Source organism: Rhodococcus sp. IEGM 1354 (genome assembly GCF_030056855.1).
In the GTDB taxonomy this organism is placed as follows: Bacteria; Actinomycetota; Actinomycetes; order Mycobacteriales; family Mycobacteriaceae; genus Rhodococcoides.
This window is the reverse complement of sequence record NZ_JASHKT010000014.1, coordinates 1-57671: the sequence shown is the minus strand read 5'-3', so window position 1 is coordinate 57671 and position 57671 is coordinate 1. Positions and strand designations below refer to the sequence as shown.

The 57671-nt window shown below is 63.2% G+C and carries 45 protein-coding genes and 3 pseudogenes (1 of these 48 running past the window's edge); 26 read left to right on the top strand and 22 right to left on the bottom strand.

The window, feature by feature from the left end; genetic code table 11:
* On the top strand, window positions 1-36 hold the final stretch of the coding sequence (locus QM588_RS22670; protein ID WP_283316754.1) for a flavin reductase family protein. Its footprint begins 450 nt before the window's first position; the window shows 36 of its 486 coding nt (coding positions 451-486); its start codon lies beyond the left edge, outside the window; its stop codon occupies window positions 34-36.
* 193 nt (window positions 37-229) lie between these two features.
* Here the strand turns inward: QM588_RS22670 and QM588_RS22665 are convergent.
* The 4 genes and pseudogenes from QM588_RS22665 to QM588_RS22650 form a co-directional block, all read right to left on the bottom strand.
* A pseudogene (locus tag QM588_RS22665) lies at window positions 230-539 on the bottom strand (transposase); the annotation flags it as partial.
* Window positions 540-677: 138 nt separating this feature from the next.
* Window positions 678-4178, bottom strand: coding sequence for an indolepyruvate ferredoxin oxidoreductase family protein (locus QM588_RS22660; RefSeq protein WP_283316751.1), 3501 nt, complete (start codon window positions 4176-4178; stop codon window positions 678-680).
* 196 nt (window positions 4179-4374) lie between these two features.
* Window positions 4375-5352 carry a formylglycine-generating enzyme family protein gene (locus tag QM588_RS22655; RefSeq protein ID WP_442972965.1) on the bottom strand — a complete coding sequence of 326 codons (978 nt, stop codon included), beginning with the start codon at window positions 5350-5352 and terminating at the stop codon, window positions 4375-4377.
* A 29-nt stretch (window positions 5353-5381) separates the two neighbouring features.
* Window positions 5382-7163, bottom strand: a complete 1782-nt coding sequence (locus QM588_RS22650; protein WP_283316750.1) for an arylsulfatase — start codon at window positions 7161-7163, stop codon at window positions 5382-5384.
* Window positions 7164-7315: 152 nt separating this feature from the next.
* Here QM588_RS22650 and QM588_RS22645 point away from each other — a divergent pair, with 152 nt between their 5' ends.
* Complete coding sequence (locus tag QM588_RS22645) at window positions 7316-7819, top strand: Lrp/AsnC family transcriptional regulator (protein ID WP_283316748.1); 504 nt, start codon at window positions 7316-7318, stop codon at window positions 7817-7819.
* 51 nt (window positions 7820-7870) lie between these two features.
* Here the strand turns inward: QM588_RS22645 and QM588_RS22640 are convergent, their stop codons facing one another.
* From QM588_RS22640 to QM588_RS22620, 5 genes are all read right to left on the bottom strand, one after another.
* Window positions 7871-9016 (bottom strand): acyl-CoA dehydrogenase family protein, encoded by a 1146-nt coding sequence (locus tag QM588_RS22640; RefSeq protein ID WP_283316745.1) that lies wholly within the window; start codon window positions 9014-9016, stop codon window positions 7871-7873.
* The gene (locus QM588_RS22635; RefSeq protein ID WP_283316744.1) at window positions 9009-11174 is read right to left on the bottom strand and encodes a 3-hydroxyacyl-CoA dehydrogenase NAD-binding domain-containing protein; all 2166 of its coding nucleotides are present in this window, start codon (window positions 11172-11174) and stop codon (window positions 9009-9011) included. Before QM588_RS22635 ends, QM588_RS22640 begins: the two co-directional genes overlap by 8 nt.
* Before the next feature lie 4 nt (window positions 11175-11178).
* Entirely contained in the window at window positions 11179-12387 is a 1209-nt protein-coding gene (locus tag QM588_RS22630) for an acetyl-CoA C-acetyltransferase (protein WP_283316742.1), read from the bottom strand.
* Between the two features lie 351 nt (window positions 12388-12738).
* Complete coding sequence (locus QM588_RS22625; RefSeq protein ID WP_283316741.1) at window positions 12739-13389, bottom strand: TetR/AcrR family transcriptional regulator; 651 nt, start codon at window positions 13387-13389, stop codon at window positions 12739-12741.
* Window positions 13390-13464: 75 nt separating this feature from the next.
* Window positions 13465-14757, bottom strand: coding sequence for a PucR family transcriptional regulator (locus QM588_RS22620; protein WP_283316740.1), 1293 nt, complete (start codon window positions 14755-14757; stop codon window positions 13465-13467).
* 204 nt (window positions 14758-14961) lie between these two features.
* Between QM588_RS22620 and QM588_RS22615 the strand changes: the two genes are divergently transcribed.
* From QM588_RS22615 to QM588_RS22585, 8 genes are all read left to right on the top strand, one after another.
* Window positions 14962-16161 (top strand): acyl-CoA dehydrogenase family protein, encoded by a 1200-nt coding sequence (locus QM588_RS22615; RefSeq protein WP_283316737.1) that lies wholly within the window; start codon window positions 14962-14964, stop codon window positions 16159-16161.
* A 75-nt stretch (window positions 16162-16236) separates the two neighbouring features.
* Entirely contained in the window at window positions 16237-17127 is an 891-nt protein-coding gene (locus QM588_RS22610) for an alpha/beta hydrolase (RefSeq protein ID WP_283316735.1), read from the top strand.
* A 50-nt stretch (window positions 17128-17177) separates the two neighbouring features.
* Entirely contained in the window at window positions 17178-18896 is a 1719-nt protein-coding gene (locus QM588_RS22605; RefSeq protein ID WP_283316733.1) for a long-chain-fatty-acid--CoA ligase, read from the top strand.
* An 11-nt stretch (window positions 18897-18907) separates the two neighbouring features.
* The gene (locus tag QM588_RS25840; RefSeq protein ID WP_442972964.1) at window positions 18908-19723 is read left to right on the top strand and encodes a 3,4-dihydroxy-2-butanone-4-phosphate synthase; all 816 of its coding nucleotides are present in this window, start codon (window positions 18908-18910) and stop codon (window positions 19721-19723) included.
* Entirely contained in the window at window positions 19720-20724 is a 1005-nt protein-coding gene (locus tag QM588_RS22600) for a 3-isopropylmalate dehydrogenase (protein WP_283316730.1), read from the top strand. Before QM588_RS25840 ends, QM588_RS22600 begins: the two co-directional genes overlap by 4 nt.
* Window positions 20721-21497, top strand: coding sequence for an SDR family NAD(P)-dependent oxidoreductase (locus QM588_RS22595; RefSeq protein ID WP_283316729.1), 777 nt, complete (start codon window positions 20721-20723; stop codon window positions 21495-21497). The genes QM588_RS22600 and QM588_RS22595 overlap by 4 nt, the downstream gene beginning before the upstream one ends.
* Before the next feature lie 106 nt (window positions 21498-21603).
* Window positions 21604-22338, top strand: a complete 735-nt coding sequence (locus QM588_RS22590; protein ID WP_283316726.1) for a nitroreductase — start codon at window positions 21604-21606, stop codon at window positions 22336-22338.
* Window positions 22335-23102 carry an enoyl-CoA hydratase-related protein gene (locus QM588_RS22585; RefSeq protein WP_283316723.1) on the top strand — a complete coding sequence of 256 codons (768 nt, stop codon included), beginning with the start codon at window positions 22335-22337 and terminating at the stop codon, window positions 23100-23102. The genes QM588_RS22590 and QM588_RS22585 overlap by 4 nt, the downstream gene beginning before the upstream one ends.
* Window positions 23103-23279: 177 nt before the next feature.
* On the opposite strand, the gene QM588_RS22580 is transcribed toward QM588_RS22585, so the two are convergent.
* The 8 genes from QM588_RS22580 to QM588_RS22545 all read right to left on the bottom strand — a co-directional run bounded on the left by QM588_RS22580 (window position 23280) and on the right by QM588_RS22545 (window position 33101).
* Window positions 23280-24722, bottom strand: a complete 1443-nt coding sequence (locus QM588_RS22580; RefSeq protein WP_283316721.1) for an FAD-dependent oxidoreductase — start codon at window positions 24720-24722, stop codon at window positions 23280-23282.
* 513 nt (window positions 24723-25235) lie between these two features.
* Window positions 25236-26168, bottom strand: coding sequence for a 2-hydroxyacid dehydrogenase (locus tag QM588_RS22575; RefSeq protein WP_283316719.1), 933 nt, complete (start codon window positions 26166-26168; stop codon window positions 25236-25238).
* A gap of 62 nt (window positions 26169-26230) precedes the next feature.
* Window positions 26231-27001: a siderophore-interacting protein gene (locus QM588_RS22570; protein ID WP_283316717.1), complete on the bottom strand. Its 771-nt coding sequence runs from the start codon at window positions 26999-27001 to the stop codon at window positions 26231-26233.
* 356 nt (window positions 27002-27357) lie between these two features.
* The gene (locus tag QM588_RS22565) at window positions 27358-27846 is read right to left on the bottom strand and encodes a hypothetical protein (RefSeq protein WP_283316716.1); all 489 of its coding nucleotides are present in this window, start codon (window positions 27844-27846) and stop codon (window positions 27358-27360) included.
* Complete coding sequence (locus tag QM588_RS22560) at window positions 27843-29282, bottom strand: APC family permease (protein ID WP_283316714.1); 1440 nt, start codon at window positions 29280-29282, stop codon at window positions 27843-27845. The genes QM588_RS22565 and QM588_RS22560 overlap by 4 nt, the downstream gene beginning before the upstream one ends.
* On the bottom strand, window positions 29275-31233 hold the full coding sequence (locus QM588_RS22555) for a primary-amine oxidase (RefSeq protein ID WP_283316712.1): 1959 nt from the start codon (window positions 31231-31233) through the stop codon (window positions 29275-29277). The genes QM588_RS22560 and QM588_RS22555 overlap by 8 nt, the downstream gene beginning before the upstream one ends.
* 140 nt (window positions 31234-31373) lie before the next feature.
* On the bottom strand, window positions 31374-31961 hold the full coding sequence (locus tag QM588_RS22550; RefSeq protein WP_283316710.1) for a TetR/AcrR family transcriptional regulator: 588 nt from the start codon (window positions 31959-31961) through the stop codon (window positions 31374-31376).
* 201 nt (window positions 31962-32162) lie between these two features.
* Window positions 32163-33101 (bottom strand): LysR family transcriptional regulator, encoded by a 939-nt coding sequence (locus tag QM588_RS22545; RefSeq protein WP_283316707.1) that lies wholly within the window; start codon window positions 33099-33101, stop codon window positions 32163-32165.
* Window positions 33102-33205: 104 nt separating this feature from the next.
* On the opposite strand from QM588_RS22545, the gene QM588_RS22540 reads away from it, so the two are divergent.
* The 5 genes from QM588_RS22540 to QM588_RS22520 all read left to right on the top strand — a co-directional run bounded on the left by QM588_RS22540 (window position 33206) and on the right by QM588_RS22520 (window position 38735).
* Complete coding sequence (locus QM588_RS22540) at window positions 33206-34396, top strand: cytochrome P450 (RefSeq protein ID WP_283316706.1); 1191 nt, start codon at window positions 33206-33208, stop codon at window positions 34394-34396.
* 31 nt (window positions 34397-34427) lie between these two features.
* Entirely contained in the window at window positions 34428-34766 is a 339-nt protein-coding gene (locus tag QM588_RS22535; protein WP_283316705.1) for a 2Fe-2S iron-sulfur cluster-binding protein, read from the top strand.
* Window positions 34720-36030 (top strand): NAD(P)/FAD-dependent oxidoreductase, encoded by a 1311-nt coding sequence (locus tag QM588_RS22530; RefSeq protein WP_283316703.1) that lies wholly within the window; start codon window positions 34720-34722, stop codon window positions 36028-36030. The genes QM588_RS22535 and QM588_RS22530 overlap by 47 nt, the downstream gene beginning before the upstream one ends.
* A 161-nt stretch (window positions 36031-36191) precedes the next feature.
* Entirely contained in the window at window positions 36192-37604 is a 1413-nt protein-coding gene (locus QM588_RS22525) for an MFS transporter (RefSeq protein WP_283316702.1), read from the top strand.
* Between the two features lie 45 nt (window positions 37605-37649).
* Window positions 37650-38735 (top strand): S-(hydroxymethyl)mycothiol dehydrogenase, encoded by a 1086-nt coding sequence (locus tag QM588_RS22520; protein ID WP_283316700.1) that lies wholly within the window; start codon window positions 37650-37652, stop codon window positions 38733-38735.
* A 67-nt stretch (window positions 38736-38802) separates the two neighbouring features.
* Here QM588_RS22520 and QM588_RS22515 read toward each other — a convergent pair.
* Window positions 38803-40707 (bottom strand): annotated as a pseudogene (locus tag QM588_RS22515) (FAD-binding monooxygenase).
* Between the two features lie 127 nt (window positions 40708-40834).
* On the opposite strand from QM588_RS22515, the gene QM588_RS22510 reads away from it, so the two are divergent.
* The 9 genes and pseudogenes from QM588_RS22510 to QM588_RS22470 all read left to right on the top strand — a co-directional run bounded on the left by QM588_RS22510 (window position 40835) and on the right by QM588_RS22470 (window position 51781).
* Window positions 40835-42331, top strand: coding sequence for a fumarylacetoacetate hydrolase family protein (locus QM588_RS22510; RefSeq protein ID WP_283316698.1), 1497 nt, complete (start codon window positions 40835-40837; stop codon window positions 42329-42331).
* On the top strand, window positions 42280-42999 hold the full coding sequence (locus QM588_RS22505; protein ID WP_442972963.1) for a GntR family transcriptional regulator: 720 nt from the start codon (window positions 42280-42282) through the stop codon (window positions 42997-42999). The genes QM588_RS22510 and QM588_RS22505 overlap by 52 nt, the downstream gene beginning before the upstream one ends.
* Window positions 43000-43035: 36 nt before the next feature.
* Window positions 43036-44568, top strand: coding sequence for a 5-carboxymethyl-2-hydroxymuconate semialdehyde dehydrogenase (gene hpaE / locus QM588_RS22500; RefSeq protein WP_283316693.1), 1533 nt, complete (start codon window positions 43036-43038; stop codon window positions 44566-44568).
* Window positions 44569-44613: 45 nt separating this feature from the next.
* Entirely contained in the window at window positions 44614-45765 is a 1152-nt protein-coding gene (gene hpaD / locus QM588_RS22495; protein WP_283316691.1) for a 3,4-dihydroxyphenylacetate 2,3-dioxygenase, read from the top strand.
* Between the two features lie 34 nt (window positions 45766-45799).
* Window positions 45800-46585: a 2-oxo-hept-4-ene-1,7-dioate hydratase gene (gene hpaH, locus QM588_RS22490; protein ID WP_283316689.1), complete on the top strand. Its 786-nt coding sequence runs from the start codon at window positions 45800-45802 to the stop codon at window positions 46583-46585.
* Window positions 46570-47373: an HpcH/HpaI aldolase family protein gene (locus QM588_RS22485; RefSeq protein WP_283316687.1), complete on the top strand. Its 804-nt coding sequence runs from the start codon at window positions 46570-46572 to the stop codon at window positions 47371-47373. The genes hpaH and QM588_RS22485 overlap by 16 nt, the downstream gene beginning before the upstream one ends.
* 37 nt (window positions 47374-47410) lie before the next feature.
* Window positions 47411-48817, top strand: coding sequence for an aldehyde dehydrogenase family protein (locus QM588_RS22480; RefSeq protein WP_283316684.1), 1407 nt, complete (start codon window positions 47411-47413; stop codon window positions 48815-48817).
* 86 nt (window positions 48818-48903) lie between these two features.
* Window positions 48904-50607: an amidohydrolase gene (locus tag QM588_RS22475; RefSeq protein ID WP_283316681.1), complete on the top strand. Its 1704-nt coding sequence runs from the start codon at window positions 48904-48906 to the stop codon at window positions 50605-50607.
* Between the two features lie 22 nt (window positions 50608-50629).
* Window positions 50630-51781: pseudogene (locus QM588_RS22470) on the top strand (NDMA-dependent alcohol dehydrogenase).
* 112 nt (window positions 51782-51893) lie between these two features.
* Here the strand turns inward: QM588_RS22470 and QM588_RS22465 are convergent.
* Genes QM588_RS22465 through QM588_RS22450 form a run of 4 tightly spaced genes read right to left on the bottom strand, consistent with a single transcriptional unit; the run spans window position 51894 to window position 55391 of the window.
* The gene (locus QM588_RS22465) at window positions 51894-52514 is read right to left on the bottom strand and encodes a TetR/AcrR family transcriptional regulator (RefSeq protein ID WP_283316680.1); all 621 of its coding nucleotides are present in this window, start codon (window positions 52512-52514) and stop codon (window positions 51894-51896) included.
* A 38-nt stretch (window positions 52515-52552) separates the two neighbouring features.
* Window positions 52553-53782: an NAD(P)/FAD-dependent oxidoreductase gene (locus tag QM588_RS22460; RefSeq protein WP_283316679.1), complete on the bottom strand. Its 1230-nt coding sequence runs from the start codon at window positions 53780-53782 to the stop codon at window positions 52553-52555.
* Entirely contained in the window at window positions 53776-54099 is a 324-nt protein-coding gene (locus QM588_RS22455) for a 2Fe-2S iron-sulfur cluster-binding protein (protein ID WP_283316676.1), read from the bottom strand. The genes QM588_RS22460 and QM588_RS22455 overlap by 7 nt, the downstream gene beginning before the upstream one ends.
* Window positions 54096-55391, bottom strand: coding sequence for an alpha/beta fold hydrolase (locus QM588_RS22450; protein ID WP_283316675.1), 1296 nt, complete (start codon window positions 55389-55391; stop codon window positions 54096-54098). The genes QM588_RS22455 and QM588_RS22450 overlap by 4 nt, the downstream gene beginning before the upstream one ends.
* A 130-nt stretch (window positions 55392-55521) precedes the next feature.
* Here QM588_RS22450 and QM588_RS22445 point away from each other — a divergent pair, with 130 nt between their 5' ends.
* Window positions 55522-56571 carry a hypothetical protein gene (locus tag QM588_RS22445; protein WP_283316674.1) on the top strand — a complete coding sequence of 350 codons (1050 nt, stop codon included), beginning with the start codon at window positions 55522-55524 and terminating at the stop codon, window positions 56569-56571.
* Window position 56572: 1 nt separating this feature from the next.
* The coding region (locus QM588_RS22440) for a cytochrome P450 (protein ID WP_283316670.1) at window positions 56573-57671 on the top strand (1099 nt) is incomplete at its 3' end.

The window sequence follows — 57671 nt, the reverse complement described above, 5'->3', positions numbered from 1 at the left end:
CGGTTCGGAACTCACTCGATGTTCGAGGACGTGTAAGCGCTCTGCCGCTCGCGACCGCAACTCCACTGTCATCGAGCGGGGCTCTCGAGCTGACACTCCACCCGCCGGACCGCACTCCGATCCATCTCCCCCGTGGCGTCCTCGCACGACGATTTTCAGTCGGATTTCGGGTGTGTCCGATCAACGGTGCACCCGACCTCGGTGTCGGTTGGTTACCGTTCGGGGTGATCCGTCCTCCGAAGGTGATCGCGAACGCATTCAGCGCCGGCTTCTCATCGCCCACCGCGCCTTACCTTTCCCGGTGGGGTCCAGTGCCCGCGTGGCGAGATACAGACACTCGAGAGCCGCCTGCTCGGTCGGGAAGTGCCCACAGGCGCGCACAGCACGCCTGTGGCAGGCGTTGCCCGACTCGATCGCACACGCCCTCGCAGACCACCCGCCTGATCTCCACGTCGTAGTCCAGGAAGGGCCGCGTTCTCGCTCCGCGCGTTGTTCCACATCGTGATGATCGCCGGATACTGCTGACCCCACGTCGTCGCTCTTTTGCCTGCGCCAGGAGGTGCTCGGCCAACTGCTTCTGGTCCACCTCAACCGCCATGGGATCCAGTGTTTCGGTCATCATCGGTCCTTCCCACCGAGCTCGGCTCGGCGTGTCGAACCAAGGACCGGATCTACCGTTATTCAGGCAGTCCCTCGATTGCAGGACCATCGATGCCCAGCTCTCGGACCGTGCGCACGTAAGTGGCGACGTTGCGGAGTTTCACGTCCTCGTACCCCCGAACGAGCTCGGGCGCTTGAGCGAATTGCACTGCTAGGGCGTAGTTCTCGGTGGTGAGATTGGAAACCAGGCCGGTGATCGTTGCTTCGTAGTGAGACAGCAGGGTGCGTTCGATTCGTCGGACCTTGGCATAACCGAATGGATCGAACGGAGTACCTCGGAGAACCTTGCCGTGAGCCAGGACTTTGAGTGCGAGGTGACTGCGTGGGCCCAAACCGATCTTCTTCTTCCGACCGAGAGCCTTGAGCATGGGCGGGTGGAGCTTGTAGGTCAGCTTCTGACCACCGGGGACCTCGGCGGCGACCGATTCGACGAAAGCCTGATCGGTGAGCATCCGAGCGACCTCGTATTCGTCCTTGTAGGCCATCAACTTGTGCAGGCCTTGCGCAACGGCCTCGGTCAGCTGGGTTCCGGTGCCGAGCGCCTGGTCGGCGTCCCATACTCGCTGGACCGTGGACAGGTAACGGCGCGTGATCGCCGGGCCCTGGTAGGACATCAGCTGTGCTGCGCGACGCTCTACCAGCTCGAGTACGTTCCCCTGTACGGTAAGTCGGCTGAGCAGGTGCGCCGGCACCGCAATGTCGCTGCGGGTCGCCGCGCCACGTGGCGCAACCGCGGCGGCGAAAACGGTCGGTTCGGCGACGTGGGTTCTGCCCCAACGGAATGCGGCAATATTTGTGGCCACCGCGACGCCGTTGATGGTGATCGCCTCTTCGATGGCCGTGGCCGGGATCGGCAGGCCACCGGCTTGATAGGCGGCGCCGACGAGGAGGAAATTGGCGGCGGCGGTGTTGCCGAACAAGGTATCTGCCGCGGCGAGCGCATCGAAGGTGAACATGCGGGAGCTTCGTGCGGTGAGTCTGTTCACGAGGTCGTCGTCGGCCGGGTATTGCACCGACGGGTCGTACACCATGTCGCCTGTGGGGGTCTTGCTGGTGGAGGCGACAGTGATGGTTCGGTCGGTGTTGCCGTAGTCGGCGTTCTTGACGTCGGCGGCCGTCAAGAGGTCGAACGCGAGGATGCAGTCGGCCGAGGATGGGCTGATGCGGTTGGACGATTCGCTCGGTTCGGTCGAGAGTCGCAGGTGTGAGGTGACCGGGCCGGCTTTCTGACTCAAGCCGGTCTGATCGAGGCCCTCCACGTGCAGATTCGAGCGCAGCGCGGCCATACCGAGAACCTGGTTGACGGTGACGATTCCGGTTCCGCCGATTCCAGCCAGGAAGATGTTGTGGGTTCCCGTCAGCGGGGCGTGCTCGGGATCGGATACCAACGGTGGCTTCGGAGCCTCCGGGCGAACCACCTTGGCGTCGTCCGGCACCTCGACGGTCACGAACGAGGGGCAGTCACCTTCGAGGCAGGAGTAGTCGGTGTTGCAGGAGGACTGGTCGATGGTGGTCTTGCGTCCGAACTCGGTGTCGATCGGCTGCACCGACAGGCAGTTGCTCTTGACCCCGCAGTCACCGCAGCCCTCGCAGACTGCTTCGTTGATGATCACGCGGGTGCGGCGGGGAGGGAGGTTGCCGCGCTTGCGTTTACGGCGAGCCTCTGCTGCGCACTGCTGGTCGTAGATCAGAACAGTAACCCCTGCTGTGTCACGGAGGATCAGCTGCGCTTCGTCGAGCCGTTCTCGCGGCCACAGTGTCGAACCGGCGGCGAGGGATGCCTTGCGGTGCCGTTCGGGTTCGTCGGCGCAGATGATGATCTTGCGGACGCCTTCGGAGGCGAGCTTGTGGGTCAGTTCCGGGACGGTCAGGCCCGCTTCCGCGTCCTGCGCGCCGGTCATGGCGACGGCAGAGTTGAACAGGATCTTGTACGTGATGTTGACTCCGGCGGCGATGCACGCCTGTACCGCGAGTTGGCCGGAGTGGAAGTACGTTCCGTCGCCGACGTTCTGAAAGATGTGACCGACATCGGTGAATTGGGTCTGCCCGATCCACTGAGCTCCCTCTCCGCCCATCTGTGTGAGGCCGGTGACCTGCGAATCGGCACGCGAGGACATGGTGACCAGTGTGTGACAACCGATTCCGCCGCCGGCGAGCGATCCTTCCGGGACGGCAGTGGATCGGTTGTGGGGGCAACCCGAGCAGAAGTACGGTGCTCGTTTGGCCGGCAACACGGTCAACTCCAGCACCGGGGGCGGAGGCTTGGGCAGTTCGACGTGCCCGCCGAGAACCCGGCGCAGAGGTCGTGACAAGCGTGCCGCGGTGAGTTCGCCGTCCGAGGGCACCAGCGGCGTTCGATCGTGGTGCACCTTTCCGACGACGCGAGGTGCATCGAGAGTCCCGTACAGGATCTCCTTGAGCTGAGTTTCGACGAAGGACGTCTTGTCCTCGACCACAAGCACCGTCTCGAGGCCTGCGGCGAACTGTTTGATCTTGCTCTCGCCCAACGGGAACGGCATACCGATGCGCATGACGCGGATGCCGGTCTCTTCCAGACGTGCCGCATCGAGACCCAGTTCATCGAGCGCCTGCCGGACGCTGTCGTACGCCGTTCCGACAGCGACGATTCCCATCGTCGCCGTCGGCGGGTCGACGTCGATGGAGTCGACAGGATTGGCCTCGGTGAACCGTCGAACCATCTCCCACCGAGGGCCGTACATGTCGGCCTCGGCGAGCACACTTTCTGGGGGAGATAGCAGCATTCGCTGGCGGTAGGTCCACGGTCGACCGTTCCACTCGATCTCGGGGCGTTCGATGGTGAAATCGGAGAAGTCCCGGTCCAACGTCCAGATACCATCCGCCACATCGGCGACCAGCTTCATCGACGACCAGCACCCGGACAGTCGAGACAGCTCGACGCCGAGCAAACCGAAGGCGATCACCTCTTCGGCATTACGGGGAAAGAAGATCGGCATACCCAGCGCCGCAAGGGATTTCTCGCTCGCTGCCGGAACGCTGGACGACTTCGCGGCGGGATCGTCGCCCACGAGAACCAGCACCCCGCCGGTGGGATTGGCCCCGTACATCGTGCCGTGACGAAGTGAATCGCTGGCGCGGTCCAGGCCGGGGCCCTTGCCGTACCAGACGCCCACGACTCCGTCATGAGTGCGGGTGCCCGACGGCAGATCCATCTGACTGCCCCAGACCGAGGTGGCTGCCAGTTCCTCGTTCATCCCCGGAACCAGATGAACGTCGTGATCGCTCTTCAACTCGGGGATTCCGGCCAGAAGCCGATCCAGTCCGGCGAGCGGACTGCCCTGATACCCCGAGACGAAGGTGGCGACGCGTCGGCCGGCCCGCTGATCGCGTTCGTGCTGCTCGACCAATTGGCGCGCGATTGCCTGGACTCCTGTCATCAGCACAGGCCCGGACTTCGACCGGTAGCGATCAGCAAGGTCAACTGAGGCGGCCGGCTTTCGCACGTCGTTCATTTCGATAGTCACAAGAATCCAATCCATGCATCAGCAGGCACGCCCACGATGGTTAGTGATGTGTTCATCTTCCATATCTGCGTTAATCTGATCAATACAAACGACTGCAACTATGCAATACAGTCAATCCAAACCCGCTACGTCGTGCGGAACTGACCGCAATGCGCAATGCACGACTGCTCGCATCGAATGACGCTGAGTCGCCGCGGTTCTCGTGACAAGGTCAACGTGCGTAGGTCCCCGGAACGTCGCAGGCAACACGAAAGCCGCCATTACCCATTGTCGAGTCCGGTGTGTTGGACGACCGCGCAGCGACTCGGTAGCGGTTGCAGTAGGAGTGGTGGCACAGATACGAGCCGCCGCGCATGACGCGCCGCGTACCGACGTCCGGCCCTTGTGGATCGTCGAAGCGGGAGTGTTCGTAATAGTCGGAGGCGAAGAAGTCGTTGCACCATTCCCAGACGTTGCCGGCCATCTGCAGTAGGCCGTATCCGTTCGGGCGGTAGCTTTTTGCTGGAGCGGTTGTCGAGTGGCCGTCCTCGACCGTGTTTCGCGTGGGGAACTCGCCCTGCCAGATGTTGCAGCGCCACTGGCCGCGCGGAGTGAGTTCATTACCCCAGGCATAACGCTGGGATTCGAGACCGCCACGCGCGGCGTACTCCCACTCCGCCTCGGTGGGGAGGCGGGCACCCGCCCAGTCGCAGTACGCGCGGGCATCGTTCCAGGAGACATGGACAACAGGATGGTTCTGGAGAGCCGAGATGCTCGTAGTCGGCCCGTTCGGATGCTTCCAGTCTGCACCCTCGACTGCCAGCCACCATGGTGCGTCTGCAACTCGATGAAGCACATCTTTGGGATTGCCATCGAACGCGAGGTGAAAGACGGCCGAGACTCCGTACTGCTCTGCGGTGCTGATGTACCCGGTGTTCTTGACGAACGTCGCAAACTGTCGATTTGTGACCGTTGTCGCGCTCAGCCTGAACCCGGAGATCGATACATCGTGAACCGGAGTCTCTCCGTCATCCGCGTAACCCTCATCGAACGCGTCGCCCATACGTACTGTTCCTGCAGGAATGTGTTTGTACGAGAGTGCCTTACGGGCGGCCGTGCTCCGCCCCGGAGGGTGCTGCTCGGACCCAGGGTCTGTGTACGGGTCGGTGTCACCCGTACCGGCATTTGCCGGCATGCAACAGTTGTTCATCGCATCCTCCGATCCCGTCGGTTTCGAGCCTAGTTCGCCCAGTCCATCGTGTAGATCACTTGTGCGGCCTTGTCGCCGGCTGCGTTCACCGCCGCAAAATCGCTCGGAATGACATTGTTCTCCAGCGCATATCGGTTCCAGAGCTCAGAAAGGCGTCGCACCTCTTCTGGGTTGCCGGTGGCGAGGTCGGTCGTTTCACCTGGATCGACTGCGAGGTCGTACAGGGCATACTGCCCTGTGCCACCGTTCCCAGGAGATGCGAAGACCAATTTGGAGTTTCCGTCACGAAAGGCACGCTCGCCGAACATCTCCAAGCCGAGGAGGTTGTCACCTATGTCGTCTGCGGAACCGTCGAGGAGGGGTTTCGCACTGTCGCCGGCCAGGACTTCGGCATCGACGAGTGCAGCACCCGCGTAGTCGGCGAAGGTGGGGTAAAGGTCACTGATGTGGGCGAGTGTGTCGACGATGCGCGGGCCGTTCCGATCACCGGCGTTCGGGGTTCTGACAATCAACGGCGAGCGGGTGCCGCCCTCGAAAACGGTGCTCTTGGTGTGAAAGAACGGGCCGGAAGAGACCTGCGCGTTGGCAAGTGACAGTACCGGGAAGGAACCGGGTGCTCCGTAGGAGTCTGTATTGCCGATCAGTGGGTAGTGTTCTTCGAGCCATTCCCGGGCACCTGGTTGTTGCGTGTACAAATCCGGTGACAGGCCCGCGGCACCATTGTCGCTGGCGACGACGACCACAGTGTTGTCGAACTGTCCGGTGTTCTTCAGATGGTCGACGATGCGGCCGAGTTGGGTGTCGACGTGTTCGATCATGGCCGCGTATACCGCTGAGCGGTAGGCGAGATCTCGTTTTTGTTCGCCCGTAAGCGTGTTCCAGTCAGGGGTCTGCGCCGGCCATCGGGTGTCGACGTTCGCATCGATGAGTCCCCGGGAGGCCATCTCGCTGATGCGGTCTGCTCGGAGCTCGGTGAAGTCCTGATCGCCGGAGTTCGCGTTCAGGTACTTTTCGATCAGTTCCGTATCGGGCACGTGTAGCGGATCGTGAGGTGCGGTATATGCGAGATAGCCGAAGAACGGGCGATCGTCATCCTCCCCGCTCTCGATCATGTCGAGCATCTCGTCGGTGTAGGCGTCGGTCGAGTAGAAGTCCGCTGGTAGCTCGGGGACAGGCTCTCCGTTGCGTTCGTAGGAGAGTGTGTCGACTGGCTCCTGTCGACCCGGGACGGTTCGCAGCGCATCCGAGTAGTGGGATCCCCCACCCTGATACAAGGTGAAATTTTGATCGAAGCCCAATACTTGTGGAGTTTGCTGCGGGCCCAAGCCGAGATGCCATTTGCCGGACTGATAAGTGCTGTATCCGGTTCGAGAGAGCAACTCGGCAATTCCGGTGTACGTGCCTTCCAATGATCCTTTGTACCCGGGAGTATCGGGAGTGATGCCCGGCGCGATCAGACCCTCCATCGACCCGAGTCCTACGCGGTGAGGATCTTGTCCTGTCATCAGGGAGGCGCGTGTGGGTGCGCACACCGGATTGGTGTGAAAGTTGGTGAATTGTGCGCCTTCGTCGGCCAAGCCGTCGATGGTAGGCGTGGACACCGGGCCACCGTAGGTGCCGAGGTCGCTATAGCCCAGGTCGTCCAAGAGGACCATCAAGATGTTGGGACGACCACCGTTCGCCTGCGCTTCCGGCCCATTGTCGGTCGACGGGGATGGCGCGCACGCCGTGCCCGTCAACAGCGCCGTGGTGCACAGGGCCATGCCGATCGAGGGTCGGATACCAAGGCCTACTCTGGAACGCGTGAACATGAATTCACCTTTCGTGCTCGGTGTCAATGCCTGCCCTCAGCACAGGCCTGAACTCCGATCTTCTACAAGTGACTTAAACTAATGAATGTAAACGGCCGCAACTGAGCAATTCATTCAAACCACACTTGCTACTTCATTTGGAGCTGATCTCAATGCTCAATATCGACCGCTTGGACATCGACCTACTGGGCGCGCTGTCCCGCAATGCTCGGACCGGGATCGCCGAACTTGCCGCCACACTCGGCGTCGCGCGTAATACCGTGCAGGCCAGGTTGACTCGGATGGTCGACGGGAATTTCTTGGCCGGATTCCGGCCCGAACTCGATCTGGCGGAAGTGGGCATCGACGTCCAGGCGTTCATGGCTCTGGAGTTGCAACAGGGGCGACTGAATTCTGTTGTGGATGCGCTGACATCAGTGCCCGAGGTTCTCGAGATTCATGCCACGACGGGTCGAGAAGACTTGCTCGTTCGAGTCGCGACGGCCACGCACGCCGACCTACAGGACCTCATTCAACGCGTGGTGTCCATCGACGGGGTGTCACACTCGAGCACAACCCTCACACTGACGACTCCGCTGCGGTACCGGATCCAACCGCTGCTCGAACATCTGGGCCAGGAACGCGGATGGGGGCGCTCGACGCCGATCGCACGTTGATCGGAAACTGAGCCATGTCGGCCCTTCGATCAACGTGCGATGGGCGGAGAATCAGCGCCGTGCAACCAATCTGCGACCGACCAGATCGAGCATGACCTCGTTGGCACCGCCGTAGATTCGCTGAATTCGCGCGTCGCGCCAGATTCTAGCGATCGGCGTCTCCTCCATGTAGCCATAGCCACCGAAGTACTGGAGCACTTGATCGACCACTTCCCATTGGAGATCTGTTGCCTTTGCCTTGACGCCGGCCGCCTCCTCTGCGGTGAGCTGTCCATCGTTCAAGGCCAGGACACAGCGATCGATATAGGTCTCGAGGATGTCGGTCTCGATGTGTAGATGTGCCAACATCATTCGAATCGACTGCATGTCCGCGAGCGGTTCGCCGAATGCGATCCGCTGGGTGAGGTGCTCCAGCCCGAGCGTGAGCGCGTGACGCGCCGACGCCACGCCGGACACCGCGATCGACAGTCGCTCGCGGGGGAGATTCCCTACGGCAGCACCGAATCCGCGCCCTGGTTCTCCGATGATGTTCGAGACCGGAACTCGACAGTCATCGAAGAACAGTTCGGCCGTGTCCTGCCCTTTACGGCCGATCTTGTGCATCGGTCGGCCCCGCTCGAATCCGGGTGTGCCGGCCTCGACCGCGACGAACGTGGTACCTCGGCCGTCTCTCTCGCCCGTTCTGGTCAGCACGATCGCGAGATCGCAAGTGGCACCGCTGGTGATGAACGTCTTCGACCCGTTGAGCACGAGCATGTCGCCGTCCCGCCGTGCCGTGGTCTTGATGGCGGCGAGATCCGAACCCGCTTCGGGTTCGGTCATTCCGAGCGAGACCACCAGGTTGCCGGCAGCGAAGGGCGGGTGCCATCGCTGCCGCTGTTCGTCGGTGGTGAGGTCGCGCAAGTAGGGCAGGATGATGTCGTTCTGCATGGAGAAGAGATCGGCGGCGATGTTGGCTGCCACCACCTCCTCGGTCATGATGGCGTTGTATCGGAAATCGTCGATTCCCAGTCCACCGAGCTCGGGGTCGAGCTCGAAGCCGAGGAACCCCGACTCGCCCGCTTCGCGGATGAACTCACGATCCGGGGTGCCTGCCTCCTCCCACTTCTCGATGAAGGGCACGGCTCTGCGATCCAAGAATGTGCGGAACGCTTTCCTGAAAGACTCGTGTTCGGAGTCGTACAGCGTCCTATGCATGCGTCACCTCCCGATCGGTGGACTCCGCCTGGCGCACAAGCGAATCAGGCGGAGTGAATCGTGGTCCATGGCGCTCCGCCAGGTCCTGCGCCCGCGCGACGAACGCGCTGACGCCACCGGGATAGCCGCTGACGAATTGTGCCGCTCCGCCGGTCCAGGTGGGGAATCCGATACCCAACATCGATCCTACGTTTGCATCGGCTGTGCTGCGCAGCAATCCGCTCTCGAGGCACCGGGCGGTGTCGAGTGCCTCGGCGAAGAGAAGCCGATCCTTCAGCTCCTCGAGATCGTCGCTCGGTCGACTGGGTCCGAATTCATCTTCCAGTCCCGACCACAATCCGGTGCGCTGTCCATTCTCGTACTCGTAGTATCCGGCACCTGCCGCGCGACCGGAGCGCCCGAGAGCATCGACCAAGCGTGTCAGCACAGTGTCGCCGGGGTGCTCGTGGAATTCACTCGCGGTTCGCTGAGCCTCGGCCCGGAACTGCCCGTAGATCTTGTGCGGCAACGCCAAGGTCAATTCGTCCGACAATGCCAAGGTGCCGAGCGGATATCCCGCCTGCCGGGAGGCCTGCTCGATCGACGACGGTGAGATGCCTTCCCCCACCATCGCGGCGGCCTCGAGCAGCCTGGTCAAAATGACTCTGCTGGTGAAGAATCCGCGGCCGTCGCCGACCACGATCGGAGTCTTGCGCAACTGCCGGACGATGTCGTAAGCCTTCGCCAACGTGGCGTCGCTGGTCTGCTCGCCGACGACGATCTCGACGAGCTCCATACGTTCTGCGGGAGAGAAGAAGTGCAGCCCGACGAAGTCGGCAGGTCGGTCGACAGTCCCGGCCAATCCACTGATGGGCAGCGTCGAGGTGTTGCTCGCGATCACAGCGTCGGGTGCCACGACGCCGAGTATTTCTCGGATGACCGTGGCCTTGAGGGTGGGATCCTCGAACACTGCTTCGATGACGAGGTCCACCCCGGAAAAATCTGCGGGATCGGCGACGGCGGTGATACGCGACAGGATGTCCGCGGCGCTTTGTTCTGTTCGCGACCCTCGGGAAACCTGTTTGCCCAAGGCCTTTTCCGCGTAGGCGCGTCCCCGCTCGGCAGCCGCGACATCGACGTCCTTCAGCAGGACCTCGATGCCGACCGTGGCCGCAGCGAGCGCGATGCCGGCACCCATCATGCCTGCACCGATGACCCCGAGCCGTTCGGCGTGGTGTGTCGGGAACCCGTTCGGTCGGCTAGCGCCCGATGCGATGGCCTGACGGTCGAAGAACACACCCTGAATGATGTTCTTGGCGATCGGCGACGTAGCGAGTTCGACGAAGTAGCGTGTCTCGACGTCGAACGCCGTGGCCAAGTCGACCTGGGTGCTCTCGACCGCGCTGGCGAGTATCGCGGCGGGAGCGGGCATTGGCGCTCCCTTGTATTGAGCGCGTAGCGCGGCGGTGCGGACTGCGAGGGTCGCCTCCACAGCCGGGTCGTAGGCGGTGCCACCGGGGATTGCCGAGCCGGCGTCCCACGGCTGACGCGCGGTCGGATTCTCCGAGATCCATTGTCGGGCAGCAGCTACAGCCGTACCGACGGGCACGACGTCGTCCACGAGGCCGAGATCGCGGGCCGCGGCGGGACCGTAACTGTGTCCACCGAGCAACACCTTGTCGAGCGCAGTGTCGAGTCCGAGCAGCCGGACTGTCCGAACCACGCCGCCGCCGCCGGGCAGTAGTCCGAGCGTCACTTCCGGTAGCCCGATCTTGATCCGCGGGTTGTCTGCCACGATGCGGTGATGCGCGGCCATCGCGAGCTCGAGGCCACCTCCCAGAGCCGAGCCTTCCAAGGCAGCCACCACGGGCACACCGAGGGTCTCGAGTGCGCGTAGCTGAGCCTTCACGCGGTTCGCGAATGCGGTGAGGTCGGCAGCGTCCTCCGGGCGCGCCGCCAGCAGTTCGTTCAGATCGCCACCGGCAAAGAACGTTTTCTTTGCGGACGCGAGCACAACGCCGGTCAGTCCGTCTGTCTTACGGAGCGCGTCCAAGACCGCATCCATGGAGGACAGGTACGCCGCACGCATCGTGTTGACACTCTGCGCCGGGTCGTCGAACGTGAGCGTGACCAGACCGTCGACCTCGGTGAGGGTGATCGTGTTGTCGTTGTCGTTCATGGCTTCAGATCCGTTCGATGATGGTTGCGATGCCCATGCCGCCGCCGACACAGAGCGTGACCAGTCCACGTCGCTGGTCCCTGCGTTCGAGTTCGTCCAGCACTGTTCCGAGGATCATCGCCCCGGTGGCACCGAGCGGATGTCCGAGCGCGATCGCTCCTCCGTTGACGTTGACCTTCTCGTGCGGAATGTCCATGTCGCGCATGAATCGCAGTGCGACCGAGGCGAATGCTTCGTTGATCTCCCACAGATCGATGTCGTCCGGAGTCAATCCTGCGATGGCGAGGGCCTTTCGGCTGGCCGGCGCCGGGCCGGTCAGCATGATCGTGGGCTCGGATCCGGCGACTGCCGTAGCGACGATCCGAGCACGCGGCGTCAGTCCCATGTCGATGCCCACCTGCTCGTTACCGAGCACGACGAGTGCGGCACCGTCGACGATCCCCGACGAATTACCGGCGGTGTGAACGTGGTCGATCTTCTCGACCCAGTGGTACTTCTCCAAGGCGATGGCGTCGAAGCCTGCCGCGCCGAGCTTGACGAAGGCCGATGGGAGGCGACCGAGGGACTCGACCGTGGATTCCGGACGCGGGTACTCGTCGGTGTCCAACACGGTGACGCCGTTGCGATCGCTCACCGGAACAACACTGCGCTCGAAGCGCCCATCGGCTATGGCCTTGGACGCGCGGACCTGTGACTCGGCGGCGAAGGAATCCACATCGTGGCGGTTCCAACCCTCTAGTGTCGCAATGAGATCGGCTCCAATTCCCTGCGGGACGAAGTCTGTGCCGAGAGCGGTCTCCGGATCGTTCGCCCAGGCACCACCGTCGGAGCCCATCGGTACCCGCGACATGCTCTCGACGCCTCCGGCGAGCACCAGCTTCTCCCAACCGGACGCGACCTTCTGTGCGGCAGTGTTCACCGCCTCGAGGCCCGATGCGCAGAACCGGTTCATCTGCACTCCTGCAATCGACTCGGGCAAGCCCGCAGCCAGAATCGCGGTTCGCGCGATGTCCGCACCCTGATCCTTGACGGGCGAAACGCAGCCGAGGACCAGATCGTCGATGGCGGACGGATCCAGGCCGGGGTTGCGCGCGAGGGCAGCGTTCAACAGACCGACTGTCAACGTGACCGGCTTGACGCCATGCAAAGAGCCCCTGCGTCCTTTGCCTCGCGGGGTCCTCAGTGTGTCGTAGATCAGGACATTGTCGGCCATGGATTCTCTTTCGGTTCGTGAGGCAGCCGCTGATCACGGCGGGGCGGGCCGGGCCGGGTTGCCCGACAGAATCGGCATCGTAGAACGGCGCGGCGAGGTGTGAAAAAACCTGGGGCGCAACGAGTCGCTGCGAAAGTCGCCGCAACACCCAAACTGATAGTGCACCCACTTGACACGGATGTCAATAACCTCGCCCGAGTTGCCGAGCGCAGCACGGTGCGCAGAAGTGACTCGACTCGATGAAGGAAGCTCGGGGCACCCTGGTTCCGACGTGAGTGCCGGGGACGTCGGTCGCGGGTTCGTCGAATCCGGCCGTTGCACAGTGCGCTGAGCGGACGCCGTTGTGATCCGTCAGCCCGTCGGGCGCACGGTCCGTGCAGGTTGTAGCGATTTTTCCCAGATGGCGGCGAGCGCTTCGATCAGACGGTCCTCGTCGAATTCATGGTCGAGCGTGAACCACATGTAGCAGGTGTATTCGATCATGGCACCCAGCGCCTCGGCCGTGTACTCGACATCCAGGTCAGCGTCGGCGAGGCCGGCAGTCTGCATACGCTTGATGCCACGTTGTGTCCGCTCGACGAATGAACGCCGGACGTCGAGTCTCAGGTTGCGCAGATCGGGTGCCGAGAAACCCACCTGTTCCATGACTCCGATGATCTTGGCATTGGGCCTGTACGCATGGACGTAACGGATGATCGCGTCGTGGACGCGGTCGTGGAAGTCGGCGTTCGTATTGGGTAGGGCCATCGATCCGAGCATGTCCTCGACAACCGCCGACGACACCTCGCTGAAGATGGCTTCCTTGGTGTCGAAATAGGTGTAGAACGTTCCGTGCGAGACACTCGCCTCGCGCGCGATATCTCGAATGGACGCGTCGACGAACCCTTGCCGCTCGAAGACCCGTCGCGCAGCGGCGAGTAGAGAAGCCTTGGTCTGAGCTCCGCGCCCGGTGAGAGGCCCCTCATTTCGACGCGTTTGCTGTATTTCCGTAGGTCCCGGCACCGCACCTCCCGCAACAACACTTCACCCGTGTGAAATGCACCGTCCGCACGGTACCGCGCGATGATGTTCCGGCTGTCAGCTGCCCGCAGGCTTCGCGCCTCCGGTGTCGAGCAGCCAGTCGACTATCGCTAGCGCTGCCCGCAATTTGATGACCGGCGTGTCACTCGCGTGAGCGCACAGCGCGAACGCCTGCTGGACGCGATAGGTCACCGCGTTTCGTGAAATATGCTCTAGTGCAGCTGTTTTCGCCAGGCTCCGGTCCAAGTCGAGGTAGCAGCGCAGGGTGGATCGCAACTCCTTCATTCTCGGGTCGTCGGCCCCAAGTGGGCCGAGATAGCGGGTAACGAACTGCGCGGCACCCGCCCGATCCGAGAGCAGGAGCGCGTCCAGGTCGACATCGTGATGAGGAACCGTCGTGGTGTGTCTACCACTGCCCTGACGGATCAGACGCTCCACCGAACGAGCCTCGAGGTGTGTGCGGCGAAACCCGTCGAGTCCCATTCCGGCCTGGCCGACGACGAGGTTGGCGTCGGCGAACTCCGGCAATTCACCTACCGGGTTGCGGTAACCGTCAGCAGCGAAAGTGCCCCAAGCCCACAGGGTGTTCGAGCCCACGGGTATCACCAGCGACGCCCGCGGCTGTCCCCAGCACTGCAGGACTGGATCGATAGCCGCCCGGAGGCGATGAGCCGTGCGCTCTCCGGGTGCCAGATTCCACGCGATGATGGCCACATGTGGACCGTTGAGCGGATAGCGGAGCAGCCGTTCGGCGTCAGGGATGTCAGTGCCTGCCCCGCCGACGATCTTCTTCACCAGTTCCAGCTGAGCGGCCGAGGTGCTTTCCCCCCACGCGCTCTGCTCATCGAGGAACACCGCCGTCAACGAGGCGATGAAGTCGTCGATGACGCCGAAAAGGATGTCCGTCACCCGACGAATCTCGACGAAGCTGTCCGGTGACGACGTAGCAGATATCGCGTCGATGAAGGCAGCGTTCAGGATCGAATGTCCGAAGCGGATCGCCTGGGCGAACTCGCCGAGCTTCAGACCGCGGCGTGCGAGGTCTCGCGTGGCTTCGACGGATTCTGCACTCACGACCGACAGCTCCGAATCGGCGGATCCCGAGACGATGGCCAGCACACGCAGTGTCGTCGACGTCGTTGCGCGAAACAGTGCGTCCACGATCGACACGCTTCCGCCGAGCAGCGGAAGCTTTCGACTCGCTTCAGCGATGGCGGCCTCTCCTACCTCGGCGGCCCACATCACGGCCCCGTGCCCCCACGCGACCCGAATTCGATCGGCGTCCGCACCGACCCATTCGTACTCACGGCCACCGACCTGAGTGCTCGAAAGCTGGCTCGCCCAGTGCATTTCACGCCACCTCCTCTTCGGTCCGTGCGGAGCCGGCGACGTCGACTCTCAGTCGATCTGGCTCCGGAGCCAGACGGGGCTACGCGCTGTGGGCTGGCTGCCAATTGTGAGCAGCGTAACACCGGGGTAATTCTTTAAAGGCGTCCTGTTTGCTCGAGGCCCGAGCACGACACAGGACATCGCCACCTATCTAGGAGCTCGACAATGACACTCACGACCGAGCCAGTCCGGACCGACGCGCAGAAGGCCGAACTGTCTGCCGAATTGGTCCGTAGGGCAGAAGCGCTCGCACAGTTCGTCGCCGACGGGGCTGCCGAGACCGAGCGGCGTGGTTCTGTTTCAGCGGAGGCCATCGAAGCCTTCATCGACGCCGGCTTTTTCAAGATCCTGGTTCCGCAGAGCTACGGCGGCTACGAGCTCGGCGTCGACACGATGGCGCGCGTCGTGCGGGCGATTGCTCCGAGCTGCGCATCCACCGCCTGGGTGCTCGCGTTCTACATCGGCCACAACTGGCTGCACGCGCTGTTCCCCGAGAAGTCGCAGGACGAGGTTTTCGGCGAACGTTCCTTCGCGTTGACTCCCGGGACATTCGCCCCGTCGTTCACCCTGACTCCGACGGACGGCGGCTATTTGGCGAGCGGCCGGAGTTCCTGGAATTCCGGAAGCGCCGCCGCCGAGTGGTTCATGAACGGGGGTTTGGTGAAGACGGAAGGGCAGCCGCCGAGTCTGCTGTTCTTCCTCGCCCCCCGATCCGACGTCGAGGTGATCGAGAACTGGGACGTCGCGGGGTTGCGCGGAACAGCCAGCCACGACCTGGCCCTGGACCAGGTGTTCATCCCCGAACACCGAACCGTCGACGCAGCCTCGGTCATGAACGGGACATCACCCGGTGCGGCGCTGCACGACAACCCGCTCTACGCGATGCCCGTCATGCCCTTCATCGTCGGTGAGATCCTCCCCGTTGCTGTCGGAACGCTGCGGGGTGCAGCGGACGAGTTCACCCGTGTCACCCAGAACCGGTACCTCAGCGACGGATCCGGCGCAACCAGCAAGCAGTCCCTTCGAATTGCGATCGGCAGGGGTGATGCCGCTGCTGCGCTGGCTGATTCGATGCTCGAGACCTATCTCGATATGCTCGGCAACACGCCCACTTCCGAATTGCAGCAGACGATCGTACGCGGCCGGCTGAAAGCCGAGGGGGCGATGATCACCGATTTCTGCGCGACCGGCGTCAATCAGCTCGTCGCTGCCGCCGGTGCCAATGGATTCCGCAACAGCTCCCCCATGCAGCGTTACTTCCGAGACATCAACATGATGCGCGGCCATGCGACGCTCGACAGTGAGCGTGCCACCGAGTCCTACGGTGACGTCATGCTCGGACTGACCCCCAAGGCTCCCGTCTAGCCGAGATGCACTGTCGCCGAACGATTCCTGCAACAACCACCATCAATCCGTGAACACTTCCACAAAGGAGACGCTGTGAGCGAACAGCAGAAGCAAGCAATCTTCGACTTGCTTCGATCAGGACCCAACCCGGCGACGCTGTCGGTGGCCGACCTGCGGTCGATGGTCGACCAGGGCGGCGCCGTGACCAAGCCCCCAGGGGATGTCGTCATGGAATCGGTGACGATCGGCAATGTACCCGCCGAATGGTCGGTCACCCCTGCAGCCGATCCCGCCGGCGTCATTCTTTATTTCCACGGCGGTGGTTTCATCTTCGGCTCGCTCACGTCGCATCGCGGTCTGGTGACGCAATTCGGTGCACAGGCCGGAGTCCGCACGCTGGCGATCGACTACCGGCTCGCGCCGGAAAACCGCTTTCCTTCTCCTCTCGAGGATGCCCTTGCCGCGTATCGGTTCCTGCTCGAACAGGGAGTCGACGCGGAGCGGATAGTCCTGGCGGGCGACTCGGCCGGTGGCGGTCTGGTCATCGCGACTCTGGTGGCCCTGCGTGACGCCGGGACGCCACTTCCGGGTGCCGCGGTATGCATGTCTCCGTGGGTCGATATGTCCTTGGCAGGCGAGTCGATGAGCACCAAGGCGGACCTCGACCCTCTCGTGAGCAGCGCCGTCCTGACATGGGGGATGGACGAGTTCATCGACGCCGGAGATCGCAACGATCCCCGGGCGTCGCCGCTCCTCGCAGATCTGAGCGGACTTCCTCCGGTTTTGATCCAGGTCAGTTCCCACGAGGTGTTGCTCGACGATGCGACTCGGCTCGCAACCCGGCTCGGAGCCGCCGATGTCGCTGTGCAACTGCAGGTGTGGCCGCAGATGCCGCATGTCTGGCAGCTGTATGCCGACATCCTCGACGAGGGGGCAGACGCGCTGCGTCACGCAGCCTCGTTCGTGCGCGAACACATCGGCTGACACGGACACCTCCCGAATTCTTTTCTCTCGCACAGGCAGCCTATGGAGGCATGACAGTGGAAGACCAAGCACTCGTTCAAGGGCACCCCTCCACCAGCGGGGACGATTTCCCCCTGAACGTCAACACGTTGTTCCGCCACGCGGTGCGCACGTACCCGGAGCAGCACGTGGTGTATCGCACTGCGGACGGTGGTTGGGATCGATACACGATGGGCGAGTGTGGAATTCGAGCATCCACCGCGGCAACGGTGCTCGCTGAACTCGGAGTTACGGCAGGCGATGTCGTAGGAGTACTCGACTGGAACAGCAAGCGCCATTTCGAGCTCTACTGGGCGATCCCGGCGCTGGGTGCAGTCTTGCTGCAGATGAACCTCCGGCTGGCACCTGCCGATCTCGCATATGTCACCGGCCACTCGAACGCGACGATCGTCCTGGTGGACGAGTCACTTCTCGAGGTAGCGGAATCCATCGCTCCTCTCAATCCGCACGTGCGGCACTGGGTGGTGATGACCGACAGGCCGTCGAAGGACGTGAAGACCACCCTTCCGAACGTCAGTTATTTCGAGGACCTGATGCGCACGAGTGAACCACTCACTGCGTGGCCGATGCTGTCGGAGCAAGCCGCCTATTGCGGCAGTTACACCACGGGCACCACCGGTCGACCCAAAGGCGTCTTCTACTCACATCGCTCGCTGTATCTACACGCAATGACGATGGCGTCGCTGCTGGAGGTGAGCAATGCAGACTGCACTTTGCTGGTAGCGCCCATGTTCCACGCCTTGAGCTGGGGACTGCCTCAGGCAGCGATCTACGCCGGTTCGAAGATCGTCCTTCCGGGTCGCTACATGGCGTCAGATACATCGGTGTTGATCGACGCGATGGTTGCCGAGGGTGTGACCGTGGTGAACGGTGCACCGGCCATTTACCAGCCGATGCTCGACCACATCGTCGAGATGGACGCCAAACCCGATTTTCATCGGGTTCGTATGTTGTGCGGGGCCGCCGAACCACCTGTGTCCCTCATGCGAGACCTGTTCGAGCAGACCGGAGCCGAGGTCATTCACGGCTACGGTGCCACGGAGACAACAGCATTGATCTCCATCAATCGAGTGAAGAAGTCTCTTCAGGAATCGTTGTCGGACGACGAAGTGTGGGAACTCAAACGGTGCCAGGGGCTACCGCTGCCCGGCATGGAAATACGAGTCGTCGACCTGGATGGACACACACTGCCACATGACGGAAAGGCAATAGGAGAAATTCTCGTCAAGGGGCCGGGTGTGGCCACGAGCTATTACGACTACAACGGGGACGACACGCATTTCACGGACGGTTTCTGGCGTACCGGCGATATCGGAAAGATTCTTCCGAACGGCTACCTCAAGTTGACCGACCGACTCAAGGACGTCATCAAGAGCGGTGGCGAGTGGATCTCCTCGATCGACATGGAGAACGCTCTCGTCGCTCATCCGGACGTTCGCGAGGCAGCAGTGGTGGGTGTACCGGACACCAAGTGGCAGGAGCGGCCGGTCGCCCTGGTCGTACTCAGACCGATGTCCACGACCACTGAGGATGATATTCGCGCCACGCTCGATGGACTGTTCGCCCGGTGGCAGATGCCCGACGAGATTCACTTCGTCGACGCCATCGCGCGAACGAGTGTCGGCAAGATCGACAAGCGCGCCATCCGTGCCGAACTGGCCGAACTGGCCGAACTAGCCGAATCATCGACCGGGGTGCCGCGTGACCAGTCGACCGTCGGCGCGAATTGAGGGATGAAATCATGACTCTTGTGAATAGTCCGGCTCCCATCCGGACGACCGAGCTTTCGAATTCTTCCACCCCTGCGGAACGTCTCGCCAACGGCATAGCGGCTCTCGCGTCGGGCCATGCCATTGTTTTGTGCGACAACGTCGTTCGACCCGAGTGGGCCGAATTGGTGTATCTCGCGGAACGCGCAGACGTCCCGACCACAGCATTCGTGATCCGACACTCGTCAGGATTTCTGCAGGTGGCGCTGCCGGCCGATCGTTGCGACGAACTCGGCCTGTCAGCGCAGTGCGGCTCGAGCCCGTCAGGTATACCTCAGTGTGTCTCGGTAGATTCGTCTGCCGGTATCGGTACCGGCATTTCAGCCACAGATCGTGCCGCGACGATCAGACTGCTCGCATCGTCTTCGTCTGCGCCGCAGTCGTTCACGCGGCCCGGTCACGTGGTCCCGGTGCGTGTCGACGCCGGCCAGCATTCCGACGACAAGTGTGCATCGGCCTCTCTCCTTCTGGCATCCCTGGCAGGTGCGAGCCCGGCAGCTGTGCTGGCAACGCTCGAAGGAATTTCTGATTCGACACGCGCAGCCGAGGGTCCTGAAGTTGCTCGATTTGCTCGCGAGTACGGCCTGTGCCTCGTAGCGCTCAGCGACCTGCCACGCAGTGCCGACACCGCACAGCGCCTTTCTGACGGCCTCGGAGTGCTCGTGGGTCGACTGCAGACGTGGCTCTCGAGGAATCGACCGACAGTTGGCTACAGAACACCGAAATTGCCTGTATCAGAAGGGAAAACCGTAGAGATGGTACGACCGCAGAGAAGGTCCGTCCGATGACCTATCGCATCGCCGTCATTCCAGGCGACGGAATCGGTCCGGAAACGGTCGCCGTGGCAGTGGAGGTCATGGGCGCCGCGGGCGTCGAGTTCGAGGACGTGCGCTTCGACATCGGCGCAGACAGGTTCGCTCGCGACGGTCACGTGCTCGACAACAAGGACGTCCTCAGGCTTCGTGAATGCGATGCGATCCTGAAAGGCCCTATCGGACCCGCAATCACCGATCGGACGATTCCTTCCGGGACTGTCGAGCGTGGCATCATCCTCCGTTTACGCACCGAACTCGACCTCTACGTCAGTGTCCGTCCATTCGTGGGCGCATCGAGCAATTTCGTCGTCATCCGCGAGAACAGCGAAGGCGCGTACGCAGGCGAAGGCGGGTTTCTTCGACGCGGCACCTCGGCAGAGGTGGCCACTCAGGGATCGGTCAACACTCGACTCGGAGTGGAGCGATGCATCCGTCATGCGTTCGCGGTGGCCGCATCTCGGCCGCGGCGCGTACTTGCCCTGGTGCACAAGAAGAATGTGCTCACCTACGCCGGCGACCTGTGGCAGCGCACCTTCGACGAGATCAGCCCTGAATTTCCGGACGTGTCGACGGAGTACTACCACGTCGATGCTGCGTGCATCCATCTCGTGGAGGATGCGGCGCGCTTCGATGTCATCGTCACGGACAACCTCTTCGGCGACATTCTCACCGACCTGGCTGGAGCCGTCACCGGAGGCGTTGGGTTCGCCGGGACGGCGAATCTGAATCCAGAACGCGCGTTTCCGTCGATGTTCGAACCGGTTCATGGGTCGGCCCACGACATCGTCGGTACCGACCGGGTGAATCCCAGTTCTCAGCTGCTGTCGACCGCGATGATGCTCGAGTTTCTCGGCGAGATCGAAGCAGGTGCCACGATCCGAAAAGCACTGACCGTCACCATCGACGCCGGCACAGCGCCCAACCGAATCGGCCCCGAGGTACTCGATCTTCTTCGAAGCACGGCGGTCCTGTGACCGGCGCAGTGGACGGACGGGTTGCCGTCGTGACCGGGGCGTCACGCGGTGTCGGCCGAGGCATCGCGGTGACTCTGGCCGCCGGGGGCGCGGCGGTTGCGGTGAACTACCGCAAGGACTCCGATGCGGCCGACGAGGTGGTCCGGCAGATTCGAGCCGGTGGCGGACGGGCACACGCGTTCCAAGCGTCGATAGACGATCGCGCCGCAGTCGACGCGATGGTCGATTCCATTCACGGTCACTTCGGGCCGGTATCGATCGTGGTCTCCAACGCCGGCACGGCCAGCAAAGGCGCCGGCGTGGCCGACACTCCCCTGTCTCAATTCGAATCGCAACTCGCCGTACATGCGTTGGGGCCGATCTCTTTGGTGCAGGCACTCCTGCCTGATCTACGTGCCGGCGGACGCGGCGACATCGTGATGATCTCGAGCAACACCGTTGCGACCACACCCGCAGGTGCCGCGCCGTACACCATGGCCAAAGCGGCCATGGAGACAGCCGTGATGACCCTCGCCCGCGAGGAGAGACGGCACGGCATTCGGGCCAACATCGTGGCCCCCGGCCTGGTGGACACCGACATGGGTCGCCGACTGGTCAGGGCGACCACGGGTGACGAGCTCGGCGAGAACTCACGCGATTTCCCTTTCGGCCGCGTGTGTACGCCGGAGGACATCGCGGGGGTCGTGAGCTGGCTCGTCTCCGACAGCGCGAGCTACGTGACGGGCCAGAAAATAGCCGTGGACGGCGGGGGGCCCGGCGTGTCCATCTTCTGACCCTGCCGCAGGCAGCACCACCCAGATCACGTCCCACCCGCAGATGACCGACCTCGGCGGGTGGGACGCTTCAATCGAACTGCTGACGATCTACGAAGGAACGGCCATGACCATCGAGGAAGACACCGGCCGCCATGCTGCTGCAGGTACGACGGTGACCGGCGTGGCGAACGCCGAGACGCTCGACATGCTGCTCGCAACCCGTTTCAGCTGTCGGGCGTTCACGTCACAGCCGGTCCTCGACGAGACGATCCGCGCGATCCTGTCGATGGCGCAGCGCACCGCCTCGTGGTGTAACAGCCAGTCCTGGCACCTCGCGATCACGAAAGGCGCAGGCACCGAGCGCCTACGTACAGCATTGACGAACGCAGCGAGCCAGGACATCGTCGAGGAAACGGATATTCCCTTTCCTCGTGAGTACCGCGGTGTGCACCTGTCGCGGCGCCGCGAGAGCGGCTTCCAGTTGTACAACGCTCTCGACATTCAACGCAGCGACATAGACCGTAAGCGTGAACAGGCACACCAAAATTTTCGATTCTTCGGTGCGCCACACGTGGCATTCATTCACACCGATGAAGCACTCGGACCGTACGGGGCCGTCGATTGCGGCGCCTACGTCAGTAACTTTCTTCTCGCAGCAACCGCCTTCGATGTCTCGACCATCGCGCAAGCGGCGCTCGCGGTGTACCCGAACATCGTCCGCGAACAGCTCGAACTCGATTCGGACAGAACGATCGTCTGCGGCATCTCCTTCGGATATGCGGATCCCGATCACCCGGCAAACAGCTACAGGACGAATCGGGCCGAGATCGACGAAGTAGTGGATTGGATCGATAGATGACGACGACCGAACAACCCCGTGTCGACTCTGAGCGGGTCGGCGACGTACTCGTGATGAGGATGAATCGGCCCGCGAAAAAGAACGCCGTCGACGCCGGGATGACAGCCGCTCTGGACGCAGCGTTGAACGAGCTGGACGACGATCCCTCACTCCGATGCGGAGTGTTGACCGGGACGGCCGAAATATTCAGCGCTGGAACCGATCTCGCGTCAGGCCCCGGTGACCCAACGGAACGCGGCGGCATGTACGGGATCACTGCCCGACGCCGGAACACGCCTCTCATCGCCGCCGTCGAAGGATACGCTCTCGGTGGCGGCTTCGAGATCGCGCTCGCATGCGACCTGATCGTGGCGGGCCGATCCGCCCGGTTCGGACTCCCGGAAGTCACTCACGGCCTGGTCGCCAACTGCGGCGCATTGTTTCGCGCTCCTCGGGTGCTGCCTCTGAACGTGGCACGACAACTTCTGCTGACCGGCGTCGCCATCGATGCTGACCGTGCTCTCACACACGGGCTGGTCAACGAGGTGGTCGACGACGGCACCGCCGAACACGCTGCGCTCGCGTTGGCTGCAGTCATCGCCGCCAATGGCCCCGTCGCTGTCCGATCCACCCTCGAGGCAATAGAGGCACTCACCGCCTCGACGGATGCCGACGGGTGGGTCGTCACGAAGCAAGCGGCAGCCACGGTGGCGGCGTCCGCAGACTTCGAGGAAGGAATCGCGGCGTTTCTCGGTCGACGGGCACCGAAGTGGTCAGGACGGTAACTGAGTCACGGTGAACGACCACGCTTCGGCAGCGTGCAATGGATCGGACAGCGAGATTCACAGATCCATTGCAACGCGGCCGACGCGGTCGCTCAGCTCATCGACTCCAGGCCTGCGCCGGACTCCGGCGCAGGCACAGCACCCTTGACGGTCGGCACTCCAGAGACGTAGTCGGCATCAGGCGGTGCCCAGCGAAGCGATTTCGTAACCCGAGGCTCGGGATGCGGCCAGCATGTCTTCGCGTTCGACGACCTTGACGCGTTCGCGGCCTTCTTCTTCGCCGAGGGAGCGTTCGTGGGCGTCGAGTCGGTACCAGCCGTCCCAGGTGGTGAAGGGAACTTGCTTGCCTTCGAGGAACGAGGTGACGGCGTCGAGGTCGGGTTCGGTTGCACCGGTGAAGTTCGGCATGTCTTCGAGCAGGTTGGCGACGGTTTCGTTGGCGTCGCCTTTGGTGTGTCCGATGAGGCCGACGGGTCCGCGTTTGATCCAGCCGGTGACGTAGGTGGCGGGCACCGGTGTGGTGGAGGACGGGTCTGGAGTGGAGCCTGCGGAATGACCATCAGCAGGGCCGACGACTCGTCCGGCTTCGTTGGGGATGGTGCCTGCTTGTTCGTCGAAGGGCAGGGCGCTGATGTTTTGGCTGAGGTAGCCGACGGCGCGGTAGACCGCTTGGACGTCCCAGTCGTTGTATGTGCCGGTGCCGCGGACGTTGCCGGTGCCGTCGAGTTCGGTGCGTTCGGTGCGCAGTCCGACGACTTTGCCGTTCTCGCCGAGGATTTCGGTGGGGCTTTCGAAGAAGTGCAGGAACAGTTTGTGCGGGCGGTTGCCGACGTCGCGGATGGCCCAGTCCTGGAGGGTGTTGGCGACCATGTCGATCTGCTTGGAGGAGCGGCGGGCCTGCTCGGAGCCTTCGTCGTAGTCGATGTCCTCGGGTGCGACGATGACTTCGATGTTCGGCGAATGGTCGAGCTCGCGTAGTTCGAGGGGGGTGAATTTTGCTTGGGCGGGTCCGCGGCGGCCGAAGACGTGCACTTCGGTCGCTTTGTTGGCTTTGAGGCCGTCGTAGACGTTGGCGGGGATTTCGGTGGGGAGCAGTTCGTCGCCGGTTTTGGCGAGGACGCGGGCGACGTCGAGGGCGACGTTGCCGACACCGAGGACGGCGACTTTCTCGGCGTCGAGGGGCCAGGTGCGGGGGACGTCGGGGTGGCCGTCGTACCAGGAGACGAAGTCGGCGGCGCCGTAGCTGCCGTCGAGGTCGATGCCGGGGATGTTCAGGGCGCGGTCGGCGTTGGCTCCGGTGGAGAAGATGACGGCGTCGTAGAAGCGGCGTAGGTCGTCGAGGTCGATGTCGGTGCCGTAGTCGATGTTGCCGAGCAGGCGAACCTGGGGTTTGTCGAGGACTTTGTGCAGGGCGGTAATGATGCCTTTGATGCGGGGGTGGTCAGGGGCGACGCCGTAGCGGATGAGCCCGAACGGTGCAGGCATCCGCTCGAAGAGGTCGATGCTCACGCCCGGTCCGCTGACATTGTGGTCGGACTTCATGAGCGCGTCGGCGGCGTAGATGCCTGCCGGTCCGGCACCGACGATAGCGACGCGGAGTGGTCTCGTTGGACTGAACATGAAATGGGGCCTTCGTCTCGATGGTAAGGATGCAGAAAGGGAAAGACACTCCGCATGCAGAACGGGGATCTGATCGGATTCGGGCCACTACGAACGACACTTTCATGGCGTGGAGTAACCAGATCCTTTGCTGCTCAACAGTGTTCTCGACCGTGGACAATGTCCAAGGGAACGCAGCCATCCAGCAAACACATGGCGGAACTGTGCAATGTCGAACTCCGCGAACGGATCTGGCCTCGAAGTGGCTGTAGCGGCATCAATCGTTGTGGTCGATTCCTCCGTGGTTGGGCGAACTCGACGCTGCCGTACGACGGCTTGTGGCCGATGCGAACGTCAAGCGTGGTCGTCGATATCGAAAGATTTCATCCGGGTGTTACGTGTTAGCAGTTAAGCTGCGGAGTGATGGGTGCCACACTGGCCTCGAACACACAACACGATTCGTTTCCTGGTGCACAGCCCAGGCCACTCCGGCGAGAGCGCGACGCGACACTGGCGACAGGATGTCCCCGACCGCTAGTTGGGGCCGGCGACCAGGTTCGTGGGACGCTCACCACGTGCGTAGACATCGAGTTGGTGGCGGGCGATATTCCAGGACCGCTGCCACACGCCTTCCGTGAGGCCGGAGATGTGGGGGGTGAGTATAAGGCCCGGTGCCGACCACAGCGGGTGTCCGGCGGGCAGCGGCTCGGGGTCCGTGACGTCGAGCGCTGCACGAAGCCTGCCGGCCGTCAACTCCTGCAGTAATGCATCGGTGTCGAGGGTGCCACCGCGGCCGGCGTTGACGACGATCGCGCCGTCACGTAATCGAGCCAGAAAATCACCGTCGACGAGGCGATGAGTCGACGAGTTCTCGGGAAGCATGTTGACCACAGCGTCGGCGGTCGGCAGCAGCTCGTCGATGTCGTCGAGCGCGAGCACGCCGGCCCGGGCGCTCCGACCGTAGAGGGTGACGTCTACCTCGAACGGCGCCAGCCGGGACGCAAGACTCAGCGCGAGGTCACCCGCGCCGAGCACCAGGACGCGTTTTCCGATCAACGTCTCGGTAGTCGTCGGAGTCCACTCGCCGCGTTCCTGCTGCTCGCGGAAGAGCGACAGGTCACGATAGATTGCCAGGAGCGCGGCCACCGCCCACTCCGCGCACGATCCACCGTGGGCACCGCGGCCGTTGGATAGCATCACACCGTCGGGTAGGTAGGGCAGCCACTGCTCGTAGCCGGCGTTCAGGGTCTGGATGAGGCGTAGGTGCGGGAGCTCGGCGAACCGTGCGCCTACTTCCGCCCAATTCTCGAGGCCCACAACGACCGCGGTACTGTCGGCATGCTCGGCAGGCCAGGGGTCACCAGCCACGTAGCGAACCGCCTGGAGACCGGGCGAGTGCGACAACGTCTCCTCCCCGAGCTCGTCGGGGACCAGAACCTTCAGTTGACGCGCAGTCCGATCAGTCACTTCCGCCACGATAGCCTTCCCACCCTTTCCTCGTCGGTATCGGCACCTGCGCTTGGGACACCTCAGCCCGGACTCGACTTGCCGTGCCGCCAATAGCCTCCGAAGGTGATGTTCGACTTGGGTATTCCACAATCGTTGACGAGGTGTCGACGCAACCCTGTCGGCAGTTTCTGTTCACCGGCAACCCAGGTGTAGAACTTGCCGGGAGCGAAGGTCTCACCCTTCATCTCCCGCAGCAGTTCGGTCCCGGGTACTTCTCTCGGGTCGTCACGAACAACCCAGTGGATCTGTGCAGATTCTGGGGCGAGCACCTTCTCGGGGATGTCGGACGCCTGTGGCACTTCGAGGAACACTTCTGCACGCAAGTCTTCGGGAGCGCATTCGAGTATCGACAAAATTGCTGGAACAGCACTCTCGTCACCTGCCAACAGATGCCACTGAGCGTCCGACGGCGGTAGATAAGTGATGCCCTCGTCGAAGATTCCCACCGGATCGCCTGCCCGCGCATGCTCGGCCCACCCCGATGCCGGTCCCCCGCCCTCGTGAACCACGAAGTCGATGTCGATCTCGGCGTCGCCGGGCCTGAACCGCCGGATGGTGTAGTTGCGCACCCACGGACGCCGAGACTTCGACTGCAGAAGGAACTGCCCCATCCACGCGTCATTCGACACTGTCGGCATTGTCAACTGCGCTTGGCCGTCCCTGGGAAAAAAGAGACGAACAACCTGATCGAAGCCGAGGTACTCCAGCTCGGCCAGACCCGCGCCCGCCATCGTGACCCTCCGAAAGCTCGGGCTGATCTGCACGCTGTCCACCACTGTCAACGTGGTCATTCGGCGATTCTCCGGACGTTGAACTTTCGGCAACACACTCATCGACCAGGACCCCCAAAGACTCGCTTCTTACCTAGGATAATATTAGGTAAGGCTACACTACTTTTGAAGCCAGCGGGTGTACCGGAATAAAATGCAAAGATACTGGATTGCTTTTCCTCTGACTCAACGCCTCCTCGCGGCACGCCGTCTGCGGAGAGCCATTCGGCGGTCATGAGTGGTCAGGTATCGACGGTCCAGCTATCCACAGACGGTCGGATCGCTGTTCCATGGACTGCTCTGCCGCTGAGCAGATTTCGTATTCGGTGACGTAGGGGAAATCCTGAGGGTCGTCTTTGCCGGCAGGATCCCGTCGGTCACACCGCCATCGGTGTCATTCCGAGAATCATCAGCACCGAACCGATTGCCACTCCCCCTCTCGATGGACGACGATGCGAGGCGGCCACGAGAGTGGCTGCTGCAAGCCAACATGCGAGTACCACCGCCGGTGCCCAGGGCAGGTGCGTACTGCTCGCTGCGTGGTGGTGGCCCGATGACGACACCGCCGAGGTGCCCGAGCTCGGCATCGACAGCAGCAGAGTGCCCATAGCGGTGAGGTCGACGGTGCACAGTCGGTTGGTTCGATTGCCGGCGTTACACCCCGCCATGTGGAATGCCTGGCCTAGCAGTCCGAGGGCGGCTACAACGTAGATCCACTGCGGCACGTGGGTTGCTACCATTACCGCCATCAGCCCGGCCATGGAGCAATGCGCGATCGTCATCGAACGTGACATCGCACGCTGCGTCACCAGAGGAAAAAATGCGCCGACAGCGCCGACAACCATCAACGCGTCGGCGGCGCTCACTGGGCCAGCTCACCGGGTTCGTGTTCGATCGCCCGAGAGACCTCGGTCGATCGTGAACGGCGCGTGGAGATACCCCGGAGCAGACCTGCGACGAAGAATCCCACGACAATCAGCAGCAGGATCGTCGCGATCGTGGACGAACCTCCGATGAGCAGAGTGAAGTTGTCGAGGACGAGTCCGAGAACGATGAGGAGTCCGAGGGTTCCGAGTACGGGGGCGATCTTGGTGTGCCACGTCCGCGAGTCGACTCGGCTTCGAGCGAAAAATGTATAGATCGCAGCTCCGGTGAGAATCATCAGCACCAGAATGCTGACAGTCGCCAGCCCGGACATCCAGGTGAACAGCTGAAGTATCGGGTCTGCGCCCGCCAATGCGAATACACCGACCACCAGGATGGCCGAGAGGGTCTGGAAGATCGAGCCCACATGCGGGGATCCGTGTCGGGCATGTGTCCGCGCCAGCGCTTTCGGTGCTGCGCCTCGTCTCGCCAGTGCGAAGACGTACCGTGAGATCGCGTTGTGGAAGGCAAGTAGTGCTGCGAAAAGGCTTGTCACGAGCATGATCTGGATGACGTCCGACCACGTCGAACCGAGGAATTGTGCGGCCGCAGCGAAGGTGAGACCCGCCGGATCCGCGGCGGCCGCGGCGGCGACGGAGTTGCTACCGAATGCGAGCACCACTGCCCAACTCGACACCGCATACACGGTTCCGATGACGATGACGGCGGCGTACGTCGCGATCGGCACCGTTCGCTTGGGGTCCTTGGCCTCCTCGCCATAGATTGCGGTCGCCTCGAATCCGATGAACGACGCGATCGCGAACATCAGGGCGATTCCAGGAGATCCGGACAGGAACGCGTCCGGAGTGAACGACTGGACGTCGATACCGTCGGCACCACCCTGAGCGAACACCGCGACCGACAACGCCAGCACGATACCGATTTCCAGTACGAGCAGAACACCGAGAACCTTTGCGCCCAAATCGATACTTCGGTAGCCGAGCACAGAGACGATGCCGATGAGCATCAGCGCCCACAACCACCACGGAAGGTCCGGGCCGCCGTAGGAGACGACGAGCCCCTGCAACGTGGACGCCGCCAGTCCATAGATTCCCGCTTGGATGGCGGTGTAGGTCAGCAGCGCGAGCCCTGCCGCTCCGAGACCGACGTTCTCGCCCAGGCCTTTTCCGACGTATGCATAGAACGCGCCGGTATCGGTCATGTGGCTGCTCATCGCCGCATACCCCACACTGAACACCAGCAGGACCACTGCCGCGACGATGTAGGCCATGGGCGCACCCGCGCCGTTGCCCGTTGCGATCATGATGGGTAGTGCGCCGCCGATCGCGGTGAGCGGAGCCGCTGCTGCGATCACCAGGAAGACGATGCCGACAACGCCGATCGAGCCCTTCAGCTTTCCTTCTCGAGTATCAGACATGGGAGCTTCCGTTCGTCGAATGGCACTGGGTGCTCGATGGCGCACAGTGCGCCGAGGTCGAGGCGGGGACATCGAGCGTCGGATTCCGGTCGAAGAAGCCGACGGGCTTGAGTTTGAAGCCGGTGTAGTCGACCGGCATGATGGGCCAGTCCTCGGGTCGCGGGAAGTGGGTCAGTCCGAACGTGTGCCACACGACGATGTCTTGTGCCTCGATATCCCGGTTACCGGCCACATAACTCGGCAGTCCTGCCCCGCCGGAATGCTGATTCACGAAGTCTCCCGAGGCGTATCGCTCGGCCGCATCGAACTGCGTGACCCACAGGTGTTTGGTTGCGAAGGTGGCACGCTTGGCAATGGACGAGTTGTCGTCGGCCAGCAACAATGGCTGACCTTCCGGATGCAAGACGTATGCGACCGGCTTACCGAGCCGGTTGAGTGATTCGGGGTTACTGATGTGCCATACCCGTCCCGTGGATCCGTTCGCGCAGCGCGCGGCCTCGGCCTCGGTCGTCAGAGGAGTCGTGGACAGTGCAAAAGCGTTGCCGTGCGGGTTGTCCGGGCCCATCGGAACACGTCTGGTCTCGACTTCCTCGACCGAGTTCACGGCACCGTCGACCATCATGTCCAGCCGCGCACTGAACAGGTGCTGATGGCACGGAGCACCGAGACCACGAGCGATCTGCGAGGAGTACGGATAGTCGTCACCGAGGTGACCCGAGGTGAACACGATGCCGGTTGCTTTGACCTCGAATTCGATGGTGCCGTCGAGGTAGAGGTACCAGAAGAAGCCGTAGTCGTAGTTGCCGATTGTAGTGAAGAACGAGATAACAAGTCTGCGTTGACGTCTGGTCTCGCTCGAGCCGGCCCACAGGTCGGTGTGCTTCCACAGGATGCCGAAATCCTCTTCGTGCATGCAGACCGCATTTCGCAACGTCTGCGGATTACCCAGCTCGTCTGCGATCACGGTGTCGAAGTACGTGATGTCGCCGACGCAGTCACACCCGAGCTCCAAGGCGTTGGCGTACCTGCCGACGAGATACTCGCCGGTGTCGAAGTAGTTCTGCCAGGAGCGCACCGGAGATGGATCACCGTACGGGACAACCATTTCCGCGATAGACGCGCGGTGGATGATCGGCCTGGTCGCACCTTTGTCGTCGAATCCGATTTGGTGCAGTACCAGACCTTCTCGGGCGTCGAACCCGACGCGAAAACTCCACTTCTCCCATTCGACGAGATTGCCGGTGACCTCGAAACTCGGCCCCTCCGGCTGGGTGATCTCTATCGGCTTCTGTGTCGTGCGCATCGGACCGGTGACTGCAGGGTCGGTGAAGTTGCCCGACTCCTCGGGAATCGGCACCACTCCGGTGTCGAGCACCTTTTCGACCGTCTTGTTCATGACGTCGACGAACCCGACCAGGCCGTCGATGGGATGCGCCCACGCATGATCCGTCGGGAAGTCCTGGCGAAATGCCAAGCCCCGCAGAATTCTTCGTCCCTCTTCGCCGGGATAGTCGAACACGCCGGCAGACAAGGGAGCGACCCGGACGTGGTCGACATCGAGACCACGGCGTTCGAGTGCAGCCAGCCATTCGGGGTCCGTTCGCAATACCTCTTCGACGAGTCCGAACTCTTCGTCGAGGACGGGCATCTGGCCGTCACGAATTGCGTCGAGCGTTACCGACGACACGACCGTTCGCTCGGTGACCGACACGACGACGTCGACGGCATTGGGCGTGGACACATCGTGCAGCAAGGCTCGAAAGCGGCGGTCGATAGCCGTCGCAGTGGGGTACAGCTCGGACTTGAGCGGCTCCTCGAGACCGACGTAGACGAAGCGGGTGTGCTCGCCCAGTAGACCAGCGTCATCGAGGACGGCGCGTACGTCTGCGATCTCCTCGGCGGTGGCCAAGTCCAGAGGGTGATCGATTCTTGTGGGAGAAAGAGTCGGCATGAACAGTCCTAAAAGTAGGTTGGTTCTACGTTCGTTGGAAAAAAGATGTGACGGACGCTACACCCGCAGACAGCGGCTGTACAGATCACATTCGAGGGATGATCGGGAGTCACCGGCATCGAGCCCAGTGAGCGCGGGCGCTAGGAACGCAGCAGTGCGAGGAAGTTGTCCAGCATCGTGAGCTGTGACTTCGCCGAACTGACGGAGGGCGTCAGAACACCCAGAATTTGAACGCCCATCATCATGCTGAGCAATTGTTCGACGACGATCGCCACGTCGATATCGCCCAACTCGCCCACCGCGCGCGCGTCCTCGAGATACCCGGCCATCTGGTCACGCCACAGACCCAGTACCCGACGATTGATGTCATCCATGTGTTCGTCGTACATCGCACGCTGAAACAACGAGATCGCGATACGTGCTTCGAGCAGGGTCTCCTGCGTCGTCGGCATGATTTCGCGACAGAAGATTCGAAGCGCGGCGAGACCTCGTGCGTCACGCATCCGTGCGTCGATACGAGCGTTCGTCGCCTCGAACACGAGCTCGTACGACGTTCTGAGGATCTCGTCTTTGCCCGAGAAATAGTGGCTGAGTGCGCCGTTGGTATAGCCAGCCTCGGTGGCGATGTCACGCATGTTCGCCGCGTCTATCCCTTTTGCCGCGATCAGACGCCACGTGGCAGCGGCAATTGCTCGCCTGCGTTCGTCGTGGTCGACCAGCTTGGGCATGAGTCCACGGTAGCGGCCCGCCGGACGGGTCCGACACTCCGGTCAGAGATCAAGGTCCTGGCTTCACACTGCACCTCCTCTCCGTCCAATAGATCGTGGTTCTACGACCGTTGAAAGAAGAATCCGCCGGCTGCATTACGAATCATCGCCGGCGCTGTGAACTTCGCGTTACCGAATCATCACCGTCGACAGATCGGCCGTTCAGCCGAGACCGAGTCTCCGTCGTCTGGTTCGCGGGTCGAGATCATGTGCGTGCTCGGTCGCAAACGCGACAACCGCGGACGCCCTGTCCGAAAGCTGGACTCCGCGCGGCCACATCATCCGTACGCCGCTACTGGGGTTGGCAGGGGTGATCTCGCGGACCGCCACAGGAAGCCCCTCGTAGGTGTTGTCGATCGCGGGACGCTGGATGAGAATGGCGAAGCCGAATCCCCGCGCCACGAGCGACCGCGTGAGCTCGAAGTCGTAGGTGCGCTGAGTGATCCGCGGAGTGATTCCTGCCCGCTCGAACAAGAGGAGGGTGTGCTCTGCCGCCGGGGGAAGATCGAGCAGAATCTGCGATTCTCGGGCCAGCGCTTCGAGAGGCACCACCTGGTGCGCGGTCAGAGGATGCCCGTCAGGGAGCAGGACGTATGCCGGTGTCCGGTAGAGCAGGACCGATTCCAGACCGGGCGGGAGAGCTATGTCGTACCCGATAGCCAGATCGAGCGACCCGTCCAGCAGTTGCTGAGGGAGTTCACCCTGACTACCCGTGATGACCGTGAGATCGACTTTCGGATGTGTCGCGGTGATCCACTCCATCACCGGGGGGATCGCCGTCGGTGCGATCGTGGCGTAGCAGCCGAGCACGAGAGGACCGGCAAGCTCGGATCCACCACTTGCTGCTGCCAGTTCCAGCTCGTCGGCGGAGTGAACCAACGTTCGAGCACGCTCCCGCAGATATGCGCCCGTGGGTGTCAGCGTGATTCCGTGTGCCTTGCGGCGCACCATGAGTTGGGTGCGTAGCACTCGTTCGAGGTCCGTCATCGCGGACGCGACAGCGGTCGGCGTGACGTGCAGAGCCGACGCTGCACCAGAAATCGAGCCGGCATCGGCGACCGCGACGAAGTATTCGAGTTGCCTGAGCGTGTAGGTCGACATAAAGAACTTTTCCTTCGCTTGTTCCAAAGTATTTTGAAGTTTACCTGTTGATGTGGTGCAGGTCATACTCGTCGAATCGACTCATCACGGAAGGCGAATCGACAATGACCGCGAAAGTGGCTGCAAGCCTTGATATCCCAACAGCAGACTGGGTCACGATCCCGGACCTGTACGCCGACCCGTATCCCATCTACCGCACACTGAGACAAAGTGCGCCCATCCACTGGGTTCCGGCGGTGAACCGGTACCTGGTGATCGGGTACGACGCGTGCCACACGATCGAACTCGATCCTGCCCGCTTCTCCGCTGACGAAGCGGGGTCGTTGATGAAGCGGTCGATGGGCCACAGCATGCTTCGCAAGGACAACCCCGAGCACGACACCGAGCGCCGTTCCCTGGGTGGAACATTGCGACCCAAAGCAATCAAGGAACATTGGAATGCCGCATTCGCTCGCAACGCCGCAACGTACCTCGATCGGCTTCGCGATGCGGGGAGCGGCGCAGACCTGGTGAAGGAATTCGCAGCACCGTTCGCGGCGGAGAACCTTCGCGAGGTTCTCGGTTTCCGCAACGCGACTCAGGCCGACCTGCAGCGCTGGTCACAGACACTGATCGACGGGACCGGCAATTATGCCGACGACCCATCTGTCTGGGCACACGCGGCTCGATCCTCGAACGAAGTGGACGCGGCGGTCGACGAGATGCTGGCCGTTCTACGCGCCGATCCCGACGCCAGCCTGCTCGGTCAATTGGCCGGCACTTCGATGCCGCTCGAGTCGATTCGCGCAAACCTCAAGATGGCCATCGGTGGAGGCCTGAACGAACCACGGGACGCGATCGCCACAACAGTGTGGGCCCTCCTCTCGCACCCTGCCCAGCGTGCAGACGTGGTGGCGAACGACCGTTGGTCCGACGCCTTCGAGGAATCGATTCGATGGGTGGCACCGATCAGCATGTATCCACGCGAGGTCACCACCGACACGGAGCTCGCCGGCATGGCGCTGCCGAGCGGGGCACGCCTCGGAGTGGTCATCGGTGCCGCAAACCGCGACGCCGAGGTATTCGTCGACCCCGAGTCCTACGACATCGACCGACCCAAGAAGCCACACCTCGCCTTCGGCGGAGGTCAGCACTTCTGCGCCGGTGCCTGGGTGGCACGAGCATCGGTGGTGGGGGTCGCGCTGCCCGCACTCTTCCGCGAATTCTCGGATCTGCGCCTCGATCCGCAGCGCCCGGAGACGTTGGGCGGCTGGGTATTCCGAGGCGTGACCGCCCTGCCGGTGCAATGGTCCTGAAAAACACCGCCCTTACTACGGAGGAGTACCGATGCCCAAGGTAATTTTTCACCACACCGACAACGCGACCGACACCGTCGATGCGGACGCAGACTCGAACGTGATGCGCGCAGCAGTACAGAACGGCGTACCGGGCATCGTGGGTGAATGCGGCGGACAGGCCATGTGCGCCACCTGCCACGTGTACGTACGCGAGCCGTACCTCGATGCTCTCGGTGCGATCAGTGAGGACGAGGAAGAAATGCTCGAGTGCGTTGCCGCACCCCGAGACGAACGGCGCAGCAGACTCGGCTGCCAAATCACGTTCGACAGTGGCACCGCAGGTGGCCTCGAAGAAATCGAAGTCGATGTTCCCGCACAACAGATCTGACGACGCGAAGGGCGCTCGGGTAGTCATCGTCGGAAGCGGTCAAGCCGGCATCCAGGCTGCAGACTCCCTGCGCGCCCGTGGCCACATCGGGACACTGACAGTCATCGGCGACGAGCCGGTACTGCCGTATCAGCGGCCGCCGCTGTCCAAGGGCCACTTGACGTCCGGCGGCTCGATCGACCCACTTCCCTTGAGAGCCGAGAGGTTCTTCACCGAACAACGAATCGTTCTGCGCACAGGTGTGAGCGCCGCATCGGTGGACCGCACCGCCCGCACCGTGCGCCTCGATGACGGTGACGTTCTGCCCTACGACTCTCTGATCCTGGCAACGGGCGCGGCAAACCGGTCGCTCGACATAACGGGAAGCGAGCTGGCAGGAATTCATACCCTGCGTACGCTCGCCGATGCCGACGCATTGCGACGCGAATTGCACGAGGCACGAAATGTTCTCGTGGTCGGCGCGGGCTTCGTAGGGCTCGAGGTGGCGGCCGCCGCCCGGGCGCAGGGAGCGAATGTCACTGTCCTCGAAGCAACGGACCGGCCGTTGTCACGCGCGGTATCGCGATACACGTCCGATCACGTGACAGCAGTACACCGACAAGCCGGCACGCACGTGCACACGGAAGAGGTGGTCTCGTTTTTCACCGGACGCGAGGGACGAGTGGTCGGCGCAGAGACCGAGACCGGAGAGCACTACGAGGCGGATCTCGTGATCGTCGGTATCGGTGCGATACCCCGCACCGCACTGGCTGCCGCAGCAGATCTCCCCGTGGCCAACGGGATTGTCGTCGACGATTTCCTCCGCACGAACGACCCCGCCGTGTACGCGATCGGTGACTGCGCGAACTATCCCAGCCTGCACACCGGTACCCGTGTTCGTCTCGAATCGGTGCAGAACGCAACCGACCACGGCAGACGAGTTGCGGCAGTGATACTCGGTGATGATCGCTGCGATGCAGAAGTGCCCTGGTTCTGGAGCCATCAAGGCGCGCTGAAGCTCCAGATCGCCGGAGTTCGTCTTCCCGACGACACTGCCGTTCTCTGCGGCGATCCTACGACCGGTCGATTTTCCGTCTGTTGTTACCGAAACGGCCGCCTCGCCGCGGTGGAGTCCATCAACCGTCCTGCCGACCACATTGCTGCGCGGGCTCTGCTCGCTTCTGCGCGGTCGCCCGATCCGATCCTTCTCGACGACCCCACCTTCAACCTGAAGAGGTTTGCTGCACAACCGGATTCGGCCCCCTCGAGGAAGACCTCGGCATGACGACCTATCGCGCCACGGTTGCCGAACCGTCCCGCAGGTAGTGGCTGCCTCCTGTCGGTGACACCGCGCCGTTGTACGGATCTCTGCCCGGCCTTCGGGCCGCGGTCTCGTCGCATTACTCGCCCCTTGGAATTCTCGACCGAACATCGGAGAAACTCGACATGAGCACTTCACACTCCCCTACGCGGGCGGCCACTCAGCGCCGCGTCGCGATGGCAACGGTCGTCGGAACGACGATCGAATGGTACGACTTCTTCATCTACAGTACCGCTGCGGGACTGGTGTTCTCGCAGGTGTTCTTCGCACCTGCAGGAACCGAACTCGGCCTTCTGTTGTCGTTCGCAACGGTCGGTATCAGCTTCGTGTTTCGCCCGTTCGGCGCGGTACTTGCCGGACATTTCGGTGATCGGATCGGTCGCCGAGCGATGCTCGTTCTCACCCTTCTGCTGATGGGAGGAGCAACCAGCCTGATCGGATTGCTGCCCACGTACGAGACAGCCGGCATCCTCGCGCCGATCCTCTTGCTCGTACTTCGCATCGTCCAAGGTATATCCGCCGGTGGTGAATGGGGCGGTGCCGTTCTCATGGCGGTCGAGCACGCCCCCGACAACCGACGAGGCCGCGCAGGTGCGTTCCCCCAACTCGGTGTCCCACTGGGCATGCTGCTGGCCGCCGGCATGACTGCTCTGATGACCGGCGTGATTTCTCCCGGAGACGAGTTCGTCGAATGGGGCTGGCGAATTCCGTTCCTCCTCAGCTTCGTCCTGATCGGCGTGGGCTATTTCATTCGTAGGTCGATCGACGAGAGCCCGGTCTTCAGCGAGATCGCGGATCGCAGGCAACAGACCAAACTGCCCCTCGTCGAGCTGTTCCGTAAGCACTGGCTGCTGGTGATCCTTGCCGCTCTGGTCTTCGCGGGCAACAACGCCGCCGGATACATGACCACGGGTGGGTTCATCACCAGCTACGCGACCAAGCCCGACGGACCTGTCGGCCTCGGACGCACTCCAGTGCTACTTGCCATCACGGCATCGGCAGCTCTCTGGGCGATCTTCATCTATCTGTCCGGATACGCCTCGGACCGCATCGGCCGCAAGCGCACCTACCTGATCGGATACGCCGGCCTTGTGGTGACGGTGTTTCCAATGTTCTTCTTCGTGAACTCCGGAAATATCTGGCTGCTGTTCCTCGGACTTGCACTGTTCACCTTCGGACTCGGAATGTCGTACGGGCCGCAGGCTGCCTGGTACTCGGAGATATTTCCGGCCTCGGTCCGCTTTTCCGGCATCGCAATCTCCTACGCATTGGGTGCGGTCATCGGCGGTGCGTTCGCACCGACCATCGCCACCGCGCTCGTCGGCGCTACCGGAAGCATCTACGCCGTCGGGGTCTATCTCATCGCCATGTTCCTCCTGGCCATCGCGGCCACGGTTGTGCTGCGCGACCGAACAGGCATCGCACTCGGGATCGAGAACCAGGCCGAACAGGAGGTCGGCGCAACAATTTTCGATTCGCGCCGAGCTCCGGTGCGGTTCGAGCAGATTCGTAAGCAAGCCCGATCCCCTCAGGTCTGACTGCAGTCCATTTCGACACTCACGACACCTACGAAGGGATCTACTGTGGGACAACAGGTACGTGGCGTAGTAGCCACGGCTCCGGGCAAAGCCACCTCGATCGAAATCGTCGACGTACCGGATCCGGGACCACGAGATGTCGTGGTGAAGGTTCTGGCGTGCGGGGTGTGCCATACCGACCTGGCTTATCGGGACGGCGGTATCAACAACGAATACCCCTTTCTACTCGGCCACGAGGCCGCGGCCGTCGTGGAGACCATCGGCGAGAACGTGACCCACGTGGCAGTGGGCGACTTCGTAGTACTCAACTGGCGTGCAGTCTGTGGTGCGTGCCGAGCGTGCAAGCGAGGCAGGCCGTGGCACTGCTTCGACACCTTCAACGCATCGCGGAAGATGACACTCGTCGACGGCACCGAGCTGACTCCGGCCTTGGGAATCGGAGCATTCGCCGAGAAGACCCTTGTGCACGAGTTACAGTGCACCAAAGTCGATCCCGACTCCGATCCGGCCGTCGTCGGGCTTCTCGGGTGCGGCGTCATGGCGGGGCTCGGTGCCGCGGTCAACACCGGAGGTGTCTCCCGCGGAGACAGCGTCGCCGTCATCGGGTGCGGAGGCGTCGGCAATGCCGCGATCGTCGGTGCGCGACTCGCTGGAGCCACCAAAATAATCGCGGTGGACCGTGACGAGAAGAAGCTGGCCTGGGCAACCGAACTCGGGGCGACTCACACAATCGACGCCTCTCGGGTCGACGCCGTCACGGCGGTGCAGGAGCTGACCGACGGCTTCGGAGCCGACGTCGTCATCGACGCGGTCGGACGCCCGGAGACATGGAAGCAAGCCTTCTATGCGCGAGATCTGGCCGGAACGGTGGTTCTCGTCGGGGTTCCGACGCCGGATATGACGCTCGAGATGCCGTTGATCGACTTCTTTTCGCGCGGTGGATCACTCACATCGTCGTGGTACGGAGACTGCTTGCCCGAACGCGACTTTCCCATGCTGGTGGACCTTTACCAGCAAGGTCGAATGCCGCTCGACAAGTTCGTCACCGAGCGGATCACACTGGATCGGATCGAGTACGCCTTCGACCAGATGAAGGCCGGCGAAGTCCTGCGTTCTGTGATTGTGCTGTAGCGGAGGTCGAGAACATCGTGGGCGACGAATCCGACATTTGCACAACCCTGTCACTGCCGGTGCCGCATCAGACGACGCCGCGCGACAGCATGTTGCCGGCGAAAAACGTCGCCAACTCGTCGGTTGCGCTGAGTGGAAGGACCTGGGCCACATACTGATCGGGACGGACCACCACGATTGCGCCGTCGCGGTCGATTCCGCGCTCGGTGAAGATATCGATTGCGGGATCGGTTGCGAAGACCTTCTCGTAATCGACGAGTCCGAACGGACCTCTGATGGGGAGGAAAACGGGATCCACCGCGCCGATGTCGACCGAGACGTGGCCCTGCTGATAGATCACTTTGACGTCGAAGGAACTGTCGACGTCGGTCCCCTGCGGGGTGAACTGCACAATCGGCGACTCGGGCGATTCGCGGAGCCACGAGGACAATTCGTTCAACACGACGCTGTTCGAATGAAGGCCGGCGGCTGCCGCGTCGGCGAAAACGTAGATTCGCCAGCGCCCATCCGCACGGTGGTGGTGACCGAGATGTGTCGGATTGGCGTCGCACACTCGCACCACCGGTGCCGACTTGAAACGCTTGCCCACCGGGAATCCTGTGGCCACATTCTGGTGGGTGGTGTCACCGATGATCATCGACGGCCGATACTCGGTCATGAAGCCTGCCGGAAATTCTCCGGTTTTGACGTAGAACTCCTCGAGTTCGGATGGATTGTCGAAGTCCTCCGGGCGCTTCGCCATCATGGCCGACCACTGCTTGTCGAAGTCGATCAGATTCTGCGCAATGACCTGACGTTCGGCGGTATAGGTCGCGAGCAGGCTCTCGGGCGCGCGGCCTTCGAGCACATGCCCGAGTTTCCAGCCGAGATTGAACCCGTCCTGCATGGACACGTTCATTCCCTGCCCCGCTTTGGCACTGTGGGTGTGGCAGGCATCGCCGGTGATGAAGACGTGCGGGATGCGCGTGCCGGCCTGATCGGCCGGCACGTCGTCGAAGCGATCGGTCACGCGGTGACCGACCTCGTAGACACTGTGCCAGGCAACGTTTTTCACCTCCAGGGTCTAGGGATGCAGAATCTCGTTGGCCTGCGCGACGATCTGATCGATGCTGGTCGTTCGTACCTTGCCGTTGTCGTCCTCGGCTACTTCACCGAGATCGACGTACATGCGGAACAGGTGGCCACCCTCGCGTGGGATGTGCAGGATGCTGCCGCCCGAGCCGGACTGGATGGCGCACTTGAGACGAATGTCGGGAAAGTCGGTGACGGCGAGAACGTCCATCACACCCCAGGCATGGAAGGCTTTGTCTCCGACCGGCGTGCATCCGATCGTGTCGCGTACAGCGCTGCGTGCACCGTCGGAGCCGACGACATACTTGGCATGGATTGTTCGCTTCTGTCCCACTCGACTGCCGCCGGTGTGTCCGAGCGTGACCGTGACGGGGTGGTCGCCCTCCCCGATCTCCAGCGTGCAGAATTCGTAGCCGAAATCCGGCGTCATCCGAGTGGGCGACAGAGCCATGACCTCGGCGAAGTAGTCCAACACACGGGCCTGGTTGACGATCAAGTGCGGGAACTCACTGATTCCGGTCGCGTCGTCGGGTGTACGCGCGGTGCGCACGATCTTCGATGCGTCCTCGGGATCGGGCTTCCAGAAGGCCATTTCGGTGATCCGGTAGGCCTCGGCCGTGATGCGATCTGCGAACCCGAACGCCTGGAAGGTCTCGACGCTACGAGCCTGAATCCCGTCGGCCTGTCCGATAGCGAGCCGTCCTGCACGCCGCTCGACGATTCGCGTTGTCACACCGGGAAACTGGGAAAGCTGTGCGGCCGTGATCATTCCAGCCGGTCCGGTGCCGACGATGAGCACATCGACGTACTCGGGAAGCTCGTCCGGCCGGTCGATACCGATGCCCGAGGCTTGCTGGACACGTGGGTCACCGGAGACATAACCATGGTGGTGAAATTGCATTGCGGGACCTTCTCCGATTCTCATACGGGCTCGAGTGCTTCGGAGCACTTCAGGGACTCATTGCGATCTGCATCACTTATCGTATACGATCTGAGATATGATGCAAGGGTCGCTATCGAGGAGGAACATGAAGACCGAGAGCCGCGATGCTGCCGTCATCGAGTCGAGCAGCTCACTGACCAGGCCCGGGAAGATCATCGCGGTGCACCTGAGCTACGCATCGCGAGCAGATCAGCGGGGTCGCCGCCCGGCTCATCCGTCCTACTTCCTCAAGCCGTCGAGTTCCGTGGGATTCACAGGCGAGACCGTCGAGCGGCCCGCAGGCACCGAACTTCTCGCTTTCGAGGGCGAAATCGCCCTGATCATCGGGGCGACAGCGCGCTGGATATCGGCAGAGAACGCCTGGAGTCACATCTCGGGCGTCACGGCTGCCAACGACTTCGGCCTCTACGATCTGCGCGCCAACGACAAGGGATCCAACGTCCGTTCCAAGGGCGGAGACGGCTACACCCCACTCGGACCCAACGTCATCGACGCCCGGTCGGTCGACCCAGCCGCCCTGCGAATACGCACGTGGGTCAACGGAACCGTCGCGCAGGACGACACCACGGCCGGCCTCATCTTCACGCTGCCCCAACTGATAGCCGACTTGTCGCAGCATTTCACCCTCGAACCCGGCGACGTCATCCTCACCGGCACACCCGCCGGCTCCTCGGTCGTTGTTCCCGGCGACGTCGTCGAGGTCGAGGTGAGCGCAATCGACGAGAAGGCCACATCCGGTCGCCTCGTCACCACCGTCACTCAGGGTGAGGTCGCCTTCGACGGCTCACTCGGCTCGCTGCCGGCCGCAGACGATACTCAGCGCGAAGACGCGTGGGGATCGGCCGAAGCAGCCGGAATCACCCTGCCTCGAACAGGATTGAGCGTAGAACTGCGAGACAAGCTCGCCCGGGTGCCGGTGGCGGGACTGTCGGCCCAGCTCCGCAAACGTGGACTGAACAACGTGTCGATCGAGGGTGTTCGCGCATTGACTCCCAGCGACAAGATCGTCGGAACGGCCCGGACTCTGCGGTTCGTACCCAATCGAGAAGATCTGTTCGTCAGCCACGGCGGTGGATACAACGCACAGAAACGAGTGTTCGACGCGGTGAACGACGGCGAGATCATCGTCATCGAGGCCCGCGGAGAACTCGGCTCCGGCACTCTGGGCGACATCCTCGCCCTGCGGGCCCGATCCCGCGGCGCCGTCGGCGTCGTGACCGACGGAGGAGTTCGCGATCGCGACGCCGTAGCCGAGATCGGTCTCCCTGTGTTCGCCGCGACCGCCCACCCAGCAGTATTGGGCCGCCGACACGTCCCCTGGGATTTCGACCTGACCGTCGCGTGCGGTGGAGCGACGGTGCAGCCCGGTGACGTCATCGTCGGCGACAGCGACGGGGTGATCGTGATTCCGCCGGCGTTGGCCGAGGAAGTGGTCGATGAGGCGCTCGCTCAGGAAGAGCAGGACGCGTGGGTTGCCGACCAGGTAGCGGCTGGGAATCCCCTCGACGGGCTCTTCCCACCGAATGCGGAATGGAAGCGCAAGTACGAGCAGTGGCGTATGGATCAGGGAGTTTCCCAGTGACACAGAGCAAATCGCAGGCCGCCTACCACTACATCAAGGACCGGATAGCGCGGCAGGAATACACGCCCGGCTACCGCCTGGTCCTCGGCTCGATCGCGAAGGATCTCGACATGAGTGTCGTTCCGGTTCGTGAGGCGATCCGACAACTCGAGGCGGAAGGTCTGGTGACGTTCGAGCGGAACGTCGGTGCCCACGTGTCGATGGTGGACGACACTCAATATCGCTACAGCATGCAGAGTTTGAGCATTCTCGAAGGCGCTGCCACCGCGATGGCCGCGCGTCGATTGTCAGAGGACGACATTCGGAAAGCACGTGCGGTGAACGAACGCATGATCGAGTCCCTCGAGCATTTCGATCCGCACCTGTTCACGTCGCTGAACAAGGAGTTTCACCAGATTCTGTTCGAGAAATGCGTGAACCCACGAATGCTGACACTCGTCGAAGCAGAGTGGGGCCGCCTCGGGCACCTTCGAGCGTCGACGTTCGCGTTCGTTCCCGGTCGCGCACGCGAATCGGTGCACGAGCACGAAAACATCGTGCGGCTCATCGAAATCGGTGCACCGCTCGGCGAAATCGAAAAGGCTGCTCGACGACACCGATCCGCAACGCTCGACGCCTACCTCGTGCACGAGCACCCCGACGAAACAATCGGCCTACCGGCCTACTGACCAGACCGATCTCTCGATCCCGACCTTGGAGCATTCATGACCGATACCGTTGCCGAACAAACACAACGCCACACTCCGGCAGACCTGCCCAGCAGGATCCAGCATTACATCGGAGGTAAGTTCGTCGATTCGATCGACGGCGATACCTTCGATGTCCTCGACCCGGTATCCAATGAGGTCTACCTGCAGGCCGCCGCCGGCAAGAAGGCCGACATCGACCGCGCTGTCGAGGCCGCCAAGAAAGCATTCAAGGAAGGACCCTGGCCGCGCATGCTGCCGCGCGAGCGCTCACGCATCCTGCACCGCATCGCCGACATCGTCGAATCACGCGACGCCCGGCTGGCCGAACTCGAATCCTTCGACTCCGGCCTGCCCATCACCCAGGCACTCGGTCAGGCTCGCCGCGCCGCTGAGAACTTCCGCTTCTTCGCAGACCTCATCGTCGCTCAGGCCGACGACACCTACAAGGTCCCAGGACGGCAGATCAACTACGTCAATCGCACCCCCATCGGGGTCGCCGGCCTCATCACCCCGTGGAACACCCCGTTCATGCTCGAATCATGGAAGCTCGGCCCAGCACTGGCCACTGGCAATACCGTCGTTCTCAAGCCCGCCGAGTTCACTCCCCTGTCGGCATCGTTGTGGGCGGGCATCTTCGAGGAAGCCGGCCTGCCGGAGGGTGTGTTCAACCTTGTCAACGGTCTCGGTGAGGACGCGGGCGACGCTTTGGTCAAGCATCCCGACGTTCCCTTGATTTCGTTCACCGGTGAGTCCAGCACGGGTCAGCTCATTTTCGGCAACGCCGCGCCCTTCCTCAAGGGTCTGTCGATGGAACTGGGCGGAAAGAGCCCGGCCATCGTGTTCGCAGATGCCGATCTCGAGGCCGCTGTGGACGCCACGATTTTCGGTGTGTTCTCTCTCAACGGCGAACGCTGCACCGCGGGAAGTCGCATTCTCGTCGAACGGTCCATCTACGACGAATTCGTCGAACGCTATGCAGCACAAGCGAAGCGGGTGAAGGTTGGCTACCCGCACGATCCCGCGACCGAGGTCGGTGCGCTGGTGCACCCGGAGCACTACGACAAGGTGATGAGCTACATCGAGATCGGTAAGACCGAAGCGCGCCTGGTTGCGGGCGGCGGCCGGGCCGAAGGCTTCGATCAGGGCAACTTCGTGACCCCGACGGTGTTCGCCGATGTCGCACCCGACGCCCGCATCTTCCAGGAAGAGATCTTCGGACCGGTCGTGGCGATCACCCCGTTCGACACCGACGACGAAGCTCTCGAACTGGCGAACGGTGTCAAATACGGTCTCGCAGCCTATGTCTGGACCAACGACCTCAAGCGCTCGCACAACTTCGCCCAGGCCATCGATGCCGGCATGGTGTGGCTCAACTCCAACAACGTGCGCGACCTACGCACCCCGTTCGGTGGCGTCAAGGCTTCGGGGCTCGGGCACGAGGGCGGCTACCGCTCCATCGACTTCTACACCCAGCAGCAGGCCGTGCACATCACGCTCGGCGAGGTACACAACCCGACTTTCGGCAAAGCCGACTCAGCCAAGCACTGACGCAGACAGCACTGACTCCCTTCATCTTTCGACAAGGACCACGACATGACCATCACCCCCGATGCCCCCGAGCCCGTCGTGACACGCAGCAGCCGCGTCCGGTCGGCCGACCCGGTTCCCACCCCGCAGGCCACTCCCCCGGACGTACTGCGTTGCGCCTACATGGAATTGGTCGTCACCGACCTCGAACGCTCGCGTAAGTTCTACGTCGACGTGCTCGACCTCGTGGTGACCGAGGAAGACGAGAACACCGTCTACCTTCGTTCCTTCGAAGAGTTCATCCATCACAACCTCGTCCTGCGCAAGGGACCGGTCGCCGGGGTAGCAGCGTTCTCCTACCGGGTACGCAGCCCGGAGGATCTCGACAAGGCCGTCGCGTTCTACACCGAACTCGGCTGCCGTGTAGAGCGGAACCCCAATGGGTACAACAAGGGAATCGGTGATTCGGTACGCGTCGAAGATCCGCTCGGCTTCCCGTACGAGTTCTTCTACGACGTCGAGCACGTCGAGCGTCTCGCCTGGCACTACCACCTGTACACCCCCGGTGCACTGGTGCGATTGGACCACTTCAACCAGGTGACTCCCGACGTCCCCCGCGCCGTGGCGTACATGGAAGATCTCGGATTCCGTGTCACCGAGGACATTCAGGACGAGGCCGGCACGACGTACGCGGCCTGGATGCGTCGTAAGTCCACTGTGCACGACACCGCCATGACCGGGGGCGACGGACCTCGGATGCACCACGTTGCGTTCGCCACCCACGAGAAGCACAACATCATCGCCATCTGCGACAAGCTGGGCTCCCTGCGGATGTCCGACCACATCGAGCGAGGCCCGGGACGCCACGGGGTCTCGAACGCCTTCTACCTCTACCTCCGCGACCCCGACGGTCACCGCATCGAGATCTACACCCAGGACTACTACACCGGCGATCCCGACAACCCGGTTGTCACCTGGGACGTGCACGACAATCAGCGCCGCGACTGGTGGGGCACCCCGGTGGTCCCCAGCTGGTACACCGACGCCTCGATCGTGCTGGATCTCGACGGCAACCCGAAGCCGGTCATTGCGCGAACCGACGAATCCGAAATGGCCGTCACCATCGGGGCGGACGGATTCTCGTACACCCGCAAAGAGGACACCGACGAGATGCCGGATTGGAAGAAGGGCGAGTTCAAGCTCGGCGCACAGCTGTAGTAACGACTCATTCCCCTACGGCACAGGAGAATTCATGCTCCCCCCGAACACCATCACGGACATCGCCGACGAACTCGAAGTAGCGGAACGGACGCGGACGATGATTCCGCGGCTCACTGCTCGCTATCCCGACATGAACTTCGAGGATTCGTACGCGGTCCAGAACGAATGGCGTCGACGCAAGGTCGAGTCCGGTCGACGCTTGGTCGGCCGCAAGATCGGCTTGACGAGCAAGGTGATGCAGGTGGCGACCGGCATCACCGAGCCCGATTACGGTGCGATCTTCGACGATCAGGTCTTCGACAACGGCTCGGTGATCGAGCACGGGCGCTTCTCCAATGTGCGCATCGAGGTCGAGCTCGCCTTCGTTCTCGGGAGTCCACTTGCCGGTCCGACGGCGACGATCTTCGACGTTCTGAAGGCAACCGAGTACGTGGTACCGGCTCTCGAGATCCTCAGCTCACGGATCGAGATGGAGGGTCGCACCATCGTCGATACGATCAGTGACAACGCGGCACTGGGCGGGCTCGTATACGGCGGCAACCCGACGGACCCGTCGGCTGTGGACATGCGGTGGATCTCGGCGCTCCTCTACCGCAACGAGACGATCGAGGAGTCCGGCGTTGCCGCCGCAGTGCTCAACCACCCGGCAACGGGTGTGGCCTGGTTGGCCAACAAGCTTTCTCAGCACGGCGACCGGCTCGAGGCCGGCGAAATCGTGTTGGCCGGCTCGTTCACCCGCCCGATGTGGGTGCACCAGGGAGACAGCGTGCTCGCTGACTACGGACCGATGGGAACGATCTCATGCCGCTTCGACTGAACAAGACCTTTCGGGATGCGTTGGCGGAGGCGGACCGGCCGCTGTACGGCGGTTGGATCACCACCGGGTCGCCGGTGGCCGCCGAGATCATGGCCGGCTCGGGGCTGGACTGGGTGCTCATCGACATGGAGCACGCCCCCAACGGCCTCGAATCCGTTCTTGCACAGCTGTATGCGGTATCGGCATACCCCGTGACGCCTGTGGTGCGAGTACCCGTCGGTGACGCGGTGATCATCAAGCAAGTCTTGGACCTGGGTGCTCAGAACATTCTGGTCCCGATGATCTCGACTGCCGAGCAAGCGCGCGAGGTGGCCGCCGCAGCCCAGTACCCACCGGCAGGGCGACGCGGGGTCGGCAGTGCGCTGGCACGATCTGCGCGGTGGAATCGGGTCGAAGGCTATCTGGCGAACGCTGCCGATCATGTTTCGGTGTTCGTTCAGATCGAGACGGCCGAAGGGGTTTCCAACGCGGCAGCGATCGCGGAGACACCGGGCATCGATGGAGTATTCGTCGGACCCAGTGACCTGTCCGCGTCGATGGGTCTGCTCGGCCAACAGAACCACCCCGAGGTCGTAGCCGCAGTCAACGATGCGTTCACGGCGATCGCCTCCACTGGAAAACCGTTCGGAGTCAACGCATTCGACCCCGATCGTGCTGATTCCTATGTCGAGGACGGCGCTCGGTTTCTGCTCGTCGGTGCCGACGCCGCCATCTTGGCACGGGGTTCCGAGGCCCTCGCTCAGCGCTACATCGATCCATCGGCGCACAGCGCTCGCGCCAGCTACTGATCCCCCCACCTCAGTTCGCCGCCCGAAAGGACAGACAGTGACCATCACATTCGATTCACTTCTCAGCGAGATCACCGACCCCAACGGACGCGAGATCCTCGATCCCGCAACCGGAGAGGTCGTCGGCAAAGCCCGCTTCGAGGGTGTCGAGGTGCTCGACGCCGCTATTGCTCGCGCGAAAGCAGCGCAACCCGCATGGGCGGCGTGCTCCGACGAAGACCGCGCTGGCCTGTTACTGCAGGCCGCCGATGCCATCGACGCAGCTACCGAACCGCTCGCGGAGCTGCTGTCACGTGAGCAGGGCAAGCCGCTCAACGGACCCAACGCCCGCTTCGAGGTCGGTGCCTGCGCTACGTGGCTGCGCGCCACTGCGACAACGGAACTTCCTGTGCAGGTGCTGCTCGACGGCGACGAGGGTAGCGCCGAAATGTACTACAGACCGCTCGGGGTCGTCGGCGCGATCGGGCCGTGGAACTGGCCGATGATGATCACCGTGTGGCAGATCGCGCCGGCACTGCGCATGGGCAACACCACCGTCGTCAAACCGTCGGAGTACACCCCGCTGAGTGTCCTGGCGCTCGTCGCGGTCATCAACTCGGTACTTCCAGAGAACGTCCTGACCGTCGTCGCAGGCGAAGGAGACCTGGGTGCGCGACTGTCTTCCCACCCCGACATCGACAAGTTGATGTTCACCGGCTCCACCCGTACCGGGCAGTCCATCATCAAGAGTTCCGCGGACACGATCAAGCGGCTCACCCTCGAACTCGGCGGCAACGACGCCGGCATCGTCCTTCCGGACGTGGACCCCAAAGCCATTGCAGAGGAACTCTTCTGGGGTGCTTTCATCAATACCGGACAGACCTGCGCTGCCCTCAAGCGACTGTACGTGCACACCGATGTCTACGACGAGGTCTGCACCGAACTCGCTGCCGTCGCCAGATCGATGCCGATGGGCCGCGGACTCGACGAGAACAATGTGCTGGGGCCACTGCAGAACAAGGCGCAGTACGACATCGTGGCGAACCTCGTCGAACGCGCCCGGGAATCCGGTGCGACCATACTGGTCGGCGGTACACCGGACGCCGATGCACCCGGGCACTTCTACCCCACCACCCTGGTGTCGAACATCGCACCCGACAACGCCCTGGTAACGGAGGAGCAATTCGGGCCTGCCCTACCCATCATTCGGTACGAAACTGTCGACGAGGCAATCGAACTCGCGAACGGATTGGATGTCGGCCTCGGCGCTTCGGTGTGGAGTTCCGACCGCGACGCCGCCCGAAAGATTGCCGCGCGAATACAAGCAGGCACTGTGTGGATCAACAAGCATGGCGGTATCCATCCGATGGTCCCGTTCGGTGGTGTCAAAATGTCGGGCTACGGACTGGAGTTCGGTGTCGAAGGGCTGAAATCCGTGTCAGCGCCACAAGTTATCAGCGGCTGACAGACCCAGACCGATCGTCGATCTCGGCATGCATTGCAGAGCGGCGATCGGCATTCTCGCCTTCCTGACATGATCTTGGAGCCCCTATGTCTGATCCCACTGTCGAAAGCCGAGCCGGCCGGCTACACACCAACGCAACAATCTGGACTGCCGACGCCGACCGCCCCACGGCCTCCAGCCTGCTCGTCCGCGATGGCGTGATCACGGCGATCGATCCCACCCCCGAGGAGTTGGCCGGCAACGAGCAGATCGTCGACCACGGCGGTGCCTTTCTGATGCCTGGCTTCGGAGATGTTCACAACCATCACCTGCTGGCCGGCCGAGCCAGCTTGGTCGAGCTACAACTCGACGGAAACGCCGATCTCGATGAGGTGCTCGCATCGATCGCAGCCTGGGCCGAGAAGCTCGACGACAACGCGTGGGTCGTCGGCGGCGGGTGGGGAAGCCACCTGCTCGATGCGGTGTCCTCTCTCGAAGCATTGGACCGACTCGACGAGGCCGCGGGAGGCCGAGCGGTCATGCTGCGCGACGACAGTTGCCACAATCGGTGGGTCAGCACCCGAGCGATGTCTCTGGCGGGTCTCACCTCCGACACCGAAGACCCGGACGGTGGCCGTATCGTGCGAGTCGCACCGTCGTCGAAGCCGGTGGGCGTGTTGATCGAAGCCGCCCTCACCCCCGTCGAACGAGCCTATGCGGCAACCCAATCGGACGCGACGGATCTCGATGCCGCGAGCTGCGCCCACGCCATCGAGACGTTGCACAGTTTCGGTATCACCCACTTCCAGGACGCGGCCGCTTCCCTGCCGATGATGCAAGCACTCGCCACTCTCGATGGACGTGGTGAGCTGCGAGCCTGGGTCGTGACCTCCGCACAGATCAACGACAAGATTTTCGGTACGAGCCCGGTCGGCATGCCGCTCCTCGACGCTGCGGTTCGGTACCGCACGGAGCATCACCGACCCGACTTCGTGAAGATCTTCCTGGACGGAGTACCCACCTCCCGCACGGCGTTGTTGCTCGAGCCGTACTTGCCTGTCGAGAGCGATGACACCGAGTGGTTCGGTGAGAGCACGATGTCGCAAGCCGAACTGACCGAATGGCTCCTGGAGGTCGCGCGGCGGGGACTAGGTGCCAAAGTCCATTGCACAGGAGACGGATCCGTACGGATGGTGCTCGACGCGACAGCCGTCATACGCGACCACGGACACGCTGACACCGTCGTTCAGATTGCACACGGGGAGTACATTGCCGACGACGACCTACCCCGCATGGCCACACTCGGCATCATCGCCGATCTGTCTCCGCCCCTGTGGTTCCCCGGCGTCATCCTCGAGGCCATCTGCCGGTGCGTTCCCCGCGACCGCGCGCGACGGATGTGCCCGAACCGCACACTGCTGGACCTCGGCGTCGTCATGGCAGGCGGATCGGACTGGCCCGTGATGCCGAGCCCAGACCCCTGGATCGGAATACAGGGGTTGGTCACGCGGGCCGACCCATCCGGGCTTCACCCCGGAACCCTTTGGCCGGAACAGGCTTTGACGCTCGACGAGGCCTTGCACATCTACACGATCGGGGTAGCGAAGGCCACCGGACTGGCCGCCGTCACAGGTTCACTCGCTGTCGGCAAATCAGCCGACTTCACGATTTTGAACAACAACCCCTTCGCCGTGGCCTCTTCGGATCTGGTCACGCTCTCCTCGCAGCAGACGTGGTTCGCCGGCGAACTGGTCTTCGGACGTCACGGCTCACAGCACGGTCATTCCCGAGTAACGCCATCCGCAGTCTGATCGAAAGGAAGAAATCATGCCCATCACCACCCGTACATCCGTCCTTCGAGAGGCACCCGGCCGGTACGAGACCATCGAGGTCGAGCTGGACGATCCACGGCAGAACGAAGTGACCGTCAAAATGGTCGCCGCTGGACTGTGTCATTCCGACGACCACGCCGCAACAGGCGACGTCCCGGTCGTGTCTATCCGTACGCAGGCGGGCACGAAGGTGCCGGAATAATCGAGGCCGTCGGTCCGGACACCCCAGGATTCGAGGTCGGCGATCACATCGTGTTCTCGTTCCTACCGGCGTGTGGACGCTGCGAATTCTGCGCCCGCGGACTGTCCAACCTGTGTGACCTCGGAGCTTCGCTGCTCACCGGAACTCGCGCCGACGATCCCACCAGTTTCCGTATGCACCTCGACGGCAAACCCGTGGGGCAGCAGTGCGGCATATCCACCTTCAGCGAGTACACCACTGCCTCGACGGCATCGGTGGTCAAGGTCGACAAGTCCCTGCCATTGAAGCCGGCCGCCCTGCTCAGCTGCGGGGTGCCGACCGGCTTCGGATCCGCTGTCAACTCCGCGGGTGTCCGGCCCGGCGATACGGTAATCGTGATGGGCATCGGTGGCATCGGCGCAAATGCATTGCAGGGAGCCGCATTCGCGGGCGCGACCAACGTCATCGCCGTCGACCCGGTGGCGTTCAAGCTGAAGATGGCACCACAGTTCGGTGCCACCGCGACATTCGAGACCATGGCCGAGGCCACCGAATACGCACGGTCGCTCACCAACGGCCAGGGCGCCGACGCGACCATCATCACGATAGGCCGCATCGACGGTGGCCACGTCGCCGAGGCGCTCGATTCCATTCGCAAAGCAGGTACGGTCGTGCTGACCGGCCTCGGAGACCGACGGTGTTCCTGCCGCGCAGCAACATCACATCACCGCAGCAGGAGCCCCGGTCCTGCTGGGCGATCTGACCCTGATGCAAAAAAGGCTGCAGGGATCGCTTTTCGGCGAATCGAACCCGCGCCGGGATATTCCGAACCTGGCAAGGATGTATCTACGGGGACAGCTCGAGCTCGACAAGTTGATCACCGCAGAGTACACGCTCGACCAGGTTGCCGAGGCCTACGAAGACATGCACGCCGGAAAGAACATCCGAGGTGTGATTGTTTTCGACGACTGATGTGTTCTCGACTGCATCAGGGACACGGAAACGTGGCGACTCACTGATTCGATTGAGGCCCAACAGATTCGTCGCTCGGAGCCGGGGCCACGGTCGGTCGAGCGGCATTCAGTCATGAGGGACGTGAGACCAGCAGGGTGGTTGCGGCCTCGAAGGCGTCGTCGAGCCGGCGTCCGAGCAGCTCGAGTGACAGGTCGTTCTCCTCGCGCCACCGCTCGAAGGCGACCCGTAGAGCGCTCAATGCCCAGGCCGCGAGCAGTTCGGCGTCTCGGTGCGACCGCGGCTCAGGGAGCCGTTCGAAGATCACGTCGGACAGCAGTACCTCCCAGTCGAAGACTCGGTCGCGGATGCGCTTCATGAGGGCGGGAGATGAATAGGCCATCTCGGCGCTGATCCGCATCTGCTCGGCGAATCGGCTCGACGGGTCGTGGACGGGGTCGAACGCGCGCCGCAGAGCGAGCCAGATCGGCTCGTCGGCCGGGCGCTGTTGCAGTACCGAGCGGAAGGTCGGGCCCGGGTCGTCGAGCCACGCCATCGCGAGGTCTTCCTTGGACTCGAAATGCCGGTAGAAGGTGCGGCTGGCGACACCGGCCGCCGAGGCGATCATCTCGATGCTCGTGCCCTCGATGCCGCGCTCTTCGAAAAGTTCGCGGGCTGCGTCGGACAGGCTAGCGCGTACCGCCTGGCGGGCGATAGCCCTGCCGCCCATGGGGCGCTCGGACCGGTCCGTCATGGGGCACGCTCCTTGTCGGACGGTGGATCGGCGTCAGTTCAGCGTCGCGCGAACATCTGCCGAATGGACGTCGCCTCGTCCGTCAGGTGATCGATCACGCCAGGTACGGGCCGATCGAGCCAAGACTTCACCTGCGCGAATTCGGCCGGTCGGTCGACAGCTTCGATCCGCGCGACCCGATCGTCGACGATACCAAAGGTCATGAACGATCCCTGCGACGTCTCGCCCCTGGTCAGCCATCGTTCGACCCGCGCTGCCGGGTCGCCGGCCATCTGGATCTTGACACCGAACTGATGCGACCAGAACCAGGGCGGGCCGTCCATGGGAACAGGGAGCCCGAGGATGACCGCCGCGACCCGTCGGGCACTGGCGGCGGCATGGGGTGCGGACTCCAGTCGACGCGTCGACCCGTCGGGACGGGCCATCCGCGCGCAGTCGCCGATTGCGAACACGTCGGGTGCCGACGTGCGGTAGTCGGCATCGACGAGCACGCCGTCGTCGACGGACAGGCCCGCAAGCTCGGCCAAAGAGACCTCCGGAACCATTCCGACACCGATCACGACCTCGTCCACCCCCAGATCCGCCTCGTCGGTGACGATCCGAGCGATCCGGCCGTCGTCGCAGGCATGAAGGCGCAACCCCGTCACCCCGGTGCGGACATCTACGCCGCGGCTGCGGTGCAGGGCCGCGACATGGTCGGCGGTCACCTCGCTGCAGACGCGCCCGAGCAGACGCGGTGCGAGCTCGAATACCGTCACGGCTGCCCCGCGAGAGCATGCGCTCGCCGCGACCTCGAGCCCGACGAATCCGCCACCCACGACCCCTACCCGGGTGCCGCGGAGCAAGCGACCACGCAGCCGCTCGACGTCGGAGTGCGTCTTGACGTGGTGCACGTTCTCGGCGTGCTCGGCGGCCGGATCGGCCAGGGCGCGGGGCCGACCTCCCAGTGCGAGCACCAGCATGTCGTACCCGACGGATTCGTCGTCGAGGTGAACTGTCTTGGCGCTCGTGTCGATTCCGCTCACGTGGCGACCGAGTACCAGTTCGATGTCGTGCTGCTCGTAGAACGACCGGGGCCGGGCGAGGAGCTCGTCGGCGGTCGTCGTTCCGAGCAGGAATCCCTTCGAGAGCGGCGGACGCTGGTACGGCGGCAGGTCTTCGTCGCCGATGAGCGTCAGGGGGCCGTCGAAACCCCCGGCCCGCAGCGCGGCGACGACCTCACCTCCAGCGTGCCCCGCCCCGACGATCACGATTTTCGGACTCACCATTGGCTCGCCGGGATGCGCAACCTGACGCCGTCGATGTCGGGGCCGACCGTGATCTGGCACGCGAGCCGACTACCCGGCTCACGTTCCTCGGATGTCGCGTCGAGCATGTCGTTCTCGAAGCCCGTGGGTGGTCCGACTACGCCGATCCACGCATCACCGACGATGACATGGCACGTCGCGCACGAGAGTTCCCCGCCGCAGTCCGCGACGATCCCCGGGACGAGGCGGGTGAGAGCGCTGCGCATGACCGACTCACCGTCGGTGGCGTCGACCGCAGTGACAGTGCCGTCGGGTTGTTCGAACTCGACCGTGCTCACGATGTGGTCACTGCTCTGTCGGCCGCTACCGCGTGTTCCGCTATGCGGTCTAGGGCTGCCGTGAGGTGCGGGCGAAATCCCTCGGGGTCGTCGGACGGGGTGAAGTGCGAGAGTCCTGGCATCGCGAAGAACTCGGCACCGGGGATGTTCGCAGCCAGCGCCGACCCGTTGTCGTCGGGCGTCAGCATGCTGATGTCGTGCTCACCGGTGAGGATCGTCAACGGAGTCCTCGCGGTGTCGATCAGATGTCCGTCGATGCGCAGGTCGTGACCGAACATGAAGTAGTCGTTGTCGGCCGGGTAGACATCGCGGTGGTTCGACGTGTAGATCCACTCCACCTCACGTCTGAAGTCTTCCGGCGCGTCGATGCCGGTGACATCGAACATCGTCGAGCCGACAGCGCCCGCCGCGACGCGTGGGTCGCGGAAGCGGTCGTTGTCGAAGGACTGCCACGACTCCATGTGGTAAAGCCCGTTCACCCCGATCGCGCCGCGGATCACGTCAGGGTGGTGGGCGCACAGATCGGACGCCAACTGACCCCCCACGGAGCAACCGACGAAGATGGGGCGGTCCAGGCCCGTCGCGGCGATGAAGCCGGTCACCCAGTTCATCAGCGTGGTCTTGTCGAACTTCAGGTCCTTCTCCCACCAGCGCGAACCCAGCGGGGGCAGCGACTTTCCGTGGTACGGCAGGTCGATCGCGATCATCGTGTACCGCTCCTGCAGCACGGGGTCGGCGAGAACGTGGCGGTATTGACGGCCGTCCGCTCCCGCGGTGTGCATGAACACCACCGGTACCGGACCCGTGCCCGCCTGCTCGTAGTAGACGCGGTATTCGAGCCCGTCGATCGTGTAGCGGACGTAGCGGCCGACCGGGTCGTCGGAGTCGGCGAACGGGTCTGCGTCCGCGACCTTCTCGCGGCGACCGGTCGCGGTCTCCACGCCGAGGCGGACGATTCGGTTCCACGCGCCGAGGTAGGGAGCGACGACAGTAGGCCAGTCGGCGTCGATCGTCGCGCCGAAGACCTGGGCCGACGTCATGCATTCGAGTCCCAGCTGCGGCTTCTCGACAGCCATGAGGTCCCACAGCACCGTAGGGACCGTGATGCCGACGGTCGGCTCTCCGGCATCGGGGGCCGGGTCGGACGCCGTGACTGCGCCGTCGTCCACATGCAGTTCCAGAACGGTCTCGCCGAGGCACACGCGCACCGACCCGCGGAAAGTCTTGAGGCGCACCGCAAGTTCGCGGTCGCTCTCGAGTCGCGTCCGCAGTTGCAGGCTGTCGAGGGTCATGGGCGTGTCCTTCCTGACACTGGCGAAAATTTGTTGGTCACATATTGACTTGATGTCACACTATGACAGATAGTCATGGTGCGCAAGATCACAGACGCTCCAGCACGATCTCCCCGGCGACAGGATGACGATGACGACACGACAGGACAGGGCAGCTCTCCTTGCCACCGCGACGCGCGCCCAGCACGACGCGATCGACTGGATCGAGCAGCAACTCGAGGACGGCCGCCCCCGCGACCACGCCCAGAAGAACACGTGGTGGCGCGTGCCGTGGGCGCTGTCGGTCGCCGGAGCCTCGGACACAGCCGCTTCGGTCCTCCGGTGGGTCGAGCGCGACGCCCTGGACGACGACGCGGATCTGAAGCAAGGACCCGCCGAGTTCATGCCGGGAGCAAGCCCTGTCTATGAGCTCAGCGCCCTTGGGATCGCAGCGTGGCGCCTGGGCCGACACGATCTCGCCAACGCTCTGCTCGACCGCTGCCGGCTGTTCCAGAGCCCGGTCACCGGCGGGGTGTACGACCGGCGCGACCGTGCCGACGGCAGCGTGCAGGATCTGCTGAAGACCTGCCAGCTCGGCATCGCGGCGGTGGTCGCGGGCCGCCTGGACATCGCCCACCCGATCGCGGCCTGGGTGCGGGAGCTGTGGGCGCTGCAACCCGAGCTGCCCGAGGTCCTCTATGCGGGCCGATGCGACGACGGTTCGCTGCTCATCCCGGCGGAGGACGACTTCCTGGCCCGGTTCTTGCTGCGCGTCGATTTTCGCGTGCCCCTGCAGGCCTACTACAACCCGGGGATCGCCGCCGCCTTCCTGCACGACTTCCGCGCTCTCACCGGTTCCGACGACCGCGACCTCGCTCGCAGCTTCCTCGCTCTGAACGCCGGCGGCACCGACTCCCAGTTCACCGATCCGAACTCGGTGCAGATCTGCAAGTACGCCTGGGGCGTCGCCCGCGACGTCGCACTCGACCCGGTATCACCCTTCGTCGCCGATGCGGAGCGGATGACCGAGTGGTTTCTCGACCGCCAGAACGCCGACGGCTCCTGGTCTCCGTCGACCTTCGGATCGACCGAGGTACCGGCTCCCGTCGACCGACTGTGGAAGACCGCCGAGCACCTCATGGAGCTGACGTTCCTGATCGAAGCCCTGACCACTGCCGACCCGACGACCGCTGAGGACTGACATGACCGACGACACCACCACCTCCCCCGCACTGTGCCCCGTGACCTCACCCGAAGGCCGAGTCGACATCGACTTCGACCACCTCGCCCCCGACTACTCCGACAACTGGAGCGACCGCCTCAATCAGCTGGCCGGGTGCCCCGTCGCCCACTCTGCACATCACGACGGCTTCTGGATGATCACCGGACACGAGGAGCTCAAAGCTGCCGCAGCCGACTGGGAGCACTTCTCGTCCCTGCACGACGGCGTCGCGGGCGACGCATTTGCCGCACGAGACCAGGTCGCCTATCCCGAACCGCGCACTCCACGTGGCGGGTCGATGATCCCGGCCGCCTCGATAGCCCGCATGGTGCCGAGCGAGGCGGACGGGCCGATGCACACCGACATCAGAAGACTCGAAGTGCCGTTCTTCACACCGAAGGCAGTCCGGTCCCACGAGCAGCAGATCCGCACATACGTCGACGAGGCACTGGACGCCGTGATCGAGACCGGGCGTATCGATTTCGCAGCAGATCTGGGCCGGGTGATCCCGACGAAAGTCACGATCTCGGTCATCGGCTTCGACCCCGACGAATGGCACGACTTCGCCGCCGTGGTCCACGCCATGAACCTGCACGGGATCTTCTCTCCGGATTTCCCGTTCGAGGCGCTGTTCGCCACGCAGGCAAAGGTCCTCGAGCTCGTCAAGGCGCGCCGCGAGAATCCGCAGGACGATGTCGCCTCGGCCCTGACCAGGGGCTCGGTGCTGTCGTCACCGGTCACCGACGAGGAGGCGGCAACGATCCTCAACGGTCTGACGTTCGCGGCCACCGACACCACGACCTCAGCCCTGCTGCATTCGCTGCGGTGGCTCTCGGCGCACCCCGAGGAGCGCGAGCTTCTGTCGCGCGAGCCCGAGCGGATCCCTGCGGCGATAGAGGAGTTCCTTCGCTTCTACAGCCCGTTCTTCGGCATCGCCCGCACCGTCGCCGCAGACATCGAGATCGGCGGTCAATCGATGGCCGAGGGCGATCGCGTCATGTTGACCTATGCCGCCGCGAATCGGGACGCCCGCACGTTCGAAGACCCCGACCGCGTCGATCTCACCCGCTCCAACGCGT

Bases quoted from the DNA above. Each gene is read 5' to 3' on its own strand.
- QM588_RS22570 (WP_283316717.1), bottom strand. From the start codon at position 27,001: ATGACCACGTTGACAGTGGTGGACAGCGTGCAGATCAGCCCGAGCTTT.
- hpaE (WP_283316693.1), top strand. From the start codon at position 43,036: ATGACCGATACCGTTGCCGAACAAACACAACGCCACACTCCGGCAGAC.
- QM588_RS22510 (WP_283316698.1), top strand. From the start codon at position 40,835: ATGAAGACCGAGAGCCGCGATGCTGCCGTCATCGAGTCGAGCAGCTCA.
- QM588_RS22460 (WP_283316679.1), bottom strand. From the start codon at position 53,782: ATGGTGAGTCCGAAAATCGTGATCGTCGGGGCGGGGCACGCTGGAGGT.
- QM588_RS22605 (WP_283316733.1), top strand. From the start codon at position 17,178: ATGACAGTGGAAGACCAAGCACTCGTTCAAGGGCACCCCTCCACCAGC.
- QM588_RS22545 (WP_283316707.1), bottom strand. From the start codon at position 33,101: ATGTCGACCTACACGCTCAGGCAACTCGAATACTTCGTCGCGGTCGCC.
- QM588_RS22585 (WP_283316723.1), top strand. From the start codon at position 22,335: ATGACGACGACCGAACAACCCCGTGTCGACTCTGAGCGGGTCGGCGAC.
- QM588_RS22450 (WP_283316675.1), bottom strand. From the start codon at position 55,391: ATGACCCTCGACAGCCTGCAACTGCGGACGCGACTCGAGAGCGACCGC.
- QM588_RS22620 (WP_283316740.1), bottom strand. From the start codon at position 14,757: ATGCACTGGGCGAGCCAGCTTTCGAGCACTCAGGTCGGTGGCCGTGAG.
- QM588_RS22465 (WP_283316680.1), bottom strand. From the start codon at position 52,514: ATGACGGACCGGTCCGAGCGCCCCATGGGCGGCAGGGCTATCGCCCGC.
- QM588_RS22525 (WP_283316702.1), top strand. From the start codon at position 36,192: ATGAGCACTTCACACTCCCCTACGCGGGCGGCCACTCAGCGCCGCGTC.
- QM588_RS22600 (WP_283316730.1), top strand. From the start codon at position 19,720: ATGACCTATCGCATCGCCGTCATTCCAGGCGACGGAATCGGTCCGGAA.
- hpaH (WP_283316689.1), top strand. From the start codon at position 45,800: ATGCTCCCCCCGAACACCATCACGGACATCGCCGACGAACTCGAAGTA.
- QM588_RS22650 (WP_283316750.1), bottom strand. From the start codon at position 7,163: ATGTTCACGCGTTCCAGAGTAGGCCTTGGTATCCGACCCTCGATCGGC.
- QM588_RS22590 (WP_283316726.1), top strand. From the start codon at position 21,604: ATGACCATCGAGGAAGACACCGGCCGCCATGCTGCTGCAGGTACGACG.
- QM588_RS22540 (WP_283316706.1), top strand. From the start codon at position 33,206: ATGACCGCGAAAGTGGCTGCAAGCCTTGATATCCCAACAGCAGACTGG.
- QM588_RS22655 (WP_442972965.1), bottom strand. From the start codon at position 5,352: ATGAACAACTGTTGCATGCCGGCAAATGCCGGTACGGGTGACACCGAC.
- QM588_RS22635 (WP_283316744.1), bottom strand. From the start codon at position 11,174: ATGAACGACAACGACAACACGATCACCCTCACCGAGGTCGACGGTCTG.
- hpaD (WP_283316691.1), top strand. From the start codon at position 44,614: ATGACCATCACCCCCGATGCCCCCGAGCCCGTCGTGACACGCAGCAGC.
- QM588_RS22580 (WP_283316721.1), bottom strand. From the start codon at position 24,722: ATGTTCAGTCCAACGAGACCACTCCGCGTCGCTATCGTCGGTGCCGGA.
- QM588_RS22505 (WP_442972963.1), top strand. From the start codon at position 42,280: ATGGAAGCGCAAGTACGAGCAGTGGCGTATGGATCAGGGAGTTTCCCA.
- QM588_RS22660 (WP_283316751.1), bottom strand. From the start codon at position 4,178: ATGGATTGGATTCTTGTGACTATCGAAATGAACGACGTGCGAAAGCCG.
- QM588_RS22475 (WP_283316681.1), top strand. From the start codon at position 48,904: ATGTCTGATCCCACTGTCGAAAGCCGAGCCGGCCGGCTACACACCAAC.
- QM588_RS22630 (WP_283316742.1), bottom strand. From the start codon at position 12,387: ATGGCCGACAATGTCCTGATCTACGACACACTGAGGACCCCGCGAGGC.
- QM588_RS22535 (WP_283316705.1), top strand. From the start codon at position 34,428: ATGCCCAAGGTAATTTTTCACCACACCGACAACGCGACCGACACCGTC.
- QM588_RS22645 (WP_283316748.1), top strand. From the start codon at position 7,316: ATGCTCAATATCGACCGCTTGGACATCGACCTACTGGGCGCGCTGTCC.
- QM588_RS22550 (WP_283316710.1), bottom strand. From the start codon at position 31,961: ATGCCCAAGCTGGTCGACCACGACGAACGCAGGCGAGCAATTGCCGCT.
- QM588_RS22560 (WP_283316714.1), bottom strand. From the start codon at position 29,282: ATGTCTGATACTCGAGAAGGAAAGCTGAAGGGCTCGATCGGCGTTGTC.
- QM588_RS22555 (WP_283316712.1), bottom strand. From the start codon at position 31,233: ATGCCGACTCTTTCTCCCACAAGAATCGATCACCCTCTGGACTTGGCC.
- QM588_RS22445 (WP_283316674.1), top strand. From the start codon at position 55,522: ATGACGACACGACAGGACAGGGCAGCTCTCCTTGCCACCGCGACGCGC.
- QM588_RS22485 (WP_283316687.1), top strand. From the start codon at position 46,570: ATGCCGCTTCGACTGAACAAGACCTTTCGGGATGCGTTGGCGGAGGCG.
- QM588_RS22640 (WP_283316745.1), bottom strand. From the start codon at position 9,016: ATGCATAGGACGCTGTACGACTCCGAACACGAGTCTTTCAGGAAAGCG.
- QM588_RS25840 (WP_442972964.1), top strand. From the start codon at position 18,908: ATGACTCTTGTGAATAGTCCGGCTCCCATCCGGACGACCGAGCTTTCG.
- QM588_RS22615 (WP_283316737.1), top strand. From the start codon at position 14,962: ATGACACTCACGACCGAGCCAGTCCGGACCGACGCGCAGAAGGCCGAA.